At 42.7% G+C, this 57,671-nt stretch carries 55 protein-coding genes, 5 tRNA genes, 1 rRNA gene and 1 pseudogene (1 of these 62 running past the window's edge); 38 read left to right on the forward strand and 24 right to left on the reverse strand.

The window, feature by feature from the left end:
• The first annotated feature begins 6 nt into the window (after positions 1-6).
• A 5S ribosomal RNA gene (gene rrf, locus NX903_RS00455) occupies positions 7-122 on the forward strand.
• Between the two features lie 147 nt (positions 123-269).
• Here the strand turns inward: rrf and NX903_RS20915 are convergent.
• A complete protein-coding gene (locus tag NX903_RS20915) occupies positions 270-446 on the reverse strand; it encodes a hypothetical protein (RefSeq protein ID WP_404310298.1) in 177 nt (58 codons plus the stop codon).
• Positions 447-887: 441 nt separating this feature from the next.
• Here NX903_RS20915 and NX903_RS00465 point away from each other — a divergent pair, with 441 nt between their 5' ends.
• Both NX903_RS00465 and NX903_RS00470 read left to right on the forward strand, forming a co-directional pair.
• Positions 888-2,324: a SulP family inorganic anion transporter gene (locus NX903_RS00465; protein WP_086343368.1), complete on the forward strand. Its 1,437-nt coding sequence runs from the start codon at positions 888-890 to the stop codon at positions 2,322-2,324.
• A 145-nt stretch (positions 2,325-2,469) separates the two neighbouring features.
• Entirely contained in the window at positions 2,470-3,390 is a 921-nt protein-coding gene (locus tag NX903_RS00470) for a bile acid:sodium symporter family protein (RefSeq protein ID WP_072557088.1), read from the forward strand.
• A 9-nt stretch (positions 3,391-3,399) separates the two neighbouring features.
• Here NX903_RS00470 and NX903_RS00475 read toward each other — a convergent pair whose 3' ends face one another.
• The 13 genes from NX903_RS00475 to NX903_RS00535 form a co-directional block, all read right to left on the reverse strand.
• Positions 3,400-4,152: an alpha/beta hydrolase gene (locus NX903_RS00475; protein ID WP_086343369.1), complete on the reverse strand. Its 753-nt coding sequence runs from the start codon at positions 4,150-4,152 to the stop codon at positions 3,400-3,402.
• Positions 4,149-5,159, reverse strand: coding sequence for an iron ABC transporter permease FeuC (gene feuC / locus NX903_RS00480; protein ID WP_003234980.1), 1,011 nt, complete (start codon positions 5,157-5,159; stop codon positions 4,149-4,151). The genes NX903_RS00475 and feuC overlap by 4 nt, the downstream gene beginning before the upstream one ends.
• Complete coding sequence (locus tag NX903_RS00485; protein ID WP_086343370.1) at positions 5,152-6,156, reverse strand: FecCD family ABC transporter permease; 1,005 nt, start codon at positions 6,154-6,156, stop codon at positions 5,152-5,154. The genes feuC and NX903_RS00485 overlap by 8 nt, the downstream gene beginning before the upstream one ends.
• A gap of 18 nt (positions 6,157-6,174) precedes the next feature.
• Positions 6,175-7,128, reverse strand: a complete 954-nt coding sequence (gene feuA, locus NX903_RS00490; RefSeq protein WP_086343371.1) for an iron ABC transporter substrate-binding protein FeuA — start codon at positions 7,126-7,128, stop codon at positions 6,175-6,177.
• Positions 7,129-7,218: 90 nt separating this feature from the next.
• The gene (btr, locus tag NX903_RS00495) at positions 7,219-8,808 is read right to left on the reverse strand and encodes a bacillibactin transport transcriptional regulator Btr (RefSeq protein ID WP_086343372.1); all 1,590 of its coding nucleotides are present in this window, start codon (positions 8,806-8,808) and stop codon (positions 7,219-7,221) included.
• A gap of 190 nt (positions 8,809-8,998) precedes the next feature.
• Positions 8,999-10,243, reverse strand: a complete 1,245-nt coding sequence (locus NX903_RS00500) for an exo-beta-N-acetylmuramidase NamZ family protein (RefSeq protein WP_086343373.1) — start codon at positions 10,241-10,243, stop codon at positions 8,999-9,001.
• A 13-nt stretch (positions 10,244-10,256) separates the two neighbouring features.
• A complete protein-coding gene (gene nagZ, locus NX903_RS00505; protein ID WP_086343374.1) occupies positions 10,257-12,185 on the reverse strand; it encodes a beta-N-acetylhexosaminidase in 1,929 nt (642 codons plus the stop codon).
• 27 nt (positions 12,186-12,212) lie between these two features.
• A complete protein-coding gene (gene amiE, locus NX903_RS00510) occupies positions 12,213-13,538 on the reverse strand; it encodes an N-acetylmuramoyl-L-alanine amidase (RefSeq protein WP_086343375.1) in 1,326 nt (441 codons plus the stop codon).
• 55 nt (positions 13,539-13,593) lie between these two features.
• Entirely contained in the window at positions 13,594-14,961 is a 1,368-nt protein-coding gene (locus NX903_RS00515; protein ID WP_086343376.1) for a PTS transporter subunit EIIC, read from the reverse strand.
• Between the two features lie 25 nt (positions 14,962-14,986).
• A complete protein-coding gene (locus NX903_RS00520) occupies positions 14,987-15,838 on the reverse strand; it encodes a MurR/RpiR family transcriptional regulator (RefSeq protein WP_015252968.1) in 852 nt (283 codons plus the stop codon).
• A gap of 16 nt (positions 15,839-15,854) precedes the next feature.
• Complete coding sequence (gene murQ / locus NX903_RS00525) at positions 15,855-16,769, reverse strand: N-acetylmuramic acid 6-phosphate etherase (protein ID WP_021481934.1); 915 nt, start codon at positions 16,767-16,769, stop codon at positions 15,855-15,857.
• A gap of 109 nt (positions 16,770-16,878) precedes the next feature.
• Complete coding sequence (locus NX903_RS00530) at positions 16,879-17,361, reverse strand: GNAT family N-acetyltransferase (RefSeq protein ID WP_014475628.1); 483 nt, start codon at positions 17,359-17,361, stop codon at positions 16,879-16,881.
• A 12-nt stretch (positions 17,362-17,373) separates the two neighbouring features.
• Positions 17,374-17,829 (reverse strand): DUF523 domain-containing protein, encoded by a 456-nt coding sequence (locus tag NX903_RS00535; protein WP_003234960.1) that lies wholly within the window; start codon positions 17,827-17,829, stop codon positions 17,374-17,376.
• A gap of 178 nt (positions 17,830-18,007) precedes the next feature.
• Between NX903_RS00535 and NX903_RS00540 the strand changes: the two genes are divergently transcribed.
• The 12 genes from NX903_RS00540 (at position 18,008) to NX903_RS00595 (ending at position 26,072) form a co-directional block, all read left to right on the forward strand.
• Positions 18,008-18,082: transfer RNA gene (locus tag NX903_RS00540), tRNA-Glu, on the forward strand.
• Positions 18,083-18,085: 3 nt separating this feature from the next.
• Positions 18,086-18,161 (forward strand) — tRNA-Val (locus tag NX903_RS00545).
• A 4-nt stretch (positions 18,162-18,165) separates the two neighbouring features.
• Positions 18,166-18,238: transfer RNA gene (locus tag NX903_RS00550), tRNA-Thr, on the forward strand.
• A gap of 22 nt (positions 18,239-18,260) precedes the next feature.
• Positions 18,261-18,345 (forward strand) — tRNA-Tyr (locus NX903_RS00555).
• A gap of 4 nt (positions 18,346-18,349) precedes the next feature.
• Positions 18,350-18,421, forward strand: a tRNA-Gln gene (locus NX903_RS00560).
• Positions 18,422-18,651: 230 nt separating this feature from the next.
• Positions 18,652-19,215 carry an RNA polymerase sigma factor SigW gene (sigW, locus tag NX903_RS00565; protein ID WP_014478649.1) on the forward strand — a complete coding sequence of 188 codons (564 nt, stop codon included), beginning with the start codon at positions 18,652-18,654 and terminating at the stop codon, positions 19,213-19,215.
• Between the two features lie 13 nt (positions 19,216-19,228).
• Positions 19,229-19,855, forward strand: coding sequence for an anti-sigma-W factor RsiW (gene rsiW, locus NX903_RS00570; RefSeq protein ID WP_003234951.1), 627 nt, complete (start codon positions 19,229-19,231; stop codon positions 19,853-19,855).
• A 160-nt stretch (positions 19,856-20,015) separates the two neighbouring features.
• Positions 20,016-20,837, forward strand: a complete 822-nt coding sequence (gene cdaA / locus NX903_RS00575; protein WP_042975593.1) for a diadenylate cyclase CdaA — start codon at positions 20,016-20,018, stop codon at positions 20,835-20,837.
• Positions 20,830-22,284 (forward strand): CdaA regulatory protein CdaR, encoded by a 1,455-nt coding sequence (cdaR, locus tag NX903_RS00580; RefSeq protein ID WP_015252963.1) that lies wholly within the window; start codon positions 20,830-20,832, stop codon positions 22,282-22,284. Before cdaA ends, cdaR begins: the two co-directional genes overlap by 8 nt.
• A gap of 18 nt (positions 22,285-22,302) precedes the next feature.
• Positions 22,303-23,649, forward strand: a complete 1,347-nt coding sequence (gene glmM, locus NX903_RS00585; RefSeq protein ID WP_014478651.1) for a phosphoglucosamine mutase — start codon at positions 22,303-22,305, stop codon at positions 23,647-23,649.
• Positions 23,650-24,082: 433 nt separating this feature from the next.
• Positions 24,083-25,885: a glutamine--fructose-6-phosphate transaminase (isomerizing) gene (gene glmS / locus NX903_RS00590; RefSeq protein ID WP_015252962.1), complete on the forward strand. Its 1,803-nt coding sequence runs from the start codon at positions 24,083-24,085 to the stop codon at positions 25,883-25,885.
• A 46-nt stretch (positions 25,886-25,931) separates the two neighbouring features.
• Positions 25,932-26,072: a hypothetical protein gene (locus NX903_RS00595; protein WP_144486858.1), complete on the forward strand. Its 141-nt coding sequence runs from the start codon at positions 25,932-25,934 to the stop codon at positions 26,070-26,072.
• Positions 26,073-26,315: 243 nt separating this feature from the next.
• On the opposite strand, the gene alkA is transcribed toward NX903_RS00595, so the two are convergent.
• Complete coding sequence (gene alkA / locus NX903_RS00600) at positions 26,316-27,227, reverse strand: DNA-3-methyladenine glycosidase II (protein ID WP_086343377.1); 912 nt, start codon at positions 27,225-27,227, stop codon at positions 26,316-26,318.
• A 272-nt stretch (positions 27,228-27,499) separates the two neighbouring features.
• On the opposite strand from alkA, the gene adaA reads away from it, so the two are divergent.
• The 10 genes from adaA to NX903_RS00650 all read left to right on the forward strand — a co-directional run bounded on the left by adaA (position 27,500) and on the right by NX903_RS00650 (position 37,375).
• Positions 27,500-28,135, forward strand: coding sequence for a bifunctional transcriptional activator/DNA repair enzyme AdaA (adaA, locus tag NX903_RS00605; protein ID WP_017694949.1), 636 nt, complete (start codon positions 27,500-27,502; stop codon positions 28,133-28,135).
• Complete coding sequence (adaB, locus tag NX903_RS00610; protein ID WP_017694950.1) at positions 28,122-28,661, forward strand: methylated-DNA--[protein]-cysteine S-methyltransferase; 540 nt, start codon at positions 28,122-28,124, stop codon at positions 28,659-28,661. The genes adaA and adaB overlap by 14 nt, the downstream gene beginning before the upstream one ends.
• A 518-nt stretch (positions 28,662-29,179) precedes the next feature.
• The gene (locus NX903_RS00615; protein WP_086343378.1) at positions 29,180-30,697 is read left to right on the forward strand and encodes an NADH dehydrogenase subunit 5; all 1,518 of its coding nucleotides are present in this window, start codon (positions 29,180-29,182) and stop codon (positions 30,695-30,697) included.
• 14 nt (positions 30,698-30,711) lie between these two features.
• Positions 30,712-33,327 (forward strand): DUF2309 domain-containing protein, encoded by a 2,616-nt coding sequence (locus NX903_RS00620; protein WP_086343379.1) that lies wholly within the window; start codon positions 30,712-30,714, stop codon positions 33,325-33,327.
• Positions 33,328-33,403: 76 nt separating this feature from the next.
• Entirely contained in the window at positions 33,404-33,931 is a 528-nt protein-coding gene (locus tag NX903_RS00625) for a carbonic anhydrase (protein ID WP_086343380.1), read from the forward strand.
• Between the two features lie 63 nt (positions 33,932-33,994).
• Positions 33,995-34,285: a DUF6407 family protein gene (locus tag NX903_RS00630; RefSeq protein WP_086343381.1), complete on the forward strand. Its 291-nt coding sequence runs from the start codon at positions 33,995-33,997 to the stop codon at positions 34,283-34,285.
• A 57-nt stretch (positions 34,286-34,342) separates the two neighbouring features.
• Complete coding sequence (locus tag NX903_RS00635) at positions 34,343-34,717, forward strand: DUF2294 domain-containing protein (protein ID WP_003246482.1); 375 nt, start codon at positions 34,343-34,345, stop codon at positions 34,715-34,717.
• 495 nt (positions 34,718-35,212) lie between these two features.
• Complete coding sequence (locus tag NX903_RS00640) at positions 35,213-35,515, forward strand: ArsR/SmtB family transcription factor (RefSeq protein ID WP_003234907.1); 303 nt, start codon at positions 35,213-35,215, stop codon at positions 35,513-35,515.
• A 126-nt stretch (positions 35,516-35,641) separates the two neighbouring features.
• A complete protein-coding gene (locus tag NX903_RS00645; protein ID WP_086343382.1) occupies positions 35,642-36,814 on the forward strand; it encodes an MFS transporter in 1,173 nt (390 codons plus the stop codon).
• 207 nt (positions 36,815-37,021) lie between these two features.
• Positions 37,022-37,375, forward strand: a complete 354-nt coding sequence (locus NX903_RS00650; RefSeq protein WP_144486856.1) for a hypothetical protein — start codon at positions 37,022-37,024, stop codon at positions 37,373-37,375.
• Positions 37,376-37,518: 143 nt separating this feature from the next.
• On the opposite strand, the pseudogene NX903_RS00655 reads toward NX903_RS00650, so the two are convergent.
• Positions 37,519-37,632: pseudogene (locus NX903_RS00655) on the reverse strand (MerR family DNA-binding transcriptional regulator); the annotation flags it as partial.
• Between the two features lie 130 nt (positions 37,633-37,762).
• On the opposite strand from NX903_RS00655, the gene NX903_RS00660 reads away from it, so the two are divergent.
• From NX903_RS00660 to NX903_RS00675, 4 genes are read left to right on the forward strand one after another with little or no spacing between them, the layout of a single operon-like run.
• Entirely contained in the window at positions 37,763-38,740 is a 978-nt protein-coding gene (locus tag NX903_RS00660; protein WP_086343383.1) for an alpha/beta hydrolase, read from the forward strand.
• 1 nt (position 38,741) lies between these two features.
• A complete protein-coding gene (ybdJ, locus tag NX903_RS00665; protein WP_086343384.1) occupies positions 38,742-39,413 on the forward strand; it encodes a two-component system response regulator YbdJ in 672 nt (223 codons plus the stop codon).
• Complete coding sequence (gene ybdK, locus NX903_RS00670) at positions 39,410-40,396, forward strand: two-component system sensor histidine kinase YbdK (RefSeq protein ID WP_167553953.1); 987 nt, start codon at positions 39,410-39,412, stop codon at positions 40,394-40,396. The genes ybdJ and ybdK overlap by 4 nt, the downstream gene beginning before the upstream one ends.
• A gap of 57 nt (positions 40,397-40,453) precedes the next feature.
• Positions 40,454-40,717, forward strand: coding sequence for a hypothetical protein (locus NX903_RS00675; protein WP_024571603.1), 264 nt, complete (start codon positions 40,454-40,456; stop codon positions 40,715-40,717).
• Here the strand turns inward: NX903_RS00675 and NX903_RS00680 are convergent.
• Together NX903_RS00680 and NX903_RS00685 are read right to left on the reverse strand one after the other, a co-directional pair.
• Positions 40,702-41,472, reverse strand: a complete 771-nt coding sequence (locus NX903_RS00680) for a serine/threonine-protein kinase (RefSeq protein ID WP_077671182.1) — start codon at positions 41,470-41,472, stop codon at positions 40,702-40,704. The two genes, NX903_RS00675 and NX903_RS00680, sit on opposite strands and share 16 nt — an antisense overlap.
• Positions 41,473-41,557: 85 nt before the next feature.
• Positions 41,558-42,415: a hypothetical protein gene (locus NX903_RS00685; protein ID WP_086343385.1), complete on the reverse strand. Its 858-nt coding sequence runs from the start codon at positions 42,413-42,415 to the stop codon at positions 41,558-41,560.
• A 131-nt stretch (positions 42,416-42,546) separates the two neighbouring features.
• Here NX903_RS00685 and NX903_RS00690 point away from each other — a divergent pair, with 131 nt between their 5' ends.
• The 4 genes from NX903_RS00690 (at position 42,547) to NX903_RS00705 (ending at position 46,005) form a co-directional block, all read left to right on the forward strand.
• Entirely contained in the window at positions 42,547-43,731 is a 1,185-nt protein-coding gene (locus NX903_RS00690) for a DUF4885 domain-containing protein (protein WP_086343386.1), read from the forward strand.
• Between the two features lie 317 nt (positions 43,732-44,048).
• Positions 44,049-45,437 (forward strand): amino acid permease, encoded by a 1,389-nt coding sequence (locus NX903_RS00695; protein WP_015252942.1) that lies wholly within the window; start codon positions 44,049-44,051, stop codon positions 45,435-45,437.
• Between the two features lie 111 nt (positions 45,438-45,548).
• The gene (gene csgA, locus NX903_RS00700) at positions 45,549-45,797 is read left to right on the forward strand and encodes a sigma-G-dependent sporulation-specific acid-soluble spore protein CsgA (protein ID WP_024571599.1); all 249 of its coding nucleotides are present in this window, start codon (positions 45,549-45,551) and stop codon (positions 45,795-45,797) included.
• 16 nt (positions 45,798-45,813) lie between these two features.
• Positions 45,814-46,005: a DUF5370 family protein gene (locus tag NX903_RS00705; protein WP_003234886.1), complete on the forward strand. Its 192-nt coding sequence runs from the start codon at positions 45,814-45,816 to the stop codon at positions 46,003-46,005.
• A gap of 26 nt (positions 46,006-46,031) precedes the next feature.
• Here NX903_RS00705 and blaOXA read toward each other — a convergent pair whose 3' ends face one another.
• Positions 46,032-46,835: a class D beta-lactamase gene (gene blaOXA, locus NX903_RS00710; RefSeq protein WP_086343387.1), complete on the reverse strand. Its 804-nt coding sequence runs from the start codon at positions 46,833-46,835 to the stop codon at positions 46,032-46,034.
• Between the two features lie 172 nt (positions 46,836-47,007).
• On the opposite strand from blaOXA, the gene cypC reads away from it, so the two are divergent.
• Positions 47,008-48,261 (forward strand): fatty-acid peroxygenase, encoded by a 1,254-nt coding sequence (gene cypC, locus NX903_RS00715; RefSeq protein ID WP_086343388.1) that lies wholly within the window; start codon positions 47,008-47,010, stop codon positions 48,259-48,261.
• A 40-nt stretch (positions 48,262-48,301) separates the two neighbouring features.
• Here the strand turns inward: cypC and NX903_RS00720 are convergent, their stop codons facing one another.
• Positions 48,302-48,562, reverse strand: a complete 261-nt coding sequence (locus NX903_RS00720; RefSeq protein ID WP_003234883.1) for a hypothetical protein — start codon at positions 48,560-48,562, stop codon at positions 48,302-48,304.
• 267 nt (positions 48,563-48,829) lie between these two features.
• Here NX903_RS00720 and NX903_RS00725 point away from each other — a divergent pair, with 267 nt between their 5' ends.
• Positions 48,830-50,449, forward strand: coding sequence for an APC family permease (locus NX903_RS00725; protein ID WP_041340178.1), 1,620 nt, complete (start codon positions 48,830-48,832; stop codon positions 50,447-50,449).
• 46 nt (positions 50,450-50,495) lie between these two features.
• Here NX903_RS00725 and NX903_RS00730 read toward each other — a convergent pair whose 3' ends face one another.
• Both NX903_RS00730 and glpT read right to left on the reverse strand, forming a co-directional pair.
• Positions 50,496-51,377: a glycerophosphodiester phosphodiesterase gene (locus NX903_RS00730; protein ID WP_024571596.1), complete on the reverse strand. Its 882-nt coding sequence runs from the start codon at positions 51,375-51,377 to the stop codon at positions 50,496-50,498.
• 98 nt (positions 51,378-51,475) lie between these two features.
• Complete coding sequence (gene glpT, locus NX903_RS00735) at positions 51,476-52,810, reverse strand: glycerol-3-phosphate transporter (protein WP_003246460.1); 1,335 nt, start codon at positions 52,808-52,810, stop codon at positions 51,476-51,478.
• A gap of 296 nt (positions 52,811-53,106) precedes the next feature.
• On the opposite strand from glpT, the gene NX903_RS00740 reads away from it, so the two are divergent.
• The 3 genes from NX903_RS00740 to NX903_RS00750 all read left to right on the forward strand — a co-directional run bounded on the left by NX903_RS00740 (position 53,107) and on the right by NX903_RS00750 (position 55,611).
• Complete coding sequence (locus NX903_RS00740; protein WP_015715167.1) at positions 53,107-53,355, forward strand: YbeF family protein; 249 nt, start codon at positions 53,107-53,109, stop codon at positions 53,353-53,355.
• A gap of 91 nt (positions 53,356-53,446) precedes the next feature.
• On the forward strand, positions 53,447-54,364 hold the full coding sequence (locus NX903_RS00745; protein WP_024572723.1) for a bifunctional helix-turn-helix transcriptional regulator/GNAT family N-acetyltransferase: 918 nt from the start codon (positions 53,447-53,449) through the stop codon (positions 54,362-54,364).
• Complete coding sequence (locus NX903_RS00750) at positions 54,361-55,611, forward strand: MFS transporter (RefSeq protein ID WP_086344560.1); 1,251 nt, start codon at positions 54,361-54,363, stop codon at positions 55,609-55,611. Before NX903_RS00745 ends, NX903_RS00750 begins: the two co-directional genes overlap by 4 nt.
• Before the next feature lie 33 nt (positions 55,612-55,644).
• On the opposite strand, the gene NX903_RS00755 is transcribed toward NX903_RS00750, so the two are convergent.
• Complete coding sequence (locus NX903_RS00755) at positions 55,645-56,070, reverse strand: hypothetical protein (protein WP_017694975.1); 426 nt, start codon at positions 56,068-56,070, stop codon at positions 55,645-55,647.
• Positions 56,071-56,144: 74 nt separating this feature from the next.
• Positions 56,145-57,671: the 3' portion of a glycoside hydrolase domain-containing protein gene (locus tag NX903_RS00760; RefSeq protein WP_017694976.1), read on the reverse strand. It continues 663 nt past the right edge of the window; only the last 1,527 of its 2,190 coding nucleotides appear in the window; the start codon falls outside the window, past its right edge; its stop codon occupies positions 56,145-56,147.

The raw sequence follows: 57,671 nt of genomic DNA on the forward strand, positions 1-57,671 counted from the left end.
AATTTGTTTGGTGGCGATAGCGAAGAGGTCACACCCGTTCCCATACCGAACACGGAAGTTAAGCTCTTCAGCGCCGATGGTAGTCGGGGGTTTCCCCCTGTGAGAGTAGGACGCCGCCAAGCAAGCTTAAACCCAGCTCATTGAGCTGGGTTTTTTGTTTTATATCTCTACTGATTTTTTTTCTTCGGTACATTTTATCAAGATTCTGCTTTTTAAGTTTTCTAATACTTTCAATCCCAATACAATCCCCAGCATGATCAACATGAGAGTCATAAATAATCAAAATGCAGTTTGAACGGGAGACTCATCCAGAATCCATCCGACTGCAATTGGCAGGGTAGTGCCGCCAATCCATTGGCAGCGAGCAGCATGCCTGTCGTTTGATCTGTTTTTCCATGATAAAATTGATTGGTGACAATTAAGATAATGGCGAACATGCCGGCCATAAATAAGTCCTAAGAAAAACTAAGAATAATCCCTGCAAAAGTTGTTTTATTGATTGCCAAAATACAGAGTTAAATGAGGCCGCTAATATTTATCAGCCTGAGATAATGATGATAGGTTATTTTTTTGGAAACCGGCTCGGGTTGCCAAATGAGAGAAAAGATATTACTGTCATTAAAACGATTCTTGGTTTCATCCGGATATGATAAAATGTCTCAGACTATATTTGAGCCATTTTTTTCTTCAGCAATCATCTTGCGTAATTGATAAAAATTTATTATGATACTCTTTGTATGACAACTCCTTGCCTCAATACAATATACTCAACGTTTCCCCGTTTTCCCCGGTCGTTTTTCTTTTCATTTTCTCCCGTAAAATAAAAAAGCTCCCAATACAATAGATATGGTGCGGATTTATTTTTTACTAAAAAGGAGTCGTTATATTTGAATAATAGTTTTACATTAAAACAGCAATGGTTCGGGAATATCCGAAAAGACATTCTTGCTGGCATTTTAGTTGCGTTAGCGTTAATACCTGAAGCGATTGGCTTTTCTATTATAGCCGATGTGGATCCGATGGTCGGTCTTTATGCGTCATTTTGTATCGCCATTATTATTTCTATTTTTGGCGGCAGACCTGGCATGATTTCAGCTGCGACAGGCTCAATGGCAGTCGTTATGGTGTCGCTGGTTGCTGATCATGGGCTTCAGTATTTATTTGCGGCTACGATTTTGACAGGCATTATTCAGGTGATTTTAGGTATCAGTAAAATTGCAAGATTAATGAAATTCATCCCGCGTTCTGTGATGATCGGGTTTGTGAATGCGCTGGCGATCCTTATCTTCTCTGCGCAGCTTCCCCAGTTTGAAGGTGCTTCTTGGAGCATGTATGCGATGCTTGCCGGGTCGTTGGTTATTATTTATGTGCTGCCAAGGTTTACGACTGCTGTTCCGTCTCCGCTTGTGGCGATTATTGTGATGACAATTATTGCGGTCACTTTCCATGTGGATGTGCGGACGGTTGGTGATATGGGCAATATTTCTAGTTCATTGCCTCATTTCTTAATCCCTGATGTTCCGTTTACCTTTGAAACACTGCAAATTATTTTTCCTTATTCAATTGCTTTAGCGTTTGTCGGGTTGCTTGAATCTTTGCTGACAGCGCAGATTATTGATGAAATGACGGATACGGACAGTGATAAAAATAAAGAGAGCCGCGGACAGGGAATTGCGAATATCGTGACTGGATTCTTTGGCGGAATGGCAGGCTGCGCTATGATCGGACAATCTGTCATTAATACAAAAGCGGGCGGTCGCGGACGTTTGTCAGCATTTGTTGCCGGTGTTTTTCTGATGTTTTTAATTGCGGTGTTAAGTCATGTCGTGGTGAAAATCCCAATGGCGGCGTTAGTGGCTGTAATGGTTATGGTGTCTGTCGGCACTTTTGATTGGTCTTCTTTAAAAGGTCTCAAAAAAGCGCCGCTCACGGACTCGATTGTCATGGTTGTGACTGTGGTTACGGTTGTTGTGACGGATGACTTATCTAAGGGTGTATTTGTCGGTGTTCTTTTAAGTGCCGTGTTCTTTGTAGCAAAAATCTCGAAGCTGAAAATCGTTTCTCATGCAGAGGATCAAAAGCTTAGAACGTATCAAGTGAAGGGGCAAATCTTTTTTGCGTCAGTGACTGATCTTACGAATGCGTTTATATATCAAGAGGATATTGAGCGGGTTGTGATTGACTTAACTGAAGCTCACGTATGGGACGATTCTGGTGCGGCCGCACTTGATAAGATTGTTGCGAAGTTTAAGGAACAAGGCATTGAAGCTGAGTTAAAAGGTTTGAATAAAGCGAGTAAATCTCTAATGAAACAGATGGCATAAAATAGAGAAGCCCAGATGAATGAGATCTGGGCTTTTTTATATAACATACACTTAAGCAGCATTGATATAATAGAGAGAAGAGAAATTTTAAATAGGGGACTTGCATATGATGCTTCAGAAGCTGAACCGTGTATTGGGGAGAGTGATGCCGCTGTTAACGCCGACTAGTGTGGTGTTGGGCGTGCTGCTGTCTCAGTTTTTAAATGGGTATGAATGGGCTGTGCCTTGGATCTTTGCTTTTATTACGTTTGCAGGCAGTTTGAGCGCGAACTTTCAATCTTTGAGACATGCATTGTCTCATCCTCTCCCTATGATTCTTGCACTATTCGTTCTTCATATTTTCATGCCGCTTTTTGCTTGGGGCAGCGGCCATCTTATATTTAAAGGTGATCCTTTGACGATTACCGGTTTAACATTGGCTGTTGTGATTCCTACGGGGATTACAAGCTTGATTTGGGCAGCGATGTACAAAGGGAATGTCGGTTTGACACTTTCGATTATTTTAGTTGATACTGTGCTGTCACCGCTAATCGTACCGCTGAGTCTTTCATTGCTGGCCGGCGCTCAGGTTCACATGGATGTGTGGGGAATGATGAAAGGTCTGATTGTAATGGTCGTGATTCCTTCTTTTTTGGGCATGCTGTTTAATCAGATGTCATCTCCAGAAAGAACTGCGTCTGTGAGCAGTGCGCTGTCGCCTTTTTCAAAGCTTTGTTTGATGGCAGTGATTGCGATTAACAGTTCAGCGATTGCTCCTTATTTCAAATCCATTGATTTGAGATTTGCAGGAATAGCTGTAACGGTATTCTTTATCGCGTTAACAGGCTATGCCGCTGCTTGGCTGATCGGAAAAATGATGAAAAGGCGGCAAGAGGAAATAGTCTCTCTTATATTTACGGGAGGCATGAGGAATATTAGTGCCGGCGCAGTTCTTGCCGTTACGTTCTTCCCGTCTCAGGTTGCCGTTCCTGTTGTGATCGGCATGCTGTTTCAGCAGATATTGGCTGCTTTGTTTGGCTATATGCTGAATCGTTTTGAATTAAAACCAATGTTGCAGAAAGCATAAAAAAACCGCTCATAGGGTTGAGCGGTTTTTTCCGTATAGCCATTCGAGCGCGTTGATGAACTGTTTGCAGAAATACTTGCGGTGGTGCACCGCTCCTTTTTCAATTGAAAGACACAACTGGTCTTCAGTGAAGCCTTTTTCTTTTAGACTTTGATGAACTTGCTTTGTTTTTTTCAGCATATGTCGCTGAATGGATTGTTTTTCACGGCCTTCTTCACTCCCGATAGACATGAAAACACGTGCAGTGCCGGGCTTTAAAGAAGATATATGAATGGTTTCCGCTGCGTTCTCGTACCAGTATGAACCTGATATAGAGCCTATTTTCCCGAACATTGACGGATATTTTAATATGGCGAACATTGAGATGAGGCCGCCTAATGAGGCACCGATCATTCCTCTTGACTGCGGTTCCCTGGTGACGTTCCAGTTTTCTTCGATTAGCGGAATGAACTGGTTCGTTATATCAGACAGATAGTGATATCCCATTCCGCCGAAGTCCGTGAACCGATCACTGAGTGATGCAGCCGGCCATGGGGTGTATTCATCAAGCCGGTTTTCGGGTTCGATACCGATCAGCACGAGTTCAGGGAGCTTTTGCTGTTGAAATGCGCTTTCTAATAATTCGATTTGGTTTTGGAACAAAGAACTGCCATCCTGCACGTAAACAGCAGGAAATCCCCCGCTGTCTGTGCTGTAGGAAGGAGGGAGGTACAGCGTGAACCTCCTGTTGCCGGCTTTGTGTTCTGAAAGAGATCCTTTCAAGCATTCTCCCCCTTTTTTTGCTTGAAAAGCAGATATAAGAAATAAGGAACTCCGAGGATCGCCAAAATGATGCCTGCGGGCACTTCTGCGGGCTGAAAAAACAGTTTTCCAGCAAAGTCTGCGCTTATCACAAGAAGCATCCCGATTAAACCGCTCAGTGGCAGGATATAGCGATGTTCGACGCCAGCCAGTCTCCGTGAGATATGGGGAGCAATTAAGCCGACAAACGCCATACTTCCCGCTACGGAGACACAGGCGCTGATGATTGCTACACAGGCTACGAGCAGGATGGTTTTTTCTTTATTTGATGAAATGCCGAGGCTTCTGACTGTGTCTTCATCAAAACGAATGGTGTCGAGCAGGCGGGATTTGCCGATAAGAATCGGTATAAACAGCAGCATCCATGGGAGAACGGCTGTGATATACGTCCAGTTGGCAGACCAGATGCTTCCGTTTTTCCACACCATGGCCATTTGATAGTCTTGCGGGTCCATTTTTAAAGATAAAAACAAAGACAGGGCGCTGAATCCTGAATTGATCGCAATTCCTACCAGAATAATTCTTCCTGAATCTAAATTGCCTCTGTGCCATGCAAATATGTAAATCAGGATCGCCGCGATGAGCCCGCCTATCAATCCAAAGAGCGGCATTCCCATCGCTGCAGCTATGGATGTCACTTCCTTCTGGCCTTGGAATAAGAGCATAAACGCTACAATGCCGGCTCCTGCCCCTGCGTTGATTCCGAGAATTCCAGGGTCAGCAAGCCCGTTTCTCGTGATGGCCTGGATAACAGCGCCTGCAATGCCAAGACCGAGTCCAATAATAGCAGCCATGACAACCCGCGGCAGTCTTAAATCGAACAACAAAATTTCATACTGCGGATTCGGGTCGATTTGAAAAAGAGTGGAGAGCAGCTCAGCAGGACGAACAGAAAATGATCCGCTCGTTAAGCTGAAATAGCTGACAACAAGAATCAAAGCGATGAACAATGCATATTTTTTAGCCATTTTGCTCCCCTCCTTTTCGTTTAATTAAATAAAGGAAGAAAGGTACGCCGATAATGGATGTTACGACCTCAATCGGTGTTTCAAACGGATAGTTGATAAATCTGCTTGCGAGATCACACAGGGTTAAAAAGATTCCGCCCAAAATACAGGAACACGGAATCAGCCTGCTGTAATCAGAGCCGACGAGAAATCTCGTGATATGCGGAACAACCAACCCGACAAACGCAATTTTTCCGGCCAGCGCTACGGCACTGCCGGTTAGAATGATGACGGAAAGCATCGCCATGATTTTAATGGTTTTTTTCTTTTGCCCCAGGCTTTTAGAAATGTCGTCCCCTAATGATACAGCGGTTACCTTTTTGCTGAGAGAAATGGCCATTATAATGCCAGTCAGGAAAAACGGAGCGGCAAGCTTCAGGAAATCTGGACTCATTTGATGAAGTCTGGCACTGTACCAGAAACTGAGATCCTGAGAAATTTGAAAATAAATCGACATGGCCGCTGATAAGCTGCTGAGCAGCATGCTTGTGACTGTGCCGATGATGGCGAGCTGCACGGGGGTAAATCCGTTTGGCATCATGGCGGCAAGGCCGAATACTAACACCGCTCCTAACGCTGAGCCGATAAAAGAGTATATCATCATTTCAATCGAAGATGATTGCGGGAGCAGAACCATGCAAAGCGTAATGATAAACGCTGAACCATCTGAAACACCCATAATGGATGGCGAAGCTAAATAATTGCGCGTAATGCCCTGCATAAGCGCTCCAGAAACAGCAAGGGCTGCCCCTATGAGCAGAGCGCCGGCAGCCCTTGGAATCCGGGAATGCCATATAATTTGATGGTCTGTGTTTCCCGGATCGAAATGAATAAGAGATGTAAAAACAATATCTGTGCTGAGATGCTTTGCCCCATAAAGGATTGAAAGCAAAAGTGACAGCGCTATAGCAAATGGAGAAGTAATCAATATGATACGTGTCCACTGTTTTGAATACATACAAAAACCTACTCTGAATTAGTTTTGTGTCAATTTTTCAGCAGCCGCTTTCAGGAAACGGACTTTGCTCCAAGCTGTGCCGCCTTGTGCGAGAGGGTCCACTGAGTTGACATACACATGATCTTCTTTGACTGCTTTAAGGCTTTTCCAGATTGGATTTTTCTCTAAATCTTTTAAGGCATCAGGTTTGTCTGCATTTTCATCATCAGAAAATTGGACGAAAATATGGTCCGGGTTCATTTCACTTAATTTTTCTAATGAAATCAGCTCTTGCGCTTTTGCAGCTTTTACTTCGTTTGGCGCCTTAAGGCCTAAATCACCGTATAGTGTGGAGTTGAAATACACCTGTTCAGGGTAAATGTAAATGTTGCCTTGTCTGATTCTGATGACAAGCGCTTTTGAATCTTTCGCTTTATCGTTGATTTTTGTTTTTGTTTCTTTTAGATCCTGTTCATAGTCTGCAATAATTTTCTTTGCTTTTTTCTCTTTTCCAGTCAGCTGGGCAAGCAGCATCATGTTTTCCTTCCAGTTTGAAGAGATATGAGAAACTGGGATCGTCGTGCCTGCTGTGCTGATTTTTTGCAGCGTTTTTTCCGGAAACTTTGTTGAAGCAAGGATAACATCTGGCTTCATTTCAAGAATCTTTTCAATATTTGGCTCCATTTTTTCTCCGGTTGGTTTGGCTTTATCAGTGATGTCTTTGAACATATCAGGGAATTTGCCGGAGAATGAAATTGCGCCTTGCGGATGAACGTCAAGCAATTTCGCGTCTTCCATTGATTCAACGCTTCCCGTAATGGCGATTTTGTCTGTCGGTACAGTTACTTCATATGTTTTATCAAGATATTCAATTTTCTTCTTCTCAGATGCTGTGCCGCTTGCCTTGCTGGCAGTTGATCCATTTTTGCTGCCGCAAGCTGCCGCCGTCAGCGCGAGAAGCAAGATTAATAAGGTAAGAGATATCTTTTTCATCTATAGAGCCTCCTGTTCAATTGATAACTATTATCAATTGGAATTATAGAGAATGAACAGATATAACACCATGGACAAATTTCTGATTTATCATGGACAATCTCCGGATAGTAAAGAAACAGTTTGCTGAACAATGCGTTCGTGCCCGCAAGCTGAGTATTCATTCCACGGGTCAAGGGATAGAAGATAAACACGGTTATCTCGTACCGCGCTTAGGTTTTGCCATGCTTCTGTCTGCTGTAATTGCTGGTAGTAAGCTATGGTCTCCGGCTCTTTAAAAAGAAAAAGCATCATACAGTCAGCTTGGTAATTTGCGATATTTTCTAACGAAATCGCTTGTTCTGAAGGTGTGTCAGCCGTTGTTGCCGAGCTGAATCCTAAATCCCCAAAGAAAACTTCGCGGACACTTCGGTTATGTGCCAGATAGAAGTTTTGCTTATGCAGCCTCAAAAAGAGAAAACGCAGCCCTTGAACGTGCTGAAGTGTTTTTTTGGCGGCTGTTGTCTGCTGGTCATAATCCGCTAGCCACTTTTCTGCTTCGGACTCTTCCTTTAAAAATGAGGCAGTTTGCAGAAAGTGGGTTCTCCAGCTTTCTTCTGAAGGAAGGTACATGACTTCTGCGATGCGATTCAGGCGATCTTGTTCTTCTGGAGAAATAGAATCCATGCTGACAATCACATCTGGTTCTGCCTGTGATAACGTGTACAGGTTTTCTTCCCACTTTTCATTAAACCGGTATGCACTAAGCTGGACGGGTATATCTGTCGAATAATGCTGATAGTAGTAAGACGTCCATTTCGGATGCAGAGCGGCCGCAAAAGGTATGTGGTGAAGAGGGATGAGATAGCCCATTGTGCCCCTTCCGTATGCGGCGATTTTCTTTCGGCGTTTTTTCATATAGCTTGTAGGTGAACAGCCTGTATATTTTTTGAAGATTCTGCTGAAATAAAATTCATCTTGATAACCGGTTTGGTGTGCGATTTCTTTCAATTTGCAGTTTGATTTTGCCATGAGCCGTTTTGCCTTTGTGATTCGTGTTTTCGTAATAAATTCTGTTACGCTCTGTCCTGTCCATTTTTTAAAGCTTTCACTGTAGTGTTTGGCACTGATTCCTGCCATTTGCGACAGCTGGGCAAGCGTGATTTTTGTATCGGCATGGGTTTCGATATAGTGTTTTGTTTTTTCGATTGCTGAATGTGTATCCGTTTGATCAGATAAACTGGCAGTAAAAAGATCATAAATCAGGCTTTGTACTTCAATCACACATTTTAGCTGAGAAAGCTGAGACGATTCATTCCATAGTGCGGCAAGCTCTTGAAGCCGGACTGCAAGATTTTCGATATGTGAAACATTCATAAGCTTCAGTTTGGCTAATTCCGATTCTGTGCACGGTGTGTAAATATCTTGGCCGGCTTCCTTGATATAGCTTTGAAGCCTGATCAGACAGGCATCTATATGTCCATCGGCTGCTGGCATAAAGCCAAAGGTCTCGTTAGGCGGACAAACATAAAGTGTCTTTTTTTGCAGAGGATTGGTGTTTGTTCCGATCGAAATATAGCCGTTTCCTTTTAAATGAAAAATCAGCACGAATGAATCGGCTAATTGCTGTTCTGAGAAGAGATCACTTGTCTTTTTTAGATATTCAATTTGTACCGGTTGATAAATCACTGCATTTTGCACGAGTAGACCACCTTTTCAGAAGCTTTCAATTGATAATCATTTTCAATAAAAATTGTACCAAATAAATGAAAGTTTTCCTATATAAAGCGGGTGGGTTTTTAGCATGAAAAAAACCCTTACTTATGTGTAAAAGTAAGGGTCTTTCGTTCAGTAAGAATATGTTACACGTGTAACATACGATGCTTACGTTCTAATAAATGAGATATTTTTTTCTTGTTTTGCTGAATTGTTGGAGTGTTTTTTCATAGCTGTTTATGATGTCCTCAACCGAAGTTCCATTTTCAATTTTTGTCCTGATCCAGCCGTTGCCTGCCAGTTTATCGAATGAACCTGTTGACAGGAACTCAAAATCCTCAGGATAGAGATCGTGTATGGTTTTAATGACTGAAAGACCCGTTTTAACGGCTTCAAACTTATCTCTGTCTGTCACATAGAGCTGCACACCGTGGCAAAGCGTTCCTTGATGTTTAGAAAACGTCGGTGTGAAGGATGCTGCCCTAAATGTTACGCCCGGCAAATGGAGGCTGTTTAATGTTTCTTCAAGTTCTGTGCTTTTGATAAATGGAGCTCCGATCAATTCGAATGGTTTTGTTGTCCCTCGCCCTTCGGATATATTTGTTCCTTCAATCAGCCCGGTTGCAGGATAAACAAATGTGCTTTCCACCGTCGGCATGTTAGGCGAAGGGAGGACGAAAGGCAATCGGGTATCGTCAAAATCCATCTTTCGTTTCCAGTGTTTCATTTTTACCACTGTAAGATCGGCATCAATACTGAATTCTTTGTTGAACAGTGAAGCCAATTCGCCTATCGTCATCCCATGCTTCAATGGAATGGGATACAATCCGACAAATGAGGCGTATTCAGGTTCTAAAATTGGTCCTTCAATATGATTCCCGCCTTGAGGATTTGGACGGTCCAGCACCATAAATGGAATGCCGTTTTCTTTAGCGGCTTCCATTGCGTATGCCATTGTATAAATGTACGTGTAGAAACGGGTCCCGACATCCTGAATGTCAAACATTAGAATATCGACATTTTTCAGCATTTCTGGAGTCGGTTTTTTCGTTTTTCCGTAGAGGCTGTATACGGGAACCCCGGTTTTTTCGTCAATGTAAGAGCCTACTTCGTCTCCAGCCTGGGCGTCACCTCGGACGCCGTGTTCAGGGCCGAATAAAGCTGTCAGTTTGATATCCGGGTTCTCGTAAAGGATATCGACACTGCTTTTCAGAGATGCGTTTACTCCGGTTGGATTGGTGATCAGTCCGATACGTTTTCCCTTGAGCTGTTTTTTATAGTCTGGCAAGAGCGTGTCTATACCAGTTTGGACTTTAGGTTTTTTAGCCGTTTGATTCTTTGAATCGGGTGAAGCAGAGGCAGCGGTTATCGTTCCGAACATCATGAGCCCTGTCAGAAAAGCGAATATTGTTTTTCTCATGTGTCCCTCCTTATTAAAGCGGTTTTCCCGTTTTGATATTTAATCCGTAGCCATATGGATAAAGGGTGTCCCCCGGGTTCGTGACTGATGGGATGTTAACTGGAAGTGTGCCTTTAGGTTTTGCCTGGCCGAAAATCGCCATCACTCCGGCCGGAATATTAGGTTGAAGATAACGGCCATTTGCGTATCCTTTAAAGCCATAGACTGCAATCAGTGCCTTTGTTTCTTCGAAATTGGCGGCATCATATGGGTTGCGCAGGCTCATTAAGACAAATGGTTTGTTGTGCTGCAGTGCGGCTTTCATGACAGCTCTCGGAAACACGGTGGCCCATTTGCTTGAATCTGATATTGTGTCGTCGATGACACCATCGTTGACGACAGGGTCATTTTTGACGACATAGGAGCCGGTTATGATATAATCAGCCTTTTTTACTTGTTTTGCATGCTCGGCATTAAATACTTGGTTGGCAAAATTCATTTTGTCGACAGATACGGGTTTGATTTTCTTTCGCTTGATGAGATCGTGAATGGTTTGTTCGATTGAAGCAGTTTGTTCTTCGTAAGGTGCAACAATTAAGATGTGGCTGCCTTTTTTAGGCTTGAACGGCAAAGTGTGCTGTTCATTTTTTAATACGGTCACTGCTTTTTCAGCTATTTTTTTCTCTGCTTTGAGGTGACGCTTGCTTCCTACGATTTTTTGGGCTTTGGCTATTTTTTCGTTTGTACTGTCGCTGTTTCGCGCTGGATACATGCCGCGTTTTATTTTTAGGGAAATGATTCTTTCAACTGATTTGTTGATTTGTTGTTCAGGGATATCCCCGTTTTTCACGGCTTCTTTCAAAGCTTGAATAACACGTGCGAATTTCTGTTCTTCTTTCATTGAAGTGACTGAGGCTGGCATTAATGCAATATCGACACCAGCTTTTACGGCCATGACCACAGCCTCTTCCTGTCCGAAATGATCTGCGATTGCCTTCATATTGAGCGCATCGGTAACGATCACACCATTAAAGCCCATTTCCTGACGAAGAAGACCTGTCATCACTTTTTTTGAAAGTGTAGCTGGAACCAGAATGTCTGATCCATCGAGTTTGCTTTTGTATGTGGTGTCGTCGAAGGCAGGGAATTGAACATGGGCTGTCATCACCATATCAGCACCGGCATCAATTGCTTTTTGGAAAGGATAGAGTTCGACCTCCCGAAGCCGTTCTTGGCCATGGGAAACGAGCGGCAGTCCATAATGGCTGTCAACGTCCGTGTCTCCATGTCCCGGGAAATGTTTGAGGGCAGACGCGATATCCTGCCGCTGCAACCCTTTCATCGTATATAGACCGAGGCGTGATGTCAGTTCTCGATTGGAGCTGAATGACCGTACGCCGATTACAGGATTATCAGGATTATTGTTAATGTCCACGACAGGGCTGAAATCTGTATTGATGCCTAAGGCAGAGAGCTCTTTCCCGATGATGCTGCCGGTCTGATACGCATTGATTCTGCTTCTGGCTGCGCCCAGTGCCATATTCCCTGGGAAATTAGTGCCCTCCCCTAACCGCGTTACAATGCCGCCTTCCTGATCAATACTCAGCATGAGCGGGATTTTTGGACTTGCCTTTTGGTAATCGTCTGTCAGTTGGACAGTTTGTTTTGTTGTTTTTACATTTTCTGCAAAAAGGATGATGCCTCCGAATTGATATTTCTTGACGAGGCTGGCGACTTCATCATTCATTTCTGTAAGGGCTTGCGGAGAGGACTCGCCTTCCTTTTGCCAATTTCTAAAATCAGGCATCAGCATCTGGCCGAGTTTTTCATCTAACGACATACGATTGACAATCTGATTGGCATCGATTGAACGTTTGGATGCAGAGGCTTCTGTCTGTCTGGCCCCGAAAAAGCATGAAAGAAAGAGAACGGCTGAAAGGATAAGCGGAAAGACAGGTCTCATAGAAACTTCCTCCTATCGTCTAATCATTCACTCCATCGCTTCATAAATCGCGGTTATGACACTTCCATAACTGCCTGTTGCAAATTGATCACCCTCAAAGACGTTTGGATTTTCTTCTGGATCAATAACTGGTGTATGCTTTTTATTTGTTAACAATGCGATGCCTAAATTGTATGCTGGATCAATAATTGTAACTGTCCCTGTCCAGCCGGTATGCCCGTAAGCATTTTCACTGGCATGAGGGCCAAACATCCATTCCATGCTTTTACTTCCGTTCCGCCTCCAGCCAAGAGCGAATGTCGGGTCTGTTGCTGAAGGTGCTGTAAACAGGTCGGCTGTTTTCTGATCAAATAAAGAAATGTTTCGGTATGAACCTTTGTTTAACATGACTTGCAGCAGTATGGCCATATCATCTGCATTTGAGAACAATCCGGCATGCCCAGACACGCCATCCATTGAGTAAAACGCTTTTTCGTCATGCACCTCTCCTTGCAGCGTGTTTGTGCGGATGTTAGGGAATTGAATAACGCCGTCACGTGTATTGCCCATTCGTTCAGTAGCTGCGAACTGTTTCGGTTTAAAGCCCTTTTGCAGCGGATTGTACAAGGTATGCTTCAGCCTGAGCGGTTTGTAGAGCTCTTGCTCCGTGTAGACATCAAGCGGTTTGCCAGTGAGTTTTTCGACAATACACCCAAGTAGCATATATCCAATGTCACTGTATACGTGCTTTGTCCCGGTTTGATAATCGAGCGGAATTTTCGTCAAATATTCAATCGTTTTGTCCCGTTCTTGGGAATAGTACTTGCCGGCTTTTTCCGGCGTGTAAAAGTAAAAGCTTGATGGGAGCCCTGATTGGTGCTGGAGGACATCAATGACACGTATCTTGTCTTTTCCTTTTATGAGGTCACCCGGCTGATCCTTGAAACCCGGCAAATATGCAGAAACTTTTTCATAGACGTCAAGTTTTCCTTGGCTGACTAAGCGCTGCAATGCAAAATTTGTTGCGTACATTTTTGTATTTGAGGCTAAGTCAAACATCGTGCGGGTTTTCATTTTGGCCGGACGGCGCAGCAGTTCTGACCCTTCGTACTTTTTACTGTAGCCGTATGCTTCTTTTTTTATGATGCGTCCATCCTTCACCACCACAAGAACGGCGCCTGGAAATCCTGCTGCAATATCCCGTTCTATCATCTGATCTACCTTCCTTAGCTTCTTCGTCGAGAATTGTGCAGTTTCTGCATTTATGGTTTTCGGCTCAACCAAGTTGTCTGCTGTTTGTGCGAAGGTTTCATTTGGCGCGAATATCGATAGGGTTAAAATGGCACTGAATATGAACAGTGTCTTTGTTTTCACAGGCTAGCCCCTTTCTGTGCTTCTATCCCGTTTACTATCCCTAAAACAGAACCATTTAATCGAACTGAGAAGCCATTTCATCTTTATATCCGAATGCATAGGTCAATAAAAAACCGGCCGCATAGGAAATAAAGAGCCCAACGATATACAGGATGATTTGCGAAGGCAGGACTAGAAAGGAAAGCGGCAGTCCGGAGACACCAATCGCAATGGTGGCTACTTGAAAATACGCTTGAAAGGCACCACCGATTCCAGCTCCTAAACATGCTGTTAAAAACGGACGGCCAAGCGGCAGCGTGACTCCGAAAATAAGCGGTTCACCAATGCCGAGCAGTCCCGATGGAAGCCCGCCGGCGATTGCTTTCCTCAGTGTTGTTTTTTTCGTCTTCATGAAAACGGCAAAGGCCGCGCCTACCTGTCCTGCACCTCCCATAGCCAAAATAGGGAGCAGAGGATCATTGCCAATTGAATTGATCAGTTCCATGTGCACAGGCGTCAAGCCTTGATGCAGTCCGGTTACGACGAGAGGAAGGAAGGTTGCGCCCAGAATAAAGCCTGCAGCGATGCCGCCGATGTCCAGGATGGACAGAAGGCCGGATGTAATGGCATCAGAAATGAATCCGCCTAAAGGCATAAATACGACATACGTTACGATTCCGGTGATTAACAGTGAAACGGTGGGTGTGACAATGATATCGAGTGATTGAGGAATAAACCGGCGAATAAATTGTTCGGTGTAAGCAATGAATATGGCTGCGAAAAGGACGCCGATCAGACCTCCCCTGCCCGGGAGAAGCTCTTCTCCAAATAAACTGATTTTTGCGATCTCCGGATTGATAATCAAGATCCCGGCCAAAGCCCCAAGTGCGGGTGTCCCGCCAAATTCTTTCGAAGCGTTAATACCGACGAGAATGCCGAGATAAGTGAACAGCCCTGATCCGATGACTGTCAGGATAACCGCAATTTGTGAGTCTGCAGAGAGCCAGCCTGCTTGAATAATTGCTTTGGTAATCCCAGTAATTAAACCGGAAGCGACTAGAGCGGGAATAAGAGGGATGAAAATGCTGGCAATTTTACGTAAGAAAAGTTTAAAAGGAGTGGCGTTTTTTCGATTGATATCGGCTTTCTTTTTGGCCGCAGCTTCTTTGACATCGGCACCTTCTTCTGCTGACACGAGCTTTGAGAAAGCAGCTGTAACATGATTGACGACTCCTGTGCCGAGGATAATTTGTAAGGTTTCAGCTTCAACGACCCCCAATACGCCGTCAAGCTTTCTTAAACCCTGAGCATCTGCTTTGCTTTCATCGTAAGGCGTAATGCGCAGGCGTGTCATGCAATGCGTATATGAAGAAATATTGGATTTTCCTCCGCATAGCTCAAGGATTTTCTGTGCGAGATGATGGTAGTTATTTTCTTTGCTCATTAAAACCCCTCCCCTTCAAGATGCCTTATTTTATTCTCATAGATTGTATGGCTGCTCTCGTTTTATCGATATAACCGGTTGTCGTTTCATACTGCTCAGCCGCCATGCCTAAAAACAAAACATCAATTATAAAAAGCTGGGCGAGGCGGGAGGAAGTGGCTGCACTTCGAATCAAGGCTTCATTGGAATGGGCTGTATACAAAGGGACATCAGCCAGTGCGGAGACGGATGTCTGACTGAATTGTGTGAGGCTGATCGTTGTGATGCCTTTTTCCTTGGCCATGGCAAACAGTTCAATGATTTCCTGTGTCTCTCCTGAAAACGAAATGGCGAATACGATGTCGTCTTTATCTGCATTTGCGATTAAAGATGCCACAAGATGAGTGTCTGTAAACGCGGTTGCTTGTTTATGAATGCGAAGCCACTTTTGCTGGGCGTCCTTGGCGACAATGCCGGAAGCCCCGAGGCCGATAAAATGCACGGTATGAGCTTTGAGAAGCAGAGAAACCGCTCGTTCAAGCTCTTTGTAGTCCATCAGGTCTGAAGTATCCTGAATGGCTTGAATGGCATTGCCGGCCGTTTTTTCGGAAATGGAGGGCAGCGGCTCGTGGGGAACAATATCCCGGTAGCCCTGAAACGTAGGCTTTGCCAGATCGCCCGCTACTCTCATTTTTAAATCTTGAAATCCTTTTAAACCGAGTGATTTGCAGAGCCTGATGACGGCAGCGTCACTTGAATTGGCTAAGGCGCTGATTTCGTTGACCGTGCTTTCGATTGCTTTGTGGGGATGGGCTAGGATATAATCTGCAAGTTTGCGCTCGGATGGAGGGAGCTTATGCTTCATTGATTGGATGATCGCTAAACCGCCTGTGGCCATTCTAGTTCTCTCCTTATCATGGATGGTAATGTTCGATTGCTTTGTCAATGAAACCGTTTGCTTCATCGAGTAATGTCTTTGCTTGTTTCTGATCTGTGCTTGTTTTGAGCATGACGATTGCTGTTTTGACGTGATGATCGGCTTGTTCCAGAGTGTATCTGGCTGTGTCGTATGAAGCGTTTGTAAGGCTTTGGATAATGCTGATGGCGCGTTCTTTTAGTTTTTTGTTGCTGACGTTGACGTCTACCATCAAGTTTTCGTAAACCTTGCCGATTTTGACCATTACAGCGGTAGATATCATGTTTAGAATCATTTTATGAGCGGTTGCGGCTTTCATACGTGTTGATCCTGTAATGGCCTCAGGTCCGACGACAACCTCAATGCTGTGATCCGCATCCTTGCTGATGGCGGAATTTTCATTGCAAGTAAGGGCGATGGTGTGTGCTCCGACTTTGCGGGCGTATCTTAGGGCGCCTGCGGCGTACGGTGTGCGGCCGCTTGCTGCGATGGCAATGACGGTGTCATTTGAAGTGAGCTGTATGTTTCTTAAATCTTCAGCTCCTGCTTCTTCACTGTCTTCAATGCCCTCTGCTGCCTGTAAAAAGGCTTTGGGGCCTCCAGCCATGATTCCGATGACCTGATCTGGGCTTACGCTGTAGGTGGGAGGACATTCAACAGCATCCATGACGCCGAGTCTGCCACTTGTGCCGGCGCCTGTATATATGAGCCGGCCTCCATTTTGAAACGATTCATATGCGCAGTCTACAGCTGTTTTGATGTCGGGGAGAACCTCCTGAACGGCTGCAGCGACTTTCATATCTTCGTTGTTGATCATTTTGAGGATGCCGAGAGTGTTTGCTTTGTGGATTTCAACTGTTTGGCTATTGCGTGATTCCGTTGTAAGACGGTGAAGGTTTAATGGTTCTGACATGAGGATGCCCCCTGTTTTAAAATGATATATCTCAATATTCAGTATATTCATCTCTGTTATGATATTTCAACTATGTTTTTAAATTTTTGAAATTTTATTTCACTCAAGACTATAAGAAATGATGAAGGATCAACTGTTCTCCAAGCGGGCCGATTCTTCGCCGTCCTTTATCAAGGAACCCGCTTTTCATATAAAGGTGTTTTGCGCGTATGTTCAGATGATTGACGGCCAAGATGATTTCGTCGCACCATGGAAAATATCCGCTCACAAAAGCGGGAAGCAAAAGCATGGCTTTTTTCGCATAGCCTTTTCCGTGATGCACAGCGTTTAAAGACAGGGAGCTGAGCAGTAAAGCAAATGGATTGTTAGAATAAGAAGCAAGCGTTTCTTTTGATGCATGTAAAATGAAAAAACCGACTGGAAGGTCGTCTTTTAAGATGACAACCGGGTATCGGTCCTGTATGCCCAGAGCCTGAGACAGCACCTCTTTCGGGAGGGAGGTAAAGCGTTTGTCATCGTTGGTGAGCGTGAATGATTGGAGCTCGGGCAAGTGTTCAGGCTTATAGAAGGATAAAGAAATGTCTTGAGTCATGGGGTGGCCTCCTTACAATATGTCGTTAAGCTCGTTTTCCGAAATGACGCGGTAGCCCGCTTGTTTTAACAGTGCGGCGGTTACTCCGCTGCCGGTGATTTTTTTGCCAGAGAATGTGCCGTTATAGATAAAACCGCTTCCGCAAGATGGACTGTTTTCTTTTAATATGACGGCAGAAGCGTTGATTTCTTTTGCGTAAGCCAATGTTTTCGCGGCGCCTTCCATATATAGTTCTGTGACGTCTTCTCCTGAAGCTGTCACGATTTTCGCTGTTCCATTGAGGACATCCTCGCCGGTGCCTCCTATGATTTCTGCGGGTTCGCGTGGGGTAGAGAAGCCGCCGAGAAGTTCAGGGCAAGCCATAACTGCTTTCTTTTCATCGACGAGTTTTCTGATTTTCTCCGACGCTGCGTGAGAGCCGTTATATCTGCATTCAATGCCTCCAAGGCAGGAACTGACTAGAATCATATTGTTTCTCCTCTCTTGCTTTGCTTGTCTCTATCATAAAATAAATGGCTTTAGTTGGGAGGCTTTTTCAGTTAAAAAAGGAGTTAAAAAGTTTGAAAATAAAAAATTTAATTTTCCTCTTTACAAACAGGGGGTGACCTGTATATAATAACTTTTGTCAGCTCGACGAGAACACAACGGCCCGTTGGTCAAGCGGTTAAGACACCGCCCTTTCACGGCGGTAACACGGGTTCGAATCCCGTACGGGTCACCATTTGGAGGATTAGCTCAGCTGGGAGAGCATCTGCCTTACAAGCAGAGGGTCGGCGGTTCGAGCCCGTCATCCTCCACCATCTTGCCGGTGTAGCTCAATTGGTAGAGCAACTGACTTGTAATCAGTAGGTTGGGGGTTCAAGTCCTCTTGCCGGCACTGTTTTTTCAAAATTTTATGTGGAGGGGTAGCGAAGTGGCTAAACGCGGCGGACTGTAAATCCGCTCCCTCAGGGTTCGGCAGTTCGAATCTGCCCCCCTCCACCATTATTGGGCTATAGCCAAGCGGTAAGGCAACGGACTTTGACTCCGTCATGCGTTGGTTCGAATCCAGCTAGCCCAGTCACAGACACCTTTGATCAAAAGGTGTCTTTTTTCTTTTCGGGAAAATCATTCCAACTTCTAACTGTTCAGTCTGTATAATAATTTTAAAAATATGTTAAGGTAGTTTATTCACGAATTACCATCTACACCCTGCCAAAAATTTGATAAACTTATTTTATAAAAAAATTGAAACCTTTTGAAACGAAGCTCGTATACATACAGACCGGTGAAGGCAGAGGTTAGATAAATATGGAAATGATGATTAAAAAAAGAATTAAACAAGTCAAAAAAGGCGACCAGAATGCATTTGCGGACATCGTAGATATTTACAAAGATAAAATTTATCAGCTTTGCTACCGTATGCTTGGCAATGTGCATGAGGCGGAGGATATTGCACAGGAAGCTTTCATCAGAGCGTACGTTAATATCGACAGTTTTGATATTAACCGGAAATTTTCAACTTGGCTTTATCGAATCGCGACCAATTTGACCATTGACCGCATTCGCAAAAAGAAGCCGGATTATTACCTCGATGCAGAGGTGGCTGGTACGGAAGGCTTGACCATGTATTCTCAAATCGCCGCAGATGGTGTTTTGCCTGAAGATGCAGTTGTGTCGCTGGAGCTCTCAAACACGATACAGCAGAAAATTTTAAAGCTTCCTGACAAATACAGAACAGTCATCGTATTAAAGTATATTGACGAACTCTCATTAATTGAAATCGGGGAGATTCTAAACATTCCTGTGGGGACTGTGAAAACGCGGATTCACAGAGGCAGAGAGGCTCTTAGAAAACAATTAAGGGATCTTTAAGTGGGGTGATGAAATGAGCTGTCCTGAACAAATTGTGCAGCTTATGCATATGCATCTTGATGGAGATATCCTTCCAAAAGATGAACACGTATTAAATGAACATCTGGAGACATGCGAGAAATGCAGAAAGCATTTTTACGAGATGGAGAAATCCATAGCGCTTGTACGGAGCACATCGCATGTCGAAGCCCCCGCGGATTTTACCGCTAATGTCATGGCAAAATTGCCTAAGGAGAAGAAAAGAGCTTCTGTAAAAAGATGGTTCAGAACCCATCCCGTTATCGCAGCTGCTGCGGTATTCATCATTTTGATGGGCGGGGGTTTTTTTAACAGCTGGCATAATGACCACAATTTCAGCGTGTCCAAGCAGCCGAATCTTGTGGTTCATAACCATACTGTGACCGTACCAGAAGGTGAGACGGTCAAAGGTGATGTCACTGTCAAAAACGGCAAGCTGATTATTAAAGGCAAAATAGACGGGGATGTAACCGTCGTAAACGGCGAAAAGTATATGGCCTCTGCTGGACAAGTCACCGGTCAGATTGAAGAAATCAATCAATTATTCGACTGGACATGGTACAAGATGAAGTCTGCGGGGAAAAGTGTACTCGATGCATTCAATCCGAACGGAGAAGAGTAAAGCGCGTTAGCCGCTTTGCTCTTTTTTTGCGGGCTGAGAGCGCTGGCACATTTCACTTGCTAAATCGAAATGTGGTATAATGGGCTCGCTATGTAAAGTACATATGCGTAACACGTAAAACACAAAATACGAAATGACTGAAATCTTGGAGGACGAGGAAATGGCTTTTGAGGATATCCCTTTTTTGCAGTACCTCGGCAATGCCGTTGATATTCTCCTTGTTTGGTATGTGATATATAAATTGATTATGGTGATACGCGGCACGAAAGCGGTTCAGCTGTTAAAAGGAATTGTAGTCATCGTGCTTGTTCGTATGGCCAGCCAATATTTGGGCCTCAGCACACTTCAATGGCTGATGGACCAAGCGATAACATGGGGATTTTTAGCAATTATTATTATTTTTCAGCCTGAGCTGAGAAGAGCGCTTGAACAGCTAGGCCGCGGCCGCTTTTTTTCGAGGAGCGGCACGCCTGTTGAAGAAGCGCAGCAGAAAACGATTGAGGCCATTACAAAAGCGATCAATTATATGGCGAAACGCCGTATAGGCGCCTTGCTTACCATTGAGCGGGATACTGGAATGGGGGATTATATTGAGACCGGCATACCACTGAATGCCAAAGTCAGCTCTGAGCTGCTGATCAATATTTTTATCCCAAACACCCCGCTTCATGACGGTGCGGTGATTATGAAAAATAATGAAATTGCCGCGGCCGCCTGTTATCTGCCGCTTTCTGAGAGCCCGTTTATTTCAAAAGAACTGGGCACGCGGCACAGAGCGGCTGTCGGTATCAGTGAAGTAACAGACAGTTTGACGATTATTGTGTCTGAAGAGACCGGCGGCGTCAGTGTGGCAAGGAACGGCGACCTTCACAGAGAGCTAACAGAAGAAGCGCTGAAAGAAATGCTTGAAGCCGAGTTTAAGAAAAACACCAGAGACACTTCTTCTAACCGCTGGTATTGGAGGGGCAAGAAAAATGGATAAATTCTTAAACAACCGCTGGGCTGTGAAAATCATTGCTCTGCTTTTCGCGCTCTTGCTTTATGTGGCGGTTAACAGCAACCAAGCACCGACTCCAAAAAAACCGGGTGAATCTTTCTTTCCGACATCAACAACTGATGAAGCAACTCTGACTGATATCCCGGTTAAAGCGTATTATGATGATGAAAATTACGTCGTGACGGGTGTTCCGCAAACGGTTAATGTCACGATAAAAGGCTCGACAAGCGCCGTGAAAAAGGCTCGGCAGACCAAGAACTTTGAAATATATGCCGATATGGAACATTTGAAAACCGGCACGCATAAGGTTGAGCTTAAGGCCAAAAACGTGTCGGATGGGCTGACAATCTCAATTAATCCGTCTGTTACGACAGTGACCATTCAGGAACGGACGACCAAAAGTTTTCCCGTAGAAGTGGAGTACTACAACAAAAGCAAGATGAAAAAAGGCTATTCTCCGGAGCAGCCGATTGTCAGTCCGAAAAATGTGCAGATTACCGGATCGAAAAATGTCATCGATAATATTTCTCTTGTAAAAGCTTCAGTGAATTTGGAAAACGCAGATGAAACGATTGAAAAGGAAGCGAAAGTGACTGTCTATGATAAAGACGGAAACGCGCTTCCTGTCGACGTGGAGCCCTCGGTCATCAAGATTACCGTTCCGGTGACAAGCCCGAGTAAAAAAGTGCCCTTTAAAATTGAACGGACAGGAAGCCTTCCTGACGGTGTCAGCATAGCGAATATTGAATCCAGCCCCAGTGAGGTAACGGTTTACGGCTCACAGGATGTGTTGGATTCTCTTGAATTTATTGACGGCGTCAGCTTAGATTTAAGTAAAATTAACAAGGATTCCGATATCGAGGCAGATATTCCGCTTCCTGACGGTGTCAAAAAAATCTCACCGTCAAAGGTGACTTTGCATATAGAAGTCGATAGTGAAGCGGATCAGAAGTTCGAGAATGTCCCTATCAAGACTGTAGGGCTGAGCAGCTCACAAAACATTGAATTTCTTGATCCTGAATCACAAGCTATAGATGTAACGGCTAAAGGCTCTCCCGCGAATATAAAAAAACTGAAAAAATCAGATATTGAATTGTATGTGAATGTTTCAGATTTAGAGGACGGGGAGCATAGCGTGAAGCTTGAAGTGAACGGGCCACAGAATGTAACTTGGTCCTTGGGGCGGAAAAACGCCAAAATCAAGCTGACGTCTAAGAAAAGCAATACATCAACGAATGATAACAGCAGCAATACATCAGGGAACCAGGATGACACAGATAAACAAACAAATGATCAAAAGAACAATCAGCAAGAAGATACAAAGAACACTGATAAAAACAACAACGATCAAAACCAAGACGAAAATAAAGATCAAAACCAAGATCAGGATGAGGATGAATCCACTGCGAATTCACAATCCTCATCGGAATAAAAAAGGAGCGATTATAAAATGGGCAAGTATTTTGGAACAGACGGTGTAAGAGGTGTCGCCAATAGTGAGCTTACACCTGAGCTGGCCTTTAAAGTCGGACGTTTCGGCGGTTATGTGCTGACAAAAGACAAACAACGTCCAAAAGTGCTGATAGGCCGCGATACACGCATCTCCGGCCATATGCTGGAGGGAGCCCTTGTCGCCGGACTTTTATCCATTGGCGCAGAAGTCATGCGCCTGGGTGTCATTTCTACACCAGGTGTATCTTATTTGACAAAAGCGATGGATGCAGAGGCGGGCGTCATGATTTCCGCTTCTCATAACCCAGTGCAGGATAACGGCATCAAATTCTTTGGGGGAGATGGATTTAAGCTTTCTGATGAACAAGAGGCTGAAATTGAGCGCCTGATGGACGAACCTGAGGATAAGCTGCCAAGACCTGTCGGAGCAGACCTTGGACTTGTAAACGATTATTTTGAAGGCGGACAAAAATATCTGCAATTCTTAAAACAGACAGCTGATGAAGATTTCACAGGCATTCATGTGGCATTGGACTGTGCCCATGGCGCAACGTCATCCTTGGCGACACACCTGTTTGCTGATTTAGATGCAGATGTTTCTACAATGGGGACTTCCCCGAACGGATTAAACATTAATGACGGCGTCGGTTCGACTCATCCCGAAGCGCTCAGCGCGTTTGTCAAAGAGAAAAACGCGGATCTTGGTCTTGCGTTCGACGGTGACGGCGACCGCCTGATTGCTGTCGATGAAAAAGGAAATATTGTAGACGGCGACCAAATCATGTACATATGCTCAAAACATCTGAAATCAGAGGGCCGTTTAAAGGATGATACTTTGGTTTCAACCGTGATGAGCAACCTCGGCTTCTATAAGGCGCTCGAAAAAGAAGGCATCAAAAGCGTACAGACAGCTGTCGGCGACCGCTACGTAGTAGAAGCAATGAAAAAAGACGGCTACAACGTCGGCGGAGAGCAGTCAGGACATCTTATTTTCCTTGATTACAACACGACAGGGGACGGATTATTGTCTGCTATTATGCTGATGAACACTTTGAAAGCCACAGGCAAGCCACTGTCAGAGCTTGCAGCTGAAATGCAGAAGTTCCCGCAGCTGTTAGTCAATGTGAGAGTGACTGATAAATATAAAGTTGAAGAAAATGAAAAAGTAAAAGCAGTTATTTCTGAAGTTGAAAAAGAAATGAACGGCGACGGCCGGATTTTGGTGCGCCCTTCAGGAACTGAACCGCTCGTCCGTGTCATGGCTGAAGCGAAGACGAAAGAGCTGTGCGATGAGTATGTCAATCGCATTGTTGAAGTCGTCCGGTCAGAAATGGGATTAGAGTAACGAAGTCTATTATCAGAGAGTGAACAAGACAAGCGAGGATTACATAAGATAATTGTGAGACATACGGCAAAGTTGTTTAAAAAACAATTGACCGTTTATGCCACATGTTGTAAAATCAAGCTTGTCTTGTTCTTATTTTCTCAATAGGAAAAGAAGACGGGATTATTGCTTTACCTATAATTATAGCGCCCGAACTAAGCGCCCGGAAAAAGGCTTAGTTGACGAGGATGGAGGTTATCGAATTTTCGGCGGATGCCTCCCGGCTGAGTGTGCAGATCACAGCCGTAAGGATTTCTTCAAACCAAGGGGGTGACTCCTTGAACAAAGAGAAATCACATGATCTTCCAAAAAACATGTAGGAGGGGACGATTGAAAGTCCCCTTGAAATTTGACTTTCTTCGTCTCCTTTTACAATCTTAGGAGGAAGAAAAATATGTGTGGAATCGTAGGTTATATCGGTCAGCTTGATGCGAAGGAAATTTTATTAAAAGGGTTAGAGAAGCTTGAGTATCGCGGTTATGACTCTGCTGGTATTGCTGTTGCCAACGAACAGGGAATCCATGTGTTCAAAGAAAAAGGACGCATTGCAGATCTTCGTGAAGTTGTGGATGCCAATGTAGAGGCGAAAGCCGGAATTGGGCATACTCGCTGGGCTACACACGGCGAACCAAGCTATCTGAACGCTCACCCGCATCAAAGCGCACTGGGCCGCTTTACACTTGTTCATAACGGCGTGATCGAGAACTATGTTCAGCTCAAGCAAGAGTATTTGCAAGATGTAGAGCTCAAAAGTGACACCGATACAGAAGTAGTCGTTCAAGTAATCGAGCAATTCGTCAATGGAGGACTTGAGACAGAAGAAGCGTTCCGTAAAACACTTACACTGTTAAAAGGCTCTTATGCAATTGCTTTATTCGATAACGACAACAGAGAAACGATTTTTGTAGCGAAAAACAAAAGCCCTCTATTAGTAGGTCTTGGAGATACATTCAACGTCGTAGCATCTGATGCAATGGCGATGCTTCAAGTAACCAACGAATATGTTGAGCTGATGGATAAAGAAATGGTTATCGTCACTGATGACCAAGTTGTCATCAAAAACCTTGATGGTGACGTGATTACACGTGCGTCTTATATTGCTGAGCTTGATGCCAGTGATATCGAAAAAGGCACATACCCTCACTACATGTTGAAAGAAACGGATGAGCAGCCTGTTGTTATGCGCAAAATTATCCAAACGTATCAAGATGAAAACGGCAAGCTGTCTGTGCCTGGTGATATCGCTGCCGCTGTAGCGGAAGCGGACCGCATCTATATCATTGGCTGCGGAACAAGCTACCATGCAGGACTTGTCGGTAAACAATATATTGAAATGTGGGCAAACGTGCCGGTTGAAGTGCATGTAGCGAGTGAATTCTCCTACAACATGCCGCTTCTGTCTAAGAAACCGCTCTTCATTTTCCTTTCTCAAAGCGGAGAAACAGCAGACAGCCGCGCGGTTCTCGTTCAAGTCAAAGCACTCGGACACAAAGCCCTGACAATCACAAACGTACCTGGATCAACGCTTTCTCGTGAAGCTGACTATACATTGCTGCTTCATGCAGGCCCTGAGATCGCTGTTGCGTCAACGAAAGCATACACTGCACAAATTGCAGTTCTTGCGGTTCTTGCTTCTGTGGCTGCTGACAAAAACGGCATCGATATCGGATTTGACCTCGTCAAAGAACTCGGTATCGCTGCAAACGCAATGGAAGCTCTATGCGACCAGAAAGACGAAATGGAAATGATCGCCCGTGAATACCTGACTGTATCCAGAAACGCTTTCTTCATCGGACGCGGCCTTGACTACTTCGTATGTGTCGAAGGCGCACTGAAGCTGAAAGAGATTTCTTACATCCAGGCAGAAGGTTTTGCCGGCGGTGAGCTAAAGCACGGAACGATTGCCTTGATCGAACAAGGAACACCAGTATTCGCACTGGCAACTCAAGAGCACGTAAACCTAAGCATCCGCGGAAACGTCAAAGAAGTTGCCGCTCGCGGAGCAAACACATGCATCATCTCACTAAAAGGCCTAGACGATGCGGATGACAGATTCGTACTGCCGGAAGTAAACCCAGCGCTTGCTCCGTTGGTATCTGTTGTTCCATTGCAGCTGATCGCTTACTATGCTGCACTGCATCGCGGCTGTGATGTTGATAAACCGCGTAACCTTGCGAAGAGTGTTACTGTGGAGTAATAAATGTTTAACCCCTTTGGATAAGATTGTCTAAAGGGGTGTTTTTATGTCCAAAAGAGAAAGAACGTCTACAGTGGAAAAATGGATTAAAGAAGGTGATTGTACAGGACTCGACTATCGATCGGCCATGGCTATAGATTTAAGATGTTTCCTCATAAGGCCAGTTAACGAGCTTAAAAGGCTTTAAAACTAGTAGACTGCATGAATTTTTCAGTGGAGCGAAACTGCTTTTACTTTCACCTGAATTTTCTTATGTAATAGCAGACCGGAGAGCCTATTGTAATGACAACAGATTTTTTATGACATTTAATAAGGGGCGAGAAATTCATGACATTAAAATGAAAGATGAAAAGAGAATGTACTTGTGGGCCTTAGGTTTTAAAATTCATTCTTTTGTTATTGAGTACATTCCGGTTTAAGTTGAAATGATTCAGTAAAGGACACGCCATAAATAAAAGGTAGCGTATGATTGCCATTCTTTCCATGGAACCGATATTTCTAAGATTTCATCTTTCGTAGGCTTTCGGTTCATATTACGTAATATTTTTATCGAATGAATAAGACCCACATCATCGATTGGAAAAGCTGTCGGGAACCTAAGGCAGCGCATTAGAACATAATTGGCTGTCCAAGGACCGATTCCTCGTATTTTAATTAAGTTTTTTTCAGCATCTTTAAAGTTCATTTTCATTAATTTTTCCCTCGATAATTCTCCACTTGCCATTAATCTGGCTATTCCAATGATATATTCACTTTTTTTTACCGTCATTTTAATATCTGCCAGGTCGGTAGGGGTTAACCGTGCAATTCGTTCGTACGGTGGGAACACCCAATACTTTTTACCATTCCATTCAATAGAATCGCCAAATGCTTCTACAAATTGCTTCTTTAAGGAGTACGCGAAGGCTAAGTTAATTTGTTGTCCTAAAACTCCCCAACATAAAGCTTCAAATAAATCGGGAATGCCGATAACTCGCAACCCATAAAATTTTCGGGCAGGCATTTTAAGTAATGGATCTGCTTTTGCCATTTCATAAAATGGTGTTAAATCGTTATCAAGATCAAACCATTCATGAATATATTTTACAATCTCTTCCCGTTTCCACTGCTCAACAGGTCTAGAATCGTTTAGGAATTGAACAACCATTTGTTTATTATTGATTACGCTTACCTGCACTAAGGACCGAATTTCCCCATTGGCTATAACTTTTGTAATGATATTGTTCTCTATTTCATACATGCATTCATTTTTTTCTCTGGTTAGATAGCCTAGGTTCGCATTCATGTCGAAAATTTCAGGTAATGTAATGACAATAACATCATTGACTTCATGCCATGTCACTTTTTCATTCTCCTTATCTTAAATAATTATAAGAAAACTCACGCTGGTTGAAATTAGTTTATCACATAATCATCTTTACTCATTTTGTTATCTTGCTATTACATTCTAACCACCTTATTTTTTTCTATTTATGAGGTTATAGTGTAGTTATCAAGAATGCTAAACGGGAGTAGATAAAAATGGCCCAAGATATAAAAAACGCGTGTCGAAAATTTAAATTGGGATTCAATTCAAACTGAATTAGATGAGCATTGTAAGGAGAGGTGAGATAAATGCCGGATAGTATCAATAACGGACATAAAGAGAGCCATGAGCATAGAATTTCGAATGATGTAGAAATGATAACAGATGAAAAGTGGCAAGCAATTATAAATAATGATGCAGCGTACAATAATCAATTTTTCTACGCTGTAAAATCGACAGGGATATTCTGTAAACCATCCTGTAAATCTCGCGTTCCGAAAAAAGAAAATGTATGTATTTTTCCAAACGCAGAACAAGCTCTCCGCGCAAATTTTCGCCCTTGTAAACGTTGCAAGCCCACTAATGAAAAAATGCCTGATAGCGAGTGGGTTGATCTAATTACTGAATACATTGATAAAAATTTCACAGAAAAATTAACGCTAGAATCGTTAGCAGATATTTGTCATGGGAGTCCGTATCATATGCATCGAACATTTAAAAAGATTAAAGGCATTACGCTGGTTGAGTATATACAACAAGTTAGAGTACACGCGGCTAAAAAGTATTTGATTCAGACAAATAAATCGATTGGAGATATCGCTATATGTGTGGGTATAGCTAACGCGCCTTATTTTATTACTTTATTTAAAAAGAAAACTGGACAGACACCAGCACAATTTCGTCAAATGAGTAAAATGGAGGAAACGTACAATGGAAACAAATAAACCAACCCTTTATTGGTCTTTACTAATGTTCAAGGAGTGGAATTTTTATATTGCTTCAACTTTAAAGGGGCTTGTGTTTGTAGGTTCACAGAACAAACCAATCGAGGAATTGTTCGAATGGGCTAGGAAACGCTTTCCGGGAAGTCTTCTTGTTGAAGATGATGATAAGCTTGAACCCTATGCCGTTGAAATCACTCAATATCTAGAAGGAAAGCGGAAAAACTTTACTGTTCCAGTTGAGTACGCCGGTACGCAATTTCAGCTAGCAGTCTGGAATGCACTTTGTGAAATTCCTTATGGACAGACGAAATCCTATTCCGACATTGCAAATGAAATAAATAAACCAGCAGCTGTTCGTGCTGTAGGTGCGGCTATTGGGGCTAATCCGGTATTAATTACTGTACCGTGCCATCGTGTAATAGGAAAGAATGGCTCATTAACTGGCTATCGGGGCGGATTCGAAATGAAGACACTGCTCCTCGATCTGGAAAAGCGAGCTTCATCTGAAATGGATGTTCCTCATTGAAAGTGAATCATCTATAATGGGTTGGATTCTTTTAGAGGAAAGTAAAGACCAGTTTACTGATAAACTTGACAACTTTTAAAATTTAGCATATCTTATACGTAACTTAATAATCGATGCAGATGTTTATTTTTCCTTTTAAAATATGTAGGCCTTTAGCATTCTTTTCATATTTAATTTTAAATATTGATAGGATGAAAAAGTATCCTAATAAAAAAGGAAGAGAACATGAGTCGATTTATTTGATAATCAGGGCTATATTAAAGGAAATGAAAACATAGCATAAAGTAAAGACCAATAATAAGGTAGCACTTCAAAAAACTTCGCTGAAGTTAGTTGAAGTGAAGCCGACAATTTTCAGGATTCAATGATCTAACATAATCATTGAAATTTTGAAGTTGTCGGCTTTTTTGTTGGAAAAAAATAGAGATAAATAAAAATTGAAATAAATAATAGACAAATATGATCTGATTGAAAGGTCTTTTGACCAATAATGAGTTTTAAAAAAGGGAGAATTTAGAATGTTAGTTTCGCTGAGTTTGTCATCATTATTAACATTATTTTTTATTATGCTTATGGCTTCTGGGATTAGTGGACTATTGTTTTTACATCCGCGAGTACCCTTGAGTTTTGTTCGCATTCATATTGGGATCTTGGCTTTACCACTTTTGGTTTCCTTACTGATTCTTGCCAATAGTGGTGTGAGTGGAAATGTTGGCCCTTGGCACTTAGATTCCTTAGCTTGTTTAATGACTTTCTTTGTTCTTGCAATTGGATTCATCATTCAGCGTTTTTCTGTACGTTACTTAATGGGGGATCGATCTTATCGAAAATATTTTGCGCTTTTTACTTTCACAACAGGTACTGCTTCAATGACATGGTTAAGTGGCGATCTCCGCTTGATGGTTCTATTTTGGGGAGCAACTCTTGTTGGTTTAACCTTACTTATTAGGTTAAACAGTGCTTGGCAAGTGGCTAGTGAAGCAGCCAAAATTTCTGGCCGGTTATTTTTGTTAAGTTGGTTTTCTTTGTTTTTTGCGATGATGTGGCTTTTTCATGCCACAGGTCAATGGCAGTTATCATTGGTTGTAACAAATGAAAGTTTAGCTGGGCTGGGAGAATGGGAGAGAACAGGGATTCAGCTATTGATTGTATTAGCAGTGATTATTCCTGCAGCTCAATGGCCGTTCCAAAGATGGTTGGTTGAGTCTATTGTTGCTCCAACCCCAGTTTCTGCAATTATGCATGCAGGTTTAGTAAATGCTGGAGGAATAATACTAACTCGATTTTCACCTCTATTTCATGGTGGTATCGCTTCGATTATCTTACTTCTGCTTGCTGGCATTTCTGTATTGATTGGAACTGGAATTAGTTTAGTCCAGGTTGATTATAAACGCCAGTTAGTAGGCTCCACGATTGGACAAATGGGGTTTATGCTCATTCAGTGTGCATTAGGCGCCTATATAGCAGCCATTATTCATCTTATTTTACATGGTTTATTCAAAGCTACGTTGTTTCTACAAGCTGGTTCAGCAGTAGGGCGTCATGAAGTATCGGCTCGCACTAATGAAAGAACATCCTATTTATGGGCCATGGCTGGTCGGATTTTATCCTTAGTTATAGGTGTTGCTTTTTGGCTCACTGCTCCTGGGGACGGGTATCACTTAATCAGTGCGCTGATCTTAGGGTGGTCATTGTCCGTTTCTTGGACTCAGCTTGTCGCTTTTGGAGAGGGCCGAATTGGCCGAATTGCTGGCTTAACTGTTTTAGGAGGAGCAGCCCTCGTATATTTTATCATTCATAACCTTTTCTATAAGTGGCTGCATACAACCATTTTTCAAAGTGTTCAACCTCCAATGTCAGCTGTCATGATTGTCGTATGTCTCTTACTCTTTGGCAGTGCTTTAGGTACGTGGGTTGCTCGTCATCGTTCTTCCGTTTTTTTCGCGGTACTCTATCTTTGGTTAGTCCGATTAGGTGAAGCAAAACCAAAGTCAGTAGAGAGTCACCCAGACTACCTTAAACAATATATTTCATAAGGAGCTAATCTGAGATGGGCATTACATCCGTATTAACGAAAGATAATGTAAAAAAGATAGATACAGATATTGATGTTCAAGAAGGGGATCTTAACGTTTTCATTACATCTGCCAGCCGAGTGATTGCGCCACTTTGGCCTATTTCTACATTTGCTGCACGTAATCCGTGGATGGGACTTGAAAACCAACCTTTTGATCAGGTTGCAAGTTGGTTGAAAAACACTCGCGATGTTGATATATACCCTAGTGCGTCTATGATCCGTTCAGCAAAGAATAAAGGTGAGATTGATGAAGATTTTGTGGAAATGGGGCTGCAGCGTTGGCTTGATTCACATTCCTATCACATCCCACGGGACGTAGCAGAGCGATTTTGTCATGCTGCATTAAAGTTAGATCCCCTGCCTTCCGACCTTTTATCATCACATGAGCTGGAGAAATTAGTAGGTGAATGTAGTGGATTGGATCATATCGAGAATGTGTTTATGCAGCCACTAAGTTCGTATATAGAGAATCAAGATGGTGAAAGGCTAGTCAATATACTAGATCATCATGTCATTAAGTGGAGTAAATTATATCTTGATGACTCTCAAGCAGGCTGGACAATGCCTAATCGTGAGGAAGGTTTCTATCGTGCTTGGCAGCATCTCATTCAATATGATCCAGCACTTAGCAAAAAGCAGCGAGAAAGGGTAAAGGATTGGCCGAAAGAGGCACATTTGGCTTTACAGGAAGCCTTATTCGCACTAGAAATCCCAGAGTCAGAAATCCAGACTTATCTTGAAGGTCATTTACTTTCATTACCTGGATGGGCAGGGATGATGCTTTGGCGCTCCCAGCAATCGAGCCACGAACATGCACTCCTAACAGAATATTTAGCGGTTCGAATATCCATGGAGTGGGCTCTTATAAAGCCATACTTACCTTTGACTAATGAACGATCTAAGAAAACAATTTCAATTGCTCCCCTTATAGCAGCTTGGATTCATTGGGGTGGGCTTACATTAGAAGAATGGTCACAGATGACGGCCATTGAACAAAACGAATATTTATCATTTGCCTACAGCTTTGATGAGAAACTTCGCAAGAAACTTTGGTTAGAAGCTTGGGAACAAACGTACACTGATCGATTAAGCCAGAAGATCATCTCGAAACAACGTGAAACCGGCGGTGAAAAATCTGCATTAGCTCAATTAGCATTCTGCATCGATGTACGATCAGAACCTTTTCGTCGTCAACTAGAAAAAGAAGGCCCGTTTGAAACGATTGGTATTGCTGGTTTCTTCGGGGTGCCGATTGCAACTTGTGAACTTGGCAGTAAACACAGTCATGCTTCGTTACCGATCATACAAAAACCGCAAAATAAAATAAAAGAGTTCGCAGATGAGGATGTATTCAAAAAATACAATCAACGGAAGCAAGCAATTCATTCTTTAAGCCATACCTTTAAAACGATGAAGCAGAATGCGCTTTCGAGCTTACTACTGCCTGAGCTAAGCGGACCTTGGCTAACTCTGCAAATGGCAGCCCGTAGCTTTGTGCCAAGAAAGGCAGGTCGTTTCATTCGTAATCTCCGTGAGGCTTGGTTACGCAAACCTGATACAAAACTCTCGCTTCATCATGATGCTACAGAGGCAGAAATACCTGTGGGTTTTACTGATGAAGAAAAAGTGAACTATGCTCGCCAAGCATTAAAAATGATGGGGTTAACAGAGAACATCGCACCATTGGTCGTAATTTGCGGGCATGGCAGTCAAAGCACTAATAATCCTTATTCTGCAGCCCTTGATTGTGGTGCCTGCGGTGGAGCGGCCGGTGGATTCAATGCAAGAGTTTTAGCTGCTTTATGTAATCTATCAGAGGTACGAGAAGCTCTTTTAGCTGAAGGAATTAAAATTCCTGAGGATACGGTTTTTGCAGCAGCTGAACATAATACAACAGTAGATGAATTACATTGGCTTTATGTACCAGAGCTTTCCGAAGCTGCACAAGAAGCATTTGAACAAATTGAAGCCGTTATGCCGAAAGTGAGACATCATGTAAACGCAGAACGTCTAGCCCAATTACCGAATTTCCAATCGAAGCTAAAAAATCCGAAGGCTGAGGCAAACCGATTTGCGGAAGATTGGAGTGAGATACGTCCGGAATGGGGACTGGCTCGTAATGCCGCTTTTATTATCGGTAAACGTGAACTAACTCAGGATTGTGATTTGGAAGGCAGAGCCTTTCTCCATAATTATGATTGGAAGCAGGATGAAAGCGGTGAACTCCTAGCAAATATTATTGCAGGACCTGGAACTGTAGCCCAATGGATTAATTTACAATATTACGCATCAACGGTAGCACCTCATTATTATGGCAGCGGAAATAAAGCAACTCAAACCGTTACTGCAGGTCTCGGCGTTATGCAGGGGAATGCAAGCGATTTGTTAGCCGGACTGCCTTGGCAATCCGTCATGGAATCAGATCACGAGGCCTATCATTCTCCTCTTCGTTTATTGATACTCATCCAAGCACCTAGAGAATATGTAGAACGGTTATTAAATAATGATTCAGCATTTCTGCAAAAAGTTCAAAATGGATGGGTCCGACTGGCTAGTCTTGATCCAGAAGGATGTTGGGAAAGCTGGTAATGATGAATCTAAGCATTTATCAAATGGATTTGTTATTCAAAATAAAAATGATAAACATAAGGAAGAGGTGTGCTGTATGAATGTAAACCAAAATAAAAAAGTATTATTTTTGACGGATATTGAAAACGGTTTGGAGCCTATTTTACAAGAAGCGACTAACACTTCTGCAGAGAATATGTTGACTATACAAAGCTATGGTGCCAGTATTTCACATCCTTATGGAGAAATCATGAGGTCTGTTATTTTTGCGATTTATCAGGAAGATGTTGAGGAGATTTTTGTAGTAGGAACAAAAGATAAGAAGACTTCCGCAGGTAATGGACTAACTCAACTTGAAACAATGAAAGATAAAATACAAACATTGGATTATCTCTTTCAAAATTGCAAGCCTGAATTTTTAGGTGGTACGGTCGATGAATGGCTAAATGAAAATAGCAGTGACACCATTGAAAAAAGTGTTGATATGATTCGACATCATCCACTAGTGCCGTCACATGTTAAAGTTCGAGGTTTACTTGTTAATCATAAGGATGGAAAACCCTCAATTATGGAGGGTCCTGATGCTAAAACAGGTCAAGCCATACCTGATCATTGCTTGTCATGATGAAATGCAGGTTCAACTTCTAAACGCACCTATATATGGAGAAAGCAGTTCTAAGGAGATTGTATGAGCGCTAATTTAACTGATTTTGTCACGAAAACAATAGAGGAAATGAACTCGTTTGATCGTGAAAATATGGAATGTATGAAAAAACTAATTAGAAAAGCAATTGATTTTTATCATCTAAAGTCTTATGAAGAAGTTGAGGAAACCCATTCAGGAAATGTTCGATTTTTGCATGTCCACTCTATGATGGAAGAAAATATGTTATCCAAAATGATAGTGGTCACAAGAAACAGTAAAACTGATTTGGATATTGAAGGTGTATATGAAGGATATGTTGTAAGAGAATATTAATGAGACGAAATCACAAATAGAATATGCCAATTTTTTTGCTCAGGAGATGTATTAGATATGAAAAAGTCGAAAGGTTCTATTGAATCAGAGATCAGTAAGTCCATTACTCAATGGGAGAAGGATTATCTTGGACGGGGGTCTGTATCTGTTAAGACTGATATACTGCGGGACATGATCATCGTCAATTTAAAAGGGATTTTAACACCAGCCGAATATGTAGTTTGTGGATCAAAAGAGGGTATGTTATCTATCAAACAAACTCGTTCGGAGTTAGTCGAATCAGGTATAGAAGGCCTTAAGGATATTATCTTAAAAATAACCGGAGAAAAAGTGAAAAGTTTTCATACTGATTTAAGCTCCCGGACAGGTGAACGAGTGATGGTGTTTAAATTATGTAATGATCTAGAGAAAAATTTGGAAAAGATCTTATAATCTAAAGAAAATAAAATGTTTTGACGGTATGGAATCTGTTGTGAATTGAACATAATGAACTGCCGCTTCTTTTGTTTTACAATTATGGCATCATTGATAACTTTTATTCATATCCTAAGCGGACATAAAGAGATGTCAATTCATAGTACACTGACTTGTTATTCCTGTCGAAAGATCTAACATCCGCTGTTGTTATGAGCGGATGTTTTTTTATCTATTTTAAATACATGAATTTGATGCTGGTGATTAGTCACTTGAACAATATTAAATTCACTTTAATTGAAAACATCCTTGTCACCTGCCGGGTTCCCACAAGTGTTTAGTGACATGATTATGAGACCAATTTCGTAAAGCATGATGATAAATTTAAGAGGTGAACAAAATTGATATGCTGTCTTCAGTTTCATTTCACGGAATTAGTCAGAGATAAACCTTTAATTAAATATATCCAAAAAACGGATTGACATATCGGAATATAACGATATAATAATCGATATGGAACCAATTGAAGTATTCAAAGCCTTATCAAATGAATCAAGGCTGCAAATTTTACAATGGCTGAAGGAGCCCGATCGTCATTTTGCACCCCATGAAGGGATTGATATGAACACAATCGGGGTATGTGTCAGTCAAATAACAGACAAATTGAAAATGACGCAATCGACAGCTTCTCAATATCTTACCATCCTTTTAAGAGCCGGCTTGATTAAGGCGGAGCGTATTGGAAAGTACACATATTACAAAAGAGATGAAGAAGCCATTGGGAAACTTGCTGACTTTCTTAAAACAGAGATATAAAAATAAACATCAAAAGATGTTTATTTTTACACCATACATATCGACATATTACGATGTGTTTATTTTTTATAATAACATATCGATAATTCGTGATATGTTTATTAATAATTAAGGAGTGAATGTTTTATGTCTAACACTTGGAAAATTTATATTTTAGCCATTGTCAGCTTTTTAGTTGGAACCTCAGAGTACATCATTTCCGGAATTTTGGATCAAATTGCTCATACTCTCGGGATCACTTTAGCTGCCGCGGGCCAGCTTATTACCATTTTCTCACTTGTATATGCTCTTTCTACACCCGTACTTATGGCGTTGACAGCAAGTATGGATAGACGCAAATTGATGATGTATGCCCTATGTTTGTTTGTGTTCGGTAATGTCCTGGCTTTTGTACTGCCTGGTTATGGATGGTTTATTGCAGCGCGGATCATTATGGCGATGGGAGCAGGTGTGGTGGTTGTCACCGCCTTAACGATTGCCGCTAAAATTGCATCGGAAGGGAAGCAGGGAAGTGCCATCGCTACGGTCGTGATGGGATTTACCGCTTCTTTAATCATTGGTGTTCCGCTTGGAAGAATGATAGCAGTAGCATTAGGCTGGAAGTCTGTATTTGGAGCAATTGCTTTGTTGGGATTGATCGCAATGGTCGTTATTTTCTTTACTCTTCCGCATACTGAAGGGGATAAGCCTGTGCCTTTGCTTCAACAGCTTGCTCTTTTCAAAAAACGGAAAGTGGCTATGGGATTATCAATCACTTTCTTCTGGCTCGGGGGATATTCTGTTGCTTACACTTATTTGTCACCGTATCTCTTGAACATCTCAGGTATAAATGGCAAGCTGCTCAGTGGTGTTTTGCTTATATTTGGAATTGCCAGTTTGGTTGGATCAAAGTTTGGGGGATATAGCACCGATAAATGGGGAGTACCCTTTACACTCGTTGGCGGGATGACGTTGCATATCGTCACACTGATTCTTCTGTCACTTGTTACTCATTCCTATATCGGAGTGTTGGTGATTCTCATATTATGGTCGTTTGCCGCATGGTCTACCGGTCCGACACAGCAATTTCACCTGGCTACAATAGAACCGGAAATGTCAGGTGTTTTGCTTAGCATGAATCAGTCAATGATGCAATTCGCCATGGCGGTCGGCGCAGGAATAGGAGGGGTTTTTGTGGAAAACGTATCATTGGCCTCGATTACCTGGGTTGGTGCGTTAGGGGTTATGATTGCCATTATTGCATCATTGCTGATTTTCAATTCGCAACCGAAACAAGCGCTAAAAGATATCAATCAATAATTTCGAAAGATCTAACATCCGCTCGTTATACAAGCGGGTGTTTTTTTATACGCTCAACTAGAAAGCACACTGTAGCTGAAAGGGATTTTTGCCGACGGAGAGCTGAAGCACAGCAAGTTATAATATACTAGGAAGGGAAATAACGGTATGGCGGAAGGGTTCTAACGCTTCTCGCCTGTAAGATCATTACTTTGAGGATGTGTCATCGTGAATCAAAAGACGTACATTGAAATGAGCAGGACATCGCAGTACATCAACAAAATGAGAGAGTATTCAGTGCTAATTGATGGGGCTGAGATGGGAAATATCAAAGATGGAGGGAGGCTGCGAATTGATTTACCGCCTGGTGAGCATGTTATTCAAGTGAAGATTGCTTGGTGTACAAGCCCAACTTTGAGGTTTACTTTAGCGGAAGGAGAAGTGTTGAAGTTTAGATGCGGAAGTCCACTTCGAGGATGGAAGTTGCTTTTGGCGCTTTTTTCTGTTTTGGGCCGTCCTGAAAATTATCTGTTTATCGAGCAGGAAGAAGAGAAAAAGCTTTGTGGTGACTTTGATGTGTGAATAAATAGGAATAAATAGATTAAATACCCCTGAATTATGTTTTGTGAAAGATTGATATAAGCGGTAGCCTTCTCAATGTCGTTCTCCTTGGAGAAGGCTGCGTATAAGAAATTCTCGGACTTTGCGGATAGACCTTCCGATATCCATTTCAGGATTAATGTCTTCTGGGTGGAGAGTCCGATTTCATCATAGTATCGCAGTGTTTTTGTTGATACTTTGCATATCTTTGAAAATTCGCCGATCGATAGCCGAGTGATCACCTCCAAGCTCCAAATGTACACCTTTCCGTAAGGGCAAAGTTAAATGTGAAAATAAAACTGTTCCAAAGTTAATCAGAAATTTATTTTCATATTGTATCCTTTCAGTATCAAGTGAAAGGAGCATCATATGAAAACATTATGGAAAGTCCTCAAAATTGTTTTTGTCAGCTTGGCTGCTTTGGTTTTGCTTGTATCCGTCTCGGTATTTATTTATCACCATTTCCAGCTAAATAAGGAGGCGGCACTGCTGAAAGGTAAAGGCGCAGTAGTCGATGTTGACGGTAAAAAGATGAATGTGTATCAAGAGGGAAGCGGGAAGGATACGTTTGTGTTTATGTCCGGTTCGGGGATTGCTGCGCCTGCTTATGAAATGAAGGGGCTGTACAGCAAGTTTTCAAAAGAAAATAAGATTGCTGTTGTAGATCGGGCAGGTTATGGATACAGTGAAGTGTCTCACGATGACAGAGATATTGATACAGTATTGGAACAGACGAGGAAAGCGCTTATGAAAAGTGGAAATAAGCCTCCTTATATTTTAATGCCTCATTCGATATCCGGGATTGAAGCGATGTATTGGGCACAGAAATATCCTAAGGAAATCAAGGCCATTATTGCGATGGATATTGGATTGCCCCAGCAGTACGTCACGTATAAATTGAGCGGAGTTGACAGATTGAAAGTGAGAGGGTTCCACCTGTTAACCTCGATTGGTTTTCATCGGTTTATACCTTCCGCTGTATATAATCCTGAGGTGATTCGGCAGTCGTTTTTAACTGATGAAGAAAAAGAAATCTATAAAGCCATTAACTTTAAGCAATTTTTTAATGCAGATATGGAGCATGAGCTTTTACAGTCTTACCAAAACGGCAGCAAATCTGTGAATCTGCCGGCGCCAAAGGAAACTCCCGTCTTGATTTTAGATGCGGTCTCTGACCAAAATAGACATTCAAAGTATGCTATACAAAACAGAAAAGACTATAAAGCGTTTGCGGCTCAATTCAATACTGCCGATATAAAGGAACTGAGGGGAACACACAGTATTTATTTATATCAGCCTGATCAAATATATAAACTGTCCATGGAGTTTATGAGAAAGGTTCGCTAGGATGAAGGGTTATCATATTTTAATCGTTGAAGACGATGTGATGATTGGTGATTTGCTGCAAAAGATTTTGCAGCGTGAGGGATATCGTGTGATATGGAAAACAGATGGAGCGGATGTGCTTTCGGTGATTCAGAAGGTGGATTTGGTCATTATGGATGTGATGCTGCCGGGTGAAGACGGGTATCAAATGTCTGCAAAAATCAAAGAGCTGGGGCTGGGCATTCCGGTTATTTTTCTTTCGGCCCGTAATGACATGGACAGCAAACTTCAAGGTTTGCAGATCGGCGAGGATTATATGGTAAAGCCCTTTGATCCGAGAGAGCTGCTATTAAGAATGCGGAATATGCTTGAGCATCATTATGGCACCTTTACGCAAATCAAACATTTGTATATTGATGCAGTAACGAAAAAAGTGTTCAATGAAAGCCTGCATGATGAGGTATTATTTACTGCGATTGAGCGGAAAATTTTCTTTTATTTATATGAAAAAAGAGACAGTATCCTGACAAAGGAACATTTCTTTGAATATCTATGGCAGCTCGAAGATAGAAACCCGAATATTGTCAATGTGCATATTAAAAAAATCAGAGCTAAAATCAATGATCAAGCGGGTGAGATGATTGAAAATATATATGGAGAAGGGTATCGGCTGAATACCGTTGTGAAGAAATGAAGCTCAAGACAAAATATCAGTTGTTATTGTTTACGGCCGTCATTAGTGTTCCGATGCTATTGCTGGCGGTCAGTGTTTTGATGTCTGTGATTTATGACAGCATGTTTAAAACGATGAATCATGGTATGCCCTTTCACAGGTCGTTTGCGTACCCGGCAATGATCGTTGTATTTTTGATATCGCTCTTATTGTTAGCTTTTTTATTTTCAAAGTCGATTCATTCTCTGTTGCATAAAATCAATCTATTAAATCAAACCATTCGGCATTTGGCGAGTGATCAAAGGGTGCCCGATAAAATTGAAGTGAAGCGTGCGGATGAAATCGGGGAACTGATCAAGTCGGTCAATTTGTTAATTGAACGGACGACATATCGTGAACTGGAGCTGAGACAGCAAGAGGAAATCAAAAAGGAGCTTTTGCAAAAACTGCGGCATGACATTAATACACCTTTAACGGCTCTCAGGCTGCAGTTATTTTATTTGGAAGACCAATGTCATGGTCAGGCTGTATTCGAATCATTGTATCAGCAAATCGAATATATCTCGGAATTAACCAATGAATTCAATCTATATTCCGCTGAGACGCTGGAAAGCTCTTATATTGTAAATGAAGAAGTGCGTCTAAACGAGCTATTAGAAACAGCGGTGAAAAAGTGGGATTATTTATACAGTATGAGTGGGATTGAGCTGCACTATAAGCCGGCAGATCAAGATGTGATATGGATGAGCAACGCGTTATGGATGCAAAGGCTGTTTGATAATATTTTTCAAAATACGTTAAAGCATTCAAAAGCTGAAAAGATGGAAGTCACGATTGAACATGGCGATGTTTTTATTCGTGATGACGGTATTGGATTTGATCGGAATGAGAGCAGTGAGGGACTTGGGTTAAAGATTATTGAGGATACATGCAGGCTGCTTGCGATTACTTATGAGCTGCATACAAATGATAACGGAACGGGGTTCTTGTTTTCAAAAGAGTGACCCCGCTGATGTTTTTCTTTCTCCTATAAAATTTATATAATAGGAGAAAGAAATGGGGTGAACAGCATATGTTTAAAAAAATCATCAAAACGATTAAGTACCTCTCAAGCAGTTCTAGTGACCGATATCGCAGACACCGGCATTACAGCAGCAGTCGGCGCAGACATTATCGCAGCTACAGCAGCAGTTCGGGCAAAAGAAGACACTACGACCGTTATGGCGGCAGTCATCGTTACAAACGCCGGAGCTACAGCAGCAGTTAATCCAAAAAAAGTTCTTGTTCCGCTTTTGGGACAAGGGTTTTTTTATGTGACCGACTGAATGGCCCGGTTTAGATCCTCGCGAATGGAAGCGGTGTGCTGATACTCTTCCTCAATGCCCAATAATCTTTTCAGCAGCAAGGTTACTTCCTTTGTCAGTGTTAATTCCTCCAGCCAAGTGCCATTTTTCTTCTTTTTTCCTTTATATTGAGAGTACAGCAGGAATAACAGCGTTTCTCCGAGATCGAAGAAGTCATCCTGTTTTCGTACCTTTATTTCCTCCATTTCTTCAAGAGTCAATTGTTTGGCAAGGCCGAAATCGATGAGGCAGAGCCTGCCGTCATTGATGATGATATTAGGCGTTCTGATGTCGCTGTGGAAAATAAGGCGATCATGCAGGTATTCTATAATCTCAAGCAGCTGCGAAATCAGTTGTAACGCCATAAGCTCTGTGAACGGCTGTTTTCGAAAAAATAATAATTCTTCTATATTCTCTCCCTCAATGAACTGCATGACATAATAAGCCTGTCCGTCTATGATGAACTCATCTATGAAGCCCGGAATTTGCGGGTGGTGAATGCTTTTGAGCAGTTTTATTTCCTGCTGGAACCGGACTTTTTCTTTTTCCTTTTTCGCTTTTGTCGGCCGAAGCTGTTTTAAGACATAAGGTGTTTGAGTTAGGATATCGGTGCACAAATAAACCAAACCGTAGCCTCCCATACCGAGGCACTCTTCGATTTTGTATTGATGATTTAAGATAACGCCGTTCTTTAGAGGGCGGTCAAATAGCAGTTTTTTTAGAAGTTTTAATGCCATGTCTGCACTTCCCTTGGTTGTACTGACTATAGTTTACCTTCTAGACTGAGAATAAAAAAGAGCCGGATAACCGGCTCGGTATAAGTTAAAACTGCTTTGTCACGTCGTATTCATAATCTATTTTTGCTTTTACGTTGCTCATCGTCGATCTGGCTGTCGCTAATGTATTATATTTAAAACTCCATACCTTTGCCACACTGAGTTGATCTGACAAAGAGATATCATAAGACCCTGAAGTCGAGCTGTTTACAAGAGCACGGCGCCATTCGTTGTTTTCGCTCGTCATGATCAGGTGGCGTGTATTTCCCTGGCTTGGTGTTTGAGTGGCGGTTGTCTGAACTCTGGTTACAATGGCATCACGCGGTATCCCAGATTGGTTTGTTAAATCAACCTTGATCACGCTGGAGTCAGAACCTGAGGGGCTAAGGCTTGTATTTCCTTTATTTTCAGCAACGCCGCTGAATTGGAATGTTCCGCTGCCCGATTTGATTCGGTCTTCAATTGAAAGTGTAAAATACATGTTTCCGGTATAGGTGCCTCGTGACACTTTCACATAAAAGGTATCTGTCGTGTTTTGGGCGTCTGCATTTGCATAAATAAAAGAAGAAAACGTATTAGGGTTAATAACTTCTGTCCCTTGAGAAACAGGTATTCTGTTCTTGTCATAAATTTCAATTTTCATCCCTGTATACGCGCTCTGGTATGTACTCCTCACGTATACTTTTTCTCCCTTATTAGCCGTAAAAGTGAAATAGGCTTCATCTTGACCAGCTTCCAGTATTGTTGTATCGATATTTTTATATTTCCAATAACCGATCGGCATTGCGGTATCAAATGAATTGTTTCCTGTGATAGCAGTGACTCTGACAGCTGATGCCGAATACGTAAAGGTGGATAAGACAGACAGCATAACAGCGAATGGAATAAGCCATTTTTTCACCATGCAAACAACCTCCTTTTATTTCCATCATACATAATAACGATTTAGGTGTAAATAAATGTTTTTTAAGGTTAATATATACATTATCTTTGCCGATAAAAAAGAATAAGAGAGAATACTCGGGAGGGAATTCAATGCGTCTGAATCGGCAATTTATCCGCACTCAGCTGATGGCACAGAACATATTGAGCAAGAATGCGCCTGCCAAACGGGAGAATGCGACTGAAAATCCAGCGGCAGTTCTGGAAAAGGCATACAGCAGGCTTAAGTCACAATCTTCAACTGGGGGAATCAATCAGTTCAATTATTCTAAAACCAGCGTGTCGGGAAACAGCGGGGCGTTCAGCAAAGTGTATCAATCAGCGAATGATCGAACAGTGACAGACACAGGGGAAGAAACAGTGATTCAATCCCAAAACCCCTATGAATCTGAGAGTGATATCAGAATCAAAATACTAGATGAAAAATACAGCAGGATGAATGCGATTAATAAAACAAAGTCTGATCCATTAGGCTATATTAAGGATAAGTACCAAAATTCAAAGTCTCCTTATTTCAGAAGTGATCTGTCAGCTGCAGAAAGACAGGCCGCTTACGATAATGAAACAGAATGGCTATTCAAAGGGAAGGCGCAAAACTATAACCTCCAGGATGCTGCGTTTCGGAATGTCACATTTCATGGGGAAGTGGAAGCTGAGAATGAAAAGGTGTATCAGCGGGGACAGGTTAACCAGCAGCTGCAAGTGCTGTTGAATCGAAACCATATTCATATTCCAGAGGGGACAGAGCTGACGTTTACAATCACACCGATTGACTATCAGGTGCGGGTGAGCGGGACAGACGATCAGGATCTGATCAAGCAAATTGAGCAAGTGCTGCAATCTGGAGACAACAGCAAAGAACTATTTTTACACATCATGAAAAGTCAAAGCAGTGATTCAACACAATTTTCCGAAGAGGCCTATAAAAAGTATCAGGCAGCTCGTGAGATGTACGAAGTCACAGGTTATCAATTGAAGGATTTAGAAGTCATTGATGGACGGTACGTCACGCCTGATGGACGTGACTTAATAGATGTATATAAGGAAGAGCTTGAAAAAGATCCAGTGCAGAAGCAAACGGCTTCTTATGCTATATCTTACTATCGTTCAGAGCTCAGTAAAATCGCGGAAGCCGGGTATAATGCCATTCCGGATTTCATCCTATCAATTGATTACAGCAATGGATCTCTGAGAGATGTGGGACAAAGCAAGAGCTATGGGACCGGAGATACCGGGTGGCTTGAAGCATTAAAGCGTCAAACGGGTGTGAATTATTAAGTAAGCTGTTCATGTAGAACAGCTTATTTTTTATGAGAATCTAAGGGGTGTATTAATTTTAATATTCAAACAATTTTATTATTTTTATATAAAAGATTTTAAAAGAAGTGAACGATTCAAAACTCTGAACAAAGGTGTTTACCTGAAAAAAACAATTGTATTTTCCGGAGAAATTTATTATGATGAAATAAGTAATTTAGGAGATTATATAACAATTTTAAGTTTGAATTTTCTGATTGTTATCACTGATTCATGTGAAGGCAAGCAGGTCTGCTGTTTTCTCATTTATGAGTATTTTGTTAGGAGGAGGAAGAGGAGTGGCAAATAAAGAATTAAAGAGGGGCCTGGGCGCGCGCCATATTCAGATGATCGCCTTGGGCGGTACAATCGGTGTTGGCTTGTTTATGGGTTCTGCCAGCACGATTTCATGGACTGGTCCATCTGTCCTTCTGGCTTATGCAATATGCGGAATTTTTATCTTTTTTATTATGCGTGCGATGGGTGAAATGCTGTATGTCGAGCCGAGCACAGGTTCTTTTGCGACGTTCGGCCATCAATATATTCATCCGATGGCAGGTTATATAACAGCATGGAGCAACTGGTTCCAGTGGATTATCGTCGGCATGTCAGAAATTATCGCTGTCGGTTCTTATATGAAGTATTGGTTCCCGGATTTGCCTGCTTGGATACCTGGTATCGTGGCAATGGTGATTCTTGGTGCGGCGAATTTAATTTCTGTTAAGTCGTTTGGGGAATTTGAGTTTTGGTTTGCGATGATTAAAATCGTGACGATTATCTTGATGATTATTGCGGGAATCGGAATTATTTTCTTCGGTTTTGGCAACGGCGGAGATGCGATCGGTTTGTCGAACCTGTGGTCTCACGGGGGCTTCTTTGCAGGAGGTTTCTCAGGTTTCTTCTTTGCACTGTCTCTTGTCATTGCGGCCTATCAAGGAGTTGAGCTGATCGGGATTACAGCGGGTGAAGCGAAGGACCCGCAAAACACGCTAAGAAATGCGATTCAAAGTATTATCTGGCGTATTTTGATTTTCTACATTGGTGCTATTTTTGTGATCGTGACGGTGTATCCTTGGGATGAGCTCAACTCACTCGGAAGTCCGTTTGTGTCTACGTTCTCGAAAATCGGAATTACGGCAGCGGCCGGCATTATTAACTTTGTCGTGATTACTGCTGCAATGTCCGGCTGTAACAGCGGTATTTTCAGCGCGGGCCGCATGCTGTATACACTGGGTGTCAATGGACAAGCACCGAAATTCTTTAAGAAGATTTCACGCAATGGTGTGCCGCTGTATGGCACAATTGCGGTGCTGATCGGTTTGGCTGTCGGCGTTGTGCTGAACTATATCGCGCCGCCGAAGATCTTTGTCTATGTATACAGCGCAAGCGTGCTCCCAGGGATGATTCCTTGGTTTATCATTTTGATCAGCCATATCGGATTCAGAAAAGCGAAGGGCGCTGCATTAGATAAACATCCATTCAAAATGCCGTTTGCTCCTTTTACAAACTATTTGACGATTGCTTTCTTGCTGATGGTTCTGGTTGGCATGTGGTTTAACGATGATACTCGTATCTCCCTGATTGTAGGCGTGATTTTCTTAGCGCTTGTGGTCATTAGTTATTATGTGTTTGGGATTGGCAAACGCACGCAGGCCAATTTAACAAAAAGCGAACAAGCAGCTGAATAACGATAAAAAAGAGACATTCGCGGATGTCTCTTTTTTTATTTTTCGCGTATGGATTTTCCCTATTTTAGCAAGCTATAGGGTAAAGATAGCAGAAGGAAAGGTGTTCATAAAATGGATGTTACACTCGGTTATTTGCGCGAATCACTTTCGAATCATCTAGAAAATGAAGTCTGCCAGCGTATTTGCAAGAAGATGCTGGCGAAGCGTTATGCAAATGAAGGGGAATTTGTAAAAGACTTAGATGATAATGAAATGTCTTTTTTGAACCATGTATTAGAAAAAGAAATTAAGTATGCCCAGAATGAACAGGATCAAAAACGGGCCAAGGAATTAAACGAGGTGTATGAATTACTGCTTTGAGAAAGGCGGGTAAGAAATGGGAGCAATTGAACGAAGCGGATATACATTTCAGCCGGAGTTTAGCGTTGTCCGTCAAAACGGAGCCATCCATGTGTACCATCAAGGAGAATTTGTGGAAGAAATCGAATTTGAATTTAACGGGGAATATCCCGATCATGATTTGATTGAAGAGCTTGTGAATCATTATTGTTTTGAGCATGAGATTTAGAGCCCTGCCGTGCAGGGCTCTTTTATTTAGGATGTGATCAGGCCATACTTTTTCAGGATATCCACGGTGATGTTTTTGGCTTTTGTGCCGGAATCATCGACATTGGTGACAAAGACATAAGAGCCATGCTCTGTTTTGATGAATCCGACAAACCATCCTAATCCCATATCTGTCAGGCGAGTTCCGGTTTTCCCGTAGAGCGTGTAATGATCGCCTTCCTCTTGAATCATCATGCGCTTGACGGTTTTCATTACCGGCTTGTCAAATGGAAGCTCCTCGTTAGCCAGTTTCTCCAAAAAAGTTTCTTGTTCCAGCGGAGATATTGTGAGCGAGCTTTGCAGCCAAAACTGGTCGATTCCCCCGCTGATATCCTCGTTGCCGTAAGATAGAGTATGAAGCCATGTTTTCATTCTTTCCTCGCCGATATCTCTCGCTAATGCCTGATAATACCAGATTGCGGATTCGCGCATGGCCGAGCCAAGCGTATGGTCGCGGTTCCATGTTTCGAATTCACGCTTGACCCCGTCCCATCGTTTAACATCGTATTCATCTCTTACAGCTTTGACCTGCAAACCGATTAAAGCGTTCACGACTTTAAAGGTGGATTGCGGAGTTTGTCTTTGATTTGCCCGTTTTCTGTTATAGACAAATGTCTGATCCTTTTGTAAATCGTGAAGAATGAAGGTTCCATCCGTATCCTTGAATTCGTCATCGACATTCATTCTGCTGACATTCAAGTGTTTTTCATGAGCAGATGATGCTGCGTGGACGGAGAAGCCGCCGATCCCTACAATACTCAGCACAAGCACAACATATATCCATTTTTTCATTTTGTTCTCCCCTTCGTTTTGATTAACTACCTTTTCTCTCTTTCGTTTGTTCTTCCTTTGAAAAATAATCAAAAAGTGCTTAAATTTGGTTTTGTAAACAAATACTGTTACTGGGTTTATATTCGGAAGATAACGTGAAAATAGAGGGTAAAAAGGAAGGCAGGGTAAGCGGATGAATGAGCAGATTCCACATGACAAAAGTCTCGATAACAGCCTGACACTGCTGAAGGAAGGGTATTTATTTATTAAAAACAGAACAGAGCGCTACAATTCAGATCTGTTTCAGGCCCGTTTGTTGGGAAAAAACTTTATTTGCATGACTGGCGCTGAGGCGGCGAAGGTGTTTTATGATACGGATCGATTCCAGCGGCAGAACGCTTTGCCTAAGCGGGTGCAGAAATCGCTGTTTGGTGTTAATGCGATTCAGGGAATGGATGGCAGCGCGCATATCCATCGGAAGATGCTTTTTCTATCATTAATGACACCGCCGCATCAAAAACGTTTGGCTGAGTTGATGACAGAGGAGTGGAGAGCAGCAGTCACAAGATGGGAGAAGGCAGATGAGGTTGTGTTATTTGAAGAAGCAAAAGAAATCCTATGCCGGGTAGCGTGCTATTGGGCAGGTGTTCCGTTGAAGGAAACGGAAGTCAAAGAGAGAGCGGATGACTTCATTGATATGGTCGATGCGTTCGGTGCTGTGGGACCGCGGCATTGGAAGGGAAGAAGAGCAAGGCCGCGTGCGGAAGAGTGGATTGAAGTCATGATTGAAGATGCTCGTGCCGGCTTGCTGAAAACGACTCCCGGAACAGCGCTGCATGAAATGGCTTTTCACACACAAGAAGATGGAAGCCAGCTGGATTCCCGCATGGCAGCCATTGAGCTGATTAATGTATTGCGGCCTATTGTCGCCATTTCTTACTTTCTGGTGTTTTCAGCTTTGGCGCTTCATGAGCATCCGAAGTATAAGGAATGGCTGCGGTCTGGAAACAGCCAGGAAAGAGAAATGTTTGTGCAGGAGGTCCGCAGATATTATCCGTTCGGCCCATTTTTAGGGGCGCTTGTCAAAAAAGATTTTGTATGGAATAACTGTGAGTTTAAGAAGGGCACATCGGTGCTGCTTGATGTATATGGAACGAACCACGACCCTCGTCTATGGGATCATCCCGATGAATTCCGGCCTGAACGATTTGCGGAGCGGGAAGAAAATCCGTTTGATATGATTCCTCAAGGCGGGGGGCACGCCGAGAAAGGCCACCGCTGTCCAGGGGAAGGCATTACAATTGAAGTCATGAAAGCGAGCCTGGATTTCCTCGTCCATCAGATTGAATACGATGTTCCGGAACAATCACTGCATTACAGTCTCGCCAGAATGCCGTCATTGCCTGAAAGCGGCTTTGTAATGAGCGGAATTAGACGAAAAAGTTAAATTAAAAAGCTCTCTTCCTTTATCGAAGAGAGCTTTTTGATTACTTCTTTTTTTCATCGTAGTATTGGACGGGATACATGGAGCCTTCTGATACCATTTTGTTGTCCTCGATATCTTGCGGGTCCGGGTGGCCGGCTTTATCAACTGGGAACGTTTCCATGTCTGGCTGTTTTGTTATTTTCATCTTCATGCTGTGAATGAATTCTCTTGCCTTTTGGCGATTTGACGGGTCCTTTAATAGATAAGAAGTGATGCCGACAGTTGAAACAGCGAGACCTGAAAGTAACAGCTTTTGTTTCATGGTGATACTCCTTTCTATTTTAAGAATAGTGTTTCCTGTATCATTCCCGTTTTGGAAATAGCTAAACCTATTGTGTTTTTATCATTGGAATTCACAGTAAATTCCATTTAAGAAGAAATTAGTGACTTCATTCCTGTATTGGAAGGTAATATACATTGACTTATTATAGTTTCAGTCAAAATTCGATAAATATTGACAAAGTAAAGTAATCAGAATAATAATATAATTAGCAAGAGAATGTCATCATACATGAAAGGTGTTTACGATATGAATCAATTGCATCGAAGAATGGGAACGTTTTCCCTCATGATGGTCGGGCTCGGGTCGATGATCGGTTCAGGCTGGCTGTTCGGGGCTTGGCGTGCGGCTCAAATAGCAGGACCAGCTGCTATTATTTCATGGGTTATTGGAATGGTCGTCATTTTATTTATTGCTCTTTCTTATAGTGAACTAGGTTCTATGTTCCCTGAAGCGGGGGGAATGGTAAAATATACGCAATATTCACACGGTTCGTTTATCGGTTTTATTGCGGGCTGGGCCAACTGGATTGCGATTGTGTCCGTCATTCCGGTTGAAGCGGTGGCCTCCGTTCAATATATGAGTTCTTGGCCTTGGGAATGGGCGAAATGGACAAGCGGTTTGGTGAAGAATGGAACGCTGACTGGGGAAGGACTAGCATTTGCCTCTGTATTGCTTCTCATTTATTTTCTGCTGAACTACTGGACGGTCAATCTATTTTCGAAAGCGAATTCATTAATTACGATTTTTAAAATTATTATTCCGGGTCTTACGATTGGAGCTTTGCTGTTTGTCGGATTCCACGGAGAAAACTTTACTGGCGGTCAAAGCATTGCGCCGAATGGCTGGGCAAGTGTGCTGACGGCGGTTGCCACTTCCGGTATCGTTTTTGCGTTTAACGGTTTCCAAAGCCCGATTAATATGGCGGGTGAAGCAAAAAATCCGGGGAAATCAATTCCGATTGCGGTTGTTGGCTCTCTTTTCGTTGCAACAGTGATTTATGTCCTGCTGCAGATCGCCTTCATCGGAGCAGTGAATCCTTCTGATATTGCTCACGGCTGGAGCCATCTGAATTTTAATTCTCCTTTTGCTGATCTGGCGATTGCGCTGAATATTAACTGGCTTGTTATTGTGTTATATGCGGATGCATTTGTATCACCGTCTGGAACGGGGATTACGTATACAGCGACAACGTCCCGAATGATTTACGGAATGGAAAAAAACAAATATATGCCAAGTGTATTCGGGAAGCTTCATCCGATTTACGGCGTTCCGCGACAAGCAATGTTCTTTAACTTGATTGTGTCGTTCATCTTTTTGTTCCTGTTCAGAGGGTGGGGTGTATTAGCGGAAATTATTTCCGTTGCTACGTTAATTTCTTATATCACCGGCCCGATCACAGTGATGACATTGAGACGGACGGGGAAAGACCTGTACAGGCCTCTTCGTTTAAAAGGCTTAAACGTGATTGCGCCGCTTGGATTTATCTTCGCGTCACTGGTGCTGTATTGGGCGCGCTGGCCGTTAACAGGGCAGGTCCTGTTTATTATCCTGATCGGTCTTCCGATTTATTTCTATTATCAGGCGAAGGCGAAATGGAAAGGGTTTGGCCGGAACTTTAAAGCCGGCGTCTGGATGGTGTTTTATCTGCTGGCCATGATGGTCATTTCTTATTTGGGCAGTGATAAATTCGGCGGCCTGAATGTCATTCATTATGGCTGGGATATGGTTCTGATTGCGATGGTATCACTTGTATTCTATGTGTGGGCGCTGAAGAGCGGCTACCAGACAGAATACTTAAAGGATGCGAAAGAGATAAATTCTCAGCTGCTTAATGGACAGTCAGAAGCTGCTGCCGGAAAAGAATAAAATATAGAAGAAAACCTTGCGATAGTTGTCGCAAGGTTTTTTGCTTTTAATAACCCTTTTTTACTTTGTGGAAAAGATCAGGATAGTTGGTGAACACTCCTGTTACGCCCCAATCAAGCAGGCGATGCATATCAGCTTCATTATTGACTGTGTAAGGGTGAAGCAGGAGGCCGTGGCTGCGGATCATACGGACGTTTTCTTGATTTAAAGCTTTATAATCCGGGCCCGCACCGACAGCGTATGTTTTGATTTCTTCCAGGGCAGCATCTGTCATTGACGCCATTTGTTTGGCTTCCAGCAATTGAACGGTCGGCAGTTTTGGCTGTAATTGATGGACTTTTACCAGACTTTCTTTGCTGAACGATTGAATGATCACCTGGCCTGGCTTAGAATGCTTCCCCAGTAATTTATGTTTCTGCAAAGAAGCGATCAGTTTTTCTTCCATACCTGGGTAGGTGTCAGGCGATTTTGTTTCAATGTAGTAGTTCGCGTGCTTTCCGAAACGGTCTAATACCTCTTCTAATGTAGGAACTTTAAGGCCGACGTACTGCGGCTTTGCTTTTTCCGGATAGGCTTCATTAAACCAAGAACCGGCGTCAAGCTTCTTAATGTCTGCGAGCGTATGGTCTTTCACCCAGCCCGTTCCGTTTGTGGTACGGTCCAGTTTTTCATCGTGCATGACAATCAATTTCCCGTCTTTTGTCATTTGCAGATCTAATTCAATATAATCTGCTTTCATTTTCTGAGCGGTTTCGTAAGACAGAATCGTGTGCTCAGGCACATATCCAGAAGCCCCTCTGTGCGCGACGGTCAGGATACGGTCAGGTGACAGCAGGTTTCCTTTTGACGCTGCCGACACTGGCGTTACCATAAATGAGAGTAAGCCCAGCGACAGAACAAACAAGGCCAGTATTCTATTTTTTCTCATGATTTCTCCTCCTTATAGATAAGCACTACCTGTCTTTCATATTAAAAAACGGATGTAAACGGCGTGTTGGAAAACTATTAATCTTTTATGTGTCTTTCTTAAACATGCTCTGCCCGTTTTCCTGTATTCCACGTCAAAGCCAAGAAGACGATGGCAAGAATGCAGGAAGAGATCAGCATGATAAAGCCGCCGTTCCAATTAAAGCGGTCAACGACAAAGCCCATAATGGCGTTTGCGAAAGCGGATCCGCCGATGTATCCGAAAAATCCGGTCAAACCGGCTGCAGTTCCGGCTGCTTTTTTCGGTGCTAGATCAATCGCTTGCAGGCCGATCAGCATAACAGGTCCGTAGATTAAGAAGCCAATGCTGATCAGGGCGATATTGTCTACGAGCGGATTGCCGGCCGGATTCAGCCAGTACACCAATACGGCAATGAAAACACCCGCCATAAACAAAACGCCTGCCGGTGCCCGGCGGCTTTTGAAGAATCGGTCACTGATCCAGCCGCACAAGATCGTTCCCGGTATGCCTGCGTATTCGTAAAGAAAATACGACCAGCGCGAGTCTTCAGGAGAAAAGCCTTTGGCTTCTGTTAAGTAAGTAGGCGCCCAGTCAACCACGCCGTATCGCACGAAATAAACAAATACATTGGCAAAAGCGATGTACCAAAGAAATTTGTTGTTCAGCACATATTGAAAAAGAATTTCTTTTGTTGTTAATTCTTTTTCCTGATTTTTAAAAGCGTGTTTTGGATAGTCATTCCGATACTCTTCAATTGGCGGGAGTCCGCAGGATTGAGGTGTATCACGAACCAATAAAACAATTAAAAATGAAATGATAATGGCGATGATGGCAGGGAAGAAAAACACGCTTTTCCAAGTGACGAACATCGCGATCCCAAGAGTGACAAGCGGAGCAAGAATACCGCCGCCTATGTTATGGGCGACATTCCAGATCGACATTTTTGTGCCGCGTTCACTTATGGAGAACCAATGGGCCATCGTCCTGCCGCATGGCGGCCAGCCCATTCCTTGAAACCATCCGTTGATAAACATAAAAATAAACATGATGGTGACGCTCGAAGTCACCCAAGGCATTGAAACGAATAGAATATTAACGATTGCTGATAAAAATAGGCCTGTCGCCAGAAAATATCTCGGATTACAGCGGTCAGACACCATTCCCATGATGAATTTGCTGAAGCCGTACGCAATGGACACAGCGGCCAGCACCAAACCCAGTTCTGTTTTCGAAAATCCCTGTTCCTGCAGATAAGGAATGGCAAAGGCAAAGTTTTTCCGCAGCAGGTAATAGCCTGCGTAGCCAATGAAAATACCAATGAATACTTGCAGCCTGAGCCGTTTGTATGCCGCATCCATCTTTGAATCATCCAGTCTCTCAATGTGAGGAGCCGGTTTAAATATATTAAGCATTAACAATTATCCCCCTTTGCTGTTTGTGCTGGATGTGTGGCGTGCCTCCTTTCCCGAAAAACAAAAAGAGCCAGAAAACACCCCTTGTCAAAAGGGGTTGGATTCCTGGCTCTCCTCATCTCCATCCAAGCTATTAACTTATCATGATAGCGCTTTCTTAAATTATCATAGTCCGGAGCGAATGTAAACGGGTAATTTTCAAATTGGGCCTTAGGGAAGTAAATATTATCCTTTTACTAAATGCAGTTATGTTTTTTTACTAGTAACATAAAAATCTGGAGGGAGGCTGTTTAAAGGTGGATGAATTAGATATCGCATTCTTTATTTTGCCGTTAGGAATTATGCTGCTATCGATTGTCGGGACCTGTATTTGTAAAAACCCGTATCTGATGCCAATGCTTAGTTTGGTGATTTCTCTTGTGCTCACCTTTACCATTTTTAATGAATCATTTTTGGGATGGGCTGTTGTCTATAGCTTGGTTTCTCTGGCTTTATCCTATATCACATTGATTGTGGTAAGGAAAAGGAAGGAATCAGGAAATTAAAAAGACCTCACTTTCTAACATATCGTTGACTAAGGCAACTATATGTGATTATAATTGGCTTAGTCAACAATATTAGAAAGTGGGGATTGATTTGAAAACAAGAGAATCATCTGTCGGATTAAAATTCAGAAAGTTCAATCGATTTTATACAAACGTCCTTGGTTTCCTTAATGAGCACATTTACGACAGCCCGTTTTCCTTAACAGAAACACGGATTTTATTTGAGATTTATAATACGCCTAATTGTACGGCAAAAGCTCTTCAGGATAAGCTGGGGCTTGACCGGGGATATGTCAGCAGGATTGTGAAGCAGTTTGAAAAAGAAGATTTGATCTATAAACAGAGGAGCAAAGATGACGCCCGCCAACATTATATTTTTGTCACAGAAACAGGAAAAACGATTTATAAAAAGCTGGAGGAGAAAGCCAACGAACAAGTAGAACTGATGCTGAAGGAAATCAACCAAAAGGAGCAGCACAAGCTTGCCGAGGCGATGGCAGAGATTGAAGCGATCCTTTCACAGTCGCTTTCTGCCAGAGCATCAGAGATATCGATTAGAGATTATTTTCTTTCGGAGGATCTTCAACTCCTTATTGAGAAACAAAGACAATTTTACGCGGAGGCTCACGGTTGGGATGACACGTTTTTAGCTTATCTTCAGGAGACATTTGACGCTGACATCGAAAAAATATGGATTGCGGAAAGCGGCGGGAAATTTGCCGGCTCTGTCGGGTTGGTCAAGCATGATGAAAAGACAGTCCAGCTCAGATGGTTTCTGGTTGATGCGGATTTTCGGGGCAGGGGGCTCGGCACGCAATTGCTGGAGCATCTGGTTGCATACTGCCAAGACATGAAGTTTGACCGCATTTTCCTTTGGACGGTGAGTACCATGGCTGAGGCTCGTCCGCTCTATGAAAAATTTGGATTCAAGATAAGTGAAGTGAAACAAGAAGCGCCATTATGGGGACAGCAGCTGACAGAAGAACGGTGGGATTTGGAGCTGTCATGAAAAGACTGCATTATGCTTGGGTCATCGTCTCCGTCACCTTCTTGATCTTATTGGCGGTTCAGGGGGTGCGGCTGTCGTTTGGTGCGTTTGTGGAGCCGTGGGAACGGCAGTTTTCAATGGATAGAAGCACCATCTCGCTGATTTCGACGATGAGTTTTATTGTTTATGGCATATCACAGCCTGTGATCGGTCGGCTTGTGGACAAATGGGGTGCCCGGGCTGTTTTGGCATGGAGTGCGTTACTGACAGGAGTCAGCATTTTCTTAACATACCTTGTGACTTCGCCTTGGGAGCTGTTTTTGCTTTACGGGCTGGGTGTCTCGCTTGGAGTTGGCGGAGCATCGAATGTGGCGGCAAGTGTATTGGTCGTCAATTGGTTCAGCAAAAAGCGGGGACTAGCCTTTGGGATCATGGAAGCAGGCTTTGGCGCGGGGCAAATGCTTCTCGTTCCCGGCTCACTCATGTTGATCCATTGGTTTAGCTGGAAGCTGACGGTTGTGGTGTTGGGACTGCTGTTAATCTTGATTGTCTTTCCGGCTGCGCTGCTGATGCTGCGGAACAATCCTTCAGAAAAGAATACAGAGCCGATAGGCGGACTGGCTGCATCAGAAAAAGAAACAGCACCCAAAACAACAGCTCTTTCAGTGGCCGGGATGTTTCGTATGAGGCAATTCTGGTTCTTGATTTTTCCGTTTTTGATCTGTGGTTTTACGACCGTGGGGCTGATGGATACCCATTTGATTCCGTTTTCTCATGATCATGGCTTTTCAACGACAGTCACGAGTGCTGCTGTCAGTCTTCTGGCAGGCTTTAATATTGCTGGCATCTTGCTGTCCGGAATTGTAGCGGACCGGTGGAGCAGCCGGAAAATCCTGTGCTTTTTATATGCGGTGCGGGCGCTGTCGATCGTAATTCTTATTTACAGCCACGAGCCCTACTTGCTTTTAGCCTTTGCGATTCTGTTTGGATTAGTGGACTTTGCAACGGTAGCACCGACTCAAATACTCGCCACCCAGTACTTTCAAAACTACTCGATCGGCCTCATGATTGGCTGGCTGTCACTCGCCCATCAGATCGGATCGGCACTAGGTGCGTATGTGCCCGGCGTCATCTACACGGTAACGGGTGAGTATACACTGGCTTTTTATTTGTCGATTGGAATGCTCGTGCTTGCGAGCGTAATGAATGTGATGCTGAGGGAGCCAGCGGCGGTTACGCGTGACAGTGCGGCTGTGGTAGACAAGTGATGAGAGCAGAGGATAAGCATCTCTGATTTGGGATTATTCAGAGATGCTTTTTTTGTATTTTTGTTCTAATACGAAGTCGATCATACCGACTATGCGGGCGTTTTCGGATTTTTGTTTGAAGTTTTGGGAGACTTGAATGGCTTTTGCGTTTTTAAAACAAGAGGCAAGCCAGATAAACCCGACAACAACAAAAAATAATCTAGCAAGTAAACTCCCTGCATGGGGTAATTCATTAGTTGTAAAATATAAAAATAGAGTAACTAATGTACCGTAGATTACTGTTTTTATACTATGTATAAGAGTTAGCTGAGGCTCACTAAAGAATACTTTTAGTTGATTCAGCATGATAGAATCCTGCTTGGTTAGAAAAGTCAGGATTTCTTTATCATTTTCCTTGTACTGTTTAATAGTTTCGGCCATTTTTACTGTCTCTTTAAATGTTTGTTGATTTAGAGTCATCCAGTATCCTCCTTAAAAGTAAAGCACTACATGAGGAATGATATAGATCCATAGACCCATGTAGTGCTGATATATTATTTATTTGCAGAAGGGAATAAAGCTAAAAACGCACTTATAAAAGCTACAGCTCCACCTACTGCTAAGGTTTCAGGTATAGCTGTTAGCAAGGCAGCAATTCCTAATACAGCAGCCACTCCAAATGTAATATGAGTGAGAGTAGATTCCCAATCTGGTGAGTATACTTCCTCAGTATCTGGTAAAGTAAAGTGCTTCTGTTTTATTTTAAACGTAATCGTAGTCGTTAGTCCAGTTGTGACATTGTCACCTACTGGAATATCAGGTGTATAGATTTTAATTTGAATGTTTAAAGATTCAGCTGTTGGATTTACATAAACCTCCAAATAACCGTTGCGTACTGATAAGCTCAGACTATTTAAAAGGTTTTGATAAGAGTCGATTTGTGACGCAGTGAGAGACGTTTGAGTGTCGCCCAATAAACCCGTGATATAGGCACCTGGTTTACCATTTGTAATGGTAATTGTGTTTGGTGAACCTTCACTTGGTATGGTTGCCAGAAGTGAAGTTGATAGAATAATATCCAACTCAGGTGATGTGAAAATGGTTTCTGTCGTATCAAATTCAAACATCGCGTTTGCCAGACTTGTTAGATTTTCTAAAGCTGGAATGGTAGATAAAATGTCTGTCAGTGTACGCAGTCTTGCATCATATACCGGATCAGACGGCGGATTTACATTGCTTGCACCTGAGTCTCTTCCTGAATACCCGTCTTTATCAATCCCGATGCTTCCAGAGCCGCTTCCGATGGTTCCTTCATAAAATTGATCAAAGGCCCAATTGTTTGGCATCGGATAGCCGAGATTGCCGCTAAATCCTGTTGACATATTTGCCACAAAACTATACTTTGTCATTCCTGCTTCTGATGTACGGATACAAATGTTTCTTGGTCCGTAAACCCCTATTTCATACTTAGGTGCGGTTGAAAATGTCTGCATTTTTGTAAATGCTGACTTAATCTCTTGGAAATAAGGAATGATTTTATCGGTCACTTCATAATCGTATGCATCAAAATCGACAGCGAAATAAATGGTCGTGCCTGACGGAAAACCTAATCTTCTAGCAGCAGAAGCGGCACTATATGCATCTCTTGTGCCTTGGTCTTTGACAAAATAAGAAGATTCATAGCCGCCGTCTTGATAAATTGGGAAAACCTTCAATCCGGCATCAAGAATAACTGCAAGCTCTTTAGATGTCAGGGCTTTTGATGTGAGGCCGCTGCTTGTCCGCACATTTCCGGTCAAATATCTGCCAACCGTTTTATAACCGTTATTCCGCAGTGTTTGAGCTTTTTCTGCGGTTATAATTGTAGCAGTGTCACAAGCAGAAGCGGCGCGAGTTGTGTCTCCTGAGCTTGATAATAAAGCTTTAATGGTTGGCATATCTGCATAACCTGTTTGCGGCAGGCACATGAACTCTTGAAATGCTTTAACAGCTGAAACAACACCCACACCATATTTGCCGTCAAACTCACCAGGATCGAACGATTTTCCGTTACAATAGAGGGCGTACTGAACAATTAAGAC

Source organism: Bacillus sp. FSL R5-0576 (assembly GCF_038004765.1).
Classification (GTDB): Bacteria; Bacillota; Bacilli; order Bacillales; family Bacillaceae; genus Bacillus; species Bacillus subtilis.

Bases quoted from the DNA above. Each gene is read 5' to 3' on its own strand.
- NX903_RS20915 (WP_404310298.1), bottom strand. From the start codon at position 446: ATGGCCGGCATGTTCGCCATTATCTTAATTGTCACCAATCAATTTTAT.
- NX903_RS00470 (WP_072557088.1), top strand. From the start codon at position 2,470: ATGCCGCTGTTAACGCCGACTAGTGTGGTGTTGGGCGTGCTGCTGTCT.
- feuC (WP_003234980.1), bottom strand. From the start codon at position 5,159: ATGGCTAAAAAATATGCATTGTTCATCGCTTTGATTCTTGTTGTCAGC.
- NX903_RS00485 (WP_086343370.1), bottom strand. From the start codon at position 6,156: ATGTATTCAAAACAGTGGACACGTATCATATTGATTACTTCTCCATTT.
- feuA (WP_086343371.1), bottom strand. From the start codon at position 7,128: ATGAAAAAGATATCTCTTACCTTATTAATCTTGCTTCTCGCGCTGACG.
- NX903_RS00500 (WP_086343373.1), bottom strand. From the start codon at position 10,243: ATGAGAAAAACAATATTCGCTTTTCTGACAGGGCTCATGATGTTCGGA.
- nagZ (WP_086343374.1), bottom strand. From the start codon at position 12,185: ATGAGACCTGTCTTTCCGCTTATCCTTTCAGCCGTTCTCTTTCTTTCA.
- NX903_RS00515 (WP_086343376.1), bottom strand. From the start codon at position 14,961: ATGAGCAAAGAAAATAACTACCATCATCTCGCACAGAAAATCCTTGAG.
- NX903_RS00520 (WP_015252968.1), bottom strand. From the start codon at position 15,838: ATGGCCACAGGCGGTTTAGCGATCATCCAATCAATGAAGCATAAGCTC.
- murQ (WP_021481934.1), bottom strand. From the start codon at position 16,769: ATGTCAGAACCATTAAACCTTCACCGTCTTACAACGGAATCACGCAAT.
- NX903_RS00530 (WP_014475628.1), bottom strand. From the start codon at position 17,361: ATGACTCAAGACATTTCTTTATCCTTCTATAAGCCTGAACACTTGCCC.
- NX903_RS00535 (WP_003234960.1), bottom strand. From the start codon at position 17,829: ATGATTCTAGTCAGTTCCTGCCTTGGAGGCATTGAATGCAGATATAAC.
- sigW (WP_014478649.1), top strand. From the start codon at position 18,652: ATGGAAATGATGATTAAAAAAAGAATTAAACAAGTCAAAAAAGGCGAC.
- rsiW (WP_003234951.1), top strand. From the start codon at position 19,229: ATGAGCTGTCCTGAACAAATTGTGCAGCTTATGCATATGCATCTTGAT.
- cdaA (WP_042975593.1), top strand. From the start codon at position 20,016: ATGGCTTTTGAGGATATCCCTTTTTTGCAGTACCTCGGCAATGCCGTT.
- cdaR (WP_015252963.1), top strand. From the start codon at position 20,830: ATGGATAAATTCTTAAACAACCGCTGGGCTGTGAAAATCATTGCTCTG.
- glmM (WP_014478651.1), top strand. From the start codon at position 22,303: ATGGGCAAGTATTTTGGAACAGACGGTGTAAGAGGTGTCGCCAATAGT.
- glmS (WP_015252962.1), top strand. From the start codon at position 24,083: ATGTGTGGAATCGTAGGTTATATCGGTCAGCTTGATGCGAAGGAAATT.
- NX903_RS00595 (WP_144486858.1), top strand. From the start codon at position 25,932: ATGTCCAAAAGAGAAAGAACGTCTACAGTGGAAAAATGGATTAAAGAA.
- adaA (WP_017694949.1), top strand. From the start codon at position 27,500: ATGCCGGATAGTATCAATAACGGACATAAAGAGAGCCATGAGCATAGA.
- adaB (WP_017694950.1), top strand. From the start codon at position 28,122: ATGGAAACAAATAAACCAACCCTTTATTGGTCTTTACTAATGTTCAAG.
- NX903_RS00615 (WP_086343378.1), top strand. From the start codon at position 29,180: ATGTTAGTTTCGCTGAGTTTGTCATCATTATTAACATTATTTTTTATT.
- NX903_RS00620 (WP_086343379.1), top strand. From the start codon at position 30,712: ATGGGCATTACATCCGTATTAACGAAAGATAATGTAAAAAAGATAGAT.
- NX903_RS00625 (WP_086343380.1), top strand. From the start codon at position 33,404: ATGAATGTAAACCAAAATAAAAAAGTATTATTTTTGACGGATATTGAA.
- NX903_RS00630 (WP_086343381.1), top strand. From the start codon at position 33,995: ATGAGCGCTAATTTAACTGATTTTGTCACGAAAACAATAGAGGAAATG.
- NX903_RS00635 (WP_003246482.1), top strand. From the start codon at position 34,343: ATGAAAAAGTCGAAAGGTTCTATTGAATCAGAGATCAGTAAGTCCATT.
- NX903_RS00640 (WP_003234907.1), top strand. From the start codon at position 35,213: ATGGAACCAATTGAAGTATTCAAAGCCTTATCAAATGAATCAAGGCTG.
- NX903_RS00645 (WP_086343382.1), top strand. From the start codon at position 35,642: ATGTCTAACACTTGGAAAATTTATATTTTAGCCATTGTCAGCTTTTTA.
- NX903_RS00660 (WP_086343383.1), top strand. From the start codon at position 37,763: ATGAAAACATTATGGAAAGTCCTCAAAATTGTTTTTGTCAGCTTGGCT.
- ybdJ (WP_086343384.1), top strand. From the start codon at position 38,742: ATGAAGGGTTATCATATTTTAATCGTTGAAGACGATGTGATGATTGGT.
- ybdK (WP_167553953.1), top strand. From the start codon at position 39,410: ATGAAGCTCAAGACAAAATATCAGTTGTTATTGTTTACGGCCGTCATT.
- NX903_RS00680 (WP_077671182.1), bottom strand. From the start codon at position 41,472: ATGGCATTAAAACTTCTAAAAAAACTGCTATTTGACCGCCCTCTAAAG.
- NX903_RS00685 (WP_086343385.1), bottom strand. From the start codon at position 42,415: ATGGTGAAAAAATGGCTTATTCCATTCGCTGTTATGCTGTCTGTCTTA.
- NX903_RS00690 (WP_086343386.1), top strand. From the start codon at position 42,547: ATGCGTCTGAATCGGCAATTTATCCGCACTCAGCTGATGGCACAGAAC.
- csgA (WP_024571599.1), top strand. From the start codon at position 45,549: ATGGATGTTACACTCGGTTATTTGCGCGAATCACTTTCGAATCATCTA.
- NX903_RS00705 (WP_003234886.1), top strand. From the start codon at position 45,814: ATGGGAGCAATTGAACGAAGCGGATATACATTTCAGCCGGAGTTTAGC.
- blaOXA (WP_086343387.1), bottom strand. From the start codon at position 46,835: ATGAAAAAATGGATATATGTTGTGCTTGTGCTGAGTATTGTAGGGATC.
- cypC (WP_086343388.1), top strand. From the start codon at position 47,008: ATGAATGAGCAGATTCCACATGACAAAAGTCTCGATAACAGCCTGACA.
- NX903_RS00720 (WP_003234883.1), bottom strand. From the start codon at position 48,562: ATGAAACAAAAGCTGTTACTTTCAGGTCTCGCTGTTTCAACTGTCGGC.
- NX903_RS00725 (WP_041340178.1), top strand. From the start codon at position 48,830: ATGAATCAATTGCATCGAAGAATGGGAACGTTTTCCCTCATGATGGTC.
- NX903_RS00730 (WP_024571596.1), bottom strand. From the start codon at position 51,377: ATGAGAAAAAATAGAATACTGGCCTTGTTTGTTCTGTCGCTGGGCTTA.
- glpT (WP_003246460.1), bottom strand. From the start codon at position 52,810: ATGCTTAATATATTTAAACCGGCTCCTCACATTGAGAGACTGGATGAT.
- NX903_RS00750 (WP_086344560.1), top strand. From the start codon at position 54,361: ATGAAAAGACTGCATTATGCTTGGGTCATCGTCTCCGTCACCTTCTTG.
- NX903_RS00755 (WP_017694975.1), bottom strand. From the start codon at position 56,070: ATGACTCTAAATCAACAAACATTTAAAGAGACAGTAAAAATGGCCGAA.